This window comes from Verrucosispora sp. ts21 (assembly GCF_002879555.1).
Classification (GTDB): domain Bacteria; phylum Actinomycetota; class Actinomycetes; order Mycobacteriales; family Micromonosporaceae; genus Micromonospora; species Micromonospora gifhornensis.
In genome coordinates this window covers 1-57,671 of record NZ_PNOZ01000026.1, presented here as the reverse complement: position 1 = coordinate 57,671, position 57,671 = coordinate 1, and the positions used below count along the sequence as shown (strand labels likewise).

At 70.5% G+C, this 57,671-nt stretch carries 47 protein-coding genes, 1 tRNA gene and 1 other RNA gene (1 of these 49 running past the window's edge); 31 read left to right on the top strand and 18 right to left on the bottom strand.

All coding sequences use genetic code 11. The features are described 5' to 3' along the window. A protein-coding gene (gene manA, locus C1A38_RS13845; RefSeq protein ID WP_102658233.1) for a mannose-6-phosphate isomerase, class I crosses the window boundary here: on the top strand, window positions 1–625 show its 3' portion. It extends 551 nt beyond the left edge of the window; 625 of the gene's 1,176 nt are visible here — the last part of the coding sequence; its start codon lies beyond the left edge, outside the window; its stop codon occupies window positions 623–625. A 296-nt stretch (window positions 626–921) separates the two neighbouring features. After that, complete coding sequence (ahcY, locus tag C1A38_RS13840; RefSeq protein ID WP_102658232.1) at window positions 922–2,421, top strand: adenosylhomocysteinase; 1,500 nt, start codon at window positions 922–924, stop codon at window positions 2,419–2,421. A 70-nt stretch (window positions 2,422–2,491) separates the two neighbouring features. On the opposite strand, the gene C1A38_RS31365 is transcribed toward ahcY, so the two are convergent. Both C1A38_RS31365 and C1A38_RS13835 read right to left on the bottom strand, forming a co-directional pair. Then, on the bottom strand, window positions 2,492–2,647 hold the full coding sequence (locus C1A38_RS31365) for a hypothetical protein (RefSeq protein WP_199180203.1): 156 nt from the start codon (window positions 2,645–2,647) through the stop codon (window positions 2,492–2,494). A gap of 51 nt (window positions 2,648–2,698) precedes the next feature. Beyond that, window positions 2,699–3,760 (bottom strand): RDD family protein, encoded by a 1,062-nt coding sequence (locus C1A38_RS13835; RefSeq protein ID WP_102658231.1) that lies wholly within the window; start codon window positions 3,758–3,760, stop codon window positions 2,699–2,701. A 45-nt stretch (window positions 3,761–3,805) separates the two neighbouring features. Between C1A38_RS13835 and C1A38_RS13830 the strand changes: the two genes are divergently transcribed. Continuing rightward, the gene (locus tag C1A38_RS13830) at window positions 3,806–4,759 is read left to right on the top strand and encodes a stage II sporulation protein M (RefSeq protein WP_102658230.1); all 954 of its coding nucleotides are present in this window, start codon (window positions 3,806–3,808) and stop codon (window positions 4,757–4,759) included. A gap of 25 nt (window positions 4,760–4,784) precedes the next feature. Here the strand turns inward: C1A38_RS13830 and C1A38_RS13825 are convergent, their stop codons facing one another. From C1A38_RS13825 to C1A38_RS13805, 5 genes are read right to left on the bottom strand one after another with little or no spacing between them, the layout of a single operon-like run. Continuing rightward, window positions 4,785–6,095 carry a DUF58 domain-containing protein gene (locus C1A38_RS13825; RefSeq protein ID WP_102658229.1) on the bottom strand — a complete coding sequence of 437 codons (1,311 nt, stop codon included), beginning with the start codon at window positions 6,093–6,095 and terminating at the stop codon, window positions 4,785–4,787. After that, on the bottom strand, window positions 6,092–7,078 hold the full coding sequence (locus C1A38_RS13820) for an AAA family ATPase (protein WP_199180200.1): 987 nt from the start codon (window positions 7,076–7,078) through the stop codon (window positions 6,092–6,094). Before C1A38_RS13820 ends, C1A38_RS13825 begins: the two co-directional genes overlap by 4 nt. Then, window positions 7,075–8,427, bottom strand: coding sequence for a DUF4350 domain-containing protein (locus C1A38_RS13815; protein ID WP_199180199.1), 1,353 nt, complete (start codon window positions 8,425–8,427; stop codon window positions 7,075–7,077). The genes C1A38_RS13820 and C1A38_RS13815 overlap by 4 nt, the downstream gene beginning before the upstream one ends. Next, window positions 8,424–9,098 (bottom strand): DUF4129 domain-containing protein, encoded by a 675-nt coding sequence (locus C1A38_RS13810; protein ID WP_102658228.1) that lies wholly within the window; start codon window positions 9,096–9,098, stop codon window positions 8,424–8,426. Before C1A38_RS13810 ends, C1A38_RS13815 begins: the two co-directional genes overlap by 4 nt. Further along, complete coding sequence (locus tag C1A38_RS13805; protein WP_102658251.1) at window positions 9,095–9,940, bottom strand: hypothetical protein; 846 nt, start codon at window positions 9,938–9,940, stop codon at window positions 9,095–9,097. Before C1A38_RS13805 ends, C1A38_RS13810 begins: the two co-directional genes overlap by 4 nt. A 214-nt stretch (window positions 9,941–10,154) precedes the next feature. Between C1A38_RS13805 and mtrA the strand changes: the two genes are divergently transcribed. The 5 genes from mtrA to hpf all read left to right on the top strand — a co-directional run bounded on the left by mtrA (window position 10,155) and on the right by hpf (window position 15,990). Then, window positions 10,155–10,844 (top strand): MtrAB system response regulator MtrA, encoded by a 690-nt coding sequence (mtrA, locus tag C1A38_RS13800; protein WP_013731734.1) that lies wholly within the window; start codon window positions 10,155–10,157, stop codon window positions 10,842–10,844. Between the two features lie 13 nt (window positions 10,845–10,857). Continuing rightward, on the top strand, window positions 10,858–12,615 hold the full coding sequence (mtrB, locus tag C1A38_RS13795; protein WP_102658227.1) for an MtrAB system histidine kinase MtrB: 1,758 nt from the start codon (window positions 10,858–10,860) through the stop codon (window positions 12,613–12,615). Beyond that, window positions 12,612–14,405: an LpqB family beta-propeller domain-containing protein gene (locus tag C1A38_RS13790; RefSeq protein WP_102658226.1), complete on the top strand. Its 1,794-nt coding sequence runs from the start codon at window positions 12,612–12,614 to the stop codon at window positions 14,403–14,405. The genes mtrB and C1A38_RS13790 overlap by 4 nt, the downstream gene beginning before the upstream one ends. Window positions 14,406–14,412: 7 nt before the next feature. Then, window positions 14,413–15,111, top strand: a complete 699-nt coding sequence (locus tag C1A38_RS13785) for a ComF family protein (RefSeq protein WP_102658225.1) — start codon at window positions 14,413–14,415, stop codon at window positions 15,109–15,111. Window positions 15,112–15,360: 249 nt separating this feature from the next. After that, a complete protein-coding gene (hpf, locus tag C1A38_RS13780; protein ID WP_102658224.1) occupies window positions 15,361–15,990 on the top strand; it encodes a ribosome hibernation-promoting factor, HPF/YfiA family in 630 nt (209 codons plus the stop codon). Between the two features lie 57 nt (window positions 15,991–16,047). Here the strand turns inward: hpf and C1A38_RS13775 are convergent, their stop codons facing one another. Beyond that, window positions 16,048–17,157, bottom strand: coding sequence for a GNAT family N-acetyltransferase (locus C1A38_RS13775; RefSeq protein ID WP_102658223.1), 1,110 nt, complete (start codon window positions 17,155–17,157; stop codon window positions 16,048–16,050). After that, window positions 17,154–18,368: a GNAT family N-acetyltransferase gene (locus tag C1A38_RS13770; RefSeq protein WP_102658222.1), complete on the bottom strand. Its 1,215-nt coding sequence runs from the start codon at window positions 18,366–18,368 to the stop codon at window positions 17,154–17,156. The genes C1A38_RS13775 and C1A38_RS13770 overlap by 4 nt, the downstream gene beginning before the upstream one ends. A gap of 171 nt (window positions 18,369–18,539) precedes the next feature. Here C1A38_RS13770 and secA point away from each other — a divergent pair, with 171 nt between their 5' ends. After that, window positions 18,540–21,470, top strand: coding sequence for a preprotein translocase subunit SecA (gene secA, locus C1A38_RS13765; RefSeq protein WP_102658221.1), 2,931 nt, complete (start codon window positions 18,540–18,542; stop codon window positions 21,468–21,470). Between the two features lie 254 nt (window positions 21,471–21,724). Here the strand turns inward: secA and C1A38_RS13760 are convergent, their stop codons facing one another. Both C1A38_RS13760 and C1A38_RS13755 read right to left on the bottom strand, forming a co-directional pair. After that, the gene (locus tag C1A38_RS13760) at window positions 21,725–22,336 is read right to left on the bottom strand and encodes an Rv3235 family protein (RefSeq protein ID WP_102658220.1); all 612 of its coding nucleotides are present in this window, start codon (window positions 22,334–22,336) and stop codon (window positions 21,725–21,727) included. 141 nt (window positions 22,337–22,477) lie between these two features. Continuing rightward, a complete protein-coding gene (locus C1A38_RS13755; RefSeq protein WP_102658219.1) occupies window positions 22,478–22,705 on the bottom strand; it encodes a helix-turn-helix transcriptional regulator in 228 nt (75 codons plus the stop codon). A 194-nt stretch (window positions 22,706–22,899) separates the two neighbouring features. Here C1A38_RS13755 and C1A38_RS13750 point away from each other — a divergent pair, with 194 nt between their 5' ends. Continuing rightward, window positions 22,900–23,418, top strand: coding sequence for a DUF6912 family protein (locus C1A38_RS13750; protein ID WP_102658218.1), 519 nt, complete (start codon window positions 22,900–22,902; stop codon window positions 23,416–23,418). Between the two features lie 9 nt (window positions 23,419–23,427). Here C1A38_RS13750 and C1A38_RS13745 read toward each other — a convergent pair whose 3' ends face one another. Beyond that, window positions 23,428–24,501: a hypothetical protein gene (locus C1A38_RS13745; protein WP_102658217.1), complete on the bottom strand. Its 1,074-nt coding sequence runs from the start codon at window positions 24,499–24,501 to the stop codon at window positions 23,428–23,430. 303 nt (window positions 24,502–24,804) lie between these two features. Here C1A38_RS13745 and pruA point away from each other — a divergent pair, with 303 nt between their 5' ends. From pruA to C1A38_RS13705, 8 genes are all read left to right on the top strand, one after another. Then, the gene (pruA, locus tag C1A38_RS13740) at window positions 24,805–26,433 is read left to right on the top strand and encodes an L-glutamate gamma-semialdehyde dehydrogenase (RefSeq protein ID WP_102658216.1); all 1,629 of its coding nucleotides are present in this window, start codon (window positions 24,805–24,807) and stop codon (window positions 26,431–26,433) included. 236 nt (window positions 26,434–26,669) lie between these two features. Further along, the gene (locus C1A38_RS13735; protein ID WP_102658250.1) at window positions 26,670–27,188 is read left to right on the top strand and encodes a PadR family transcriptional regulator; all 519 of its coding nucleotides are present in this window, start codon (window positions 26,670–26,672) and stop codon (window positions 27,186–27,188) included. Between the two features lie 125 nt (window positions 27,189–27,313). After that, window positions 27,314–28,435 carry a peptide chain release factor 2 gene (gene prfB / locus C1A38_RS13730; RefSeq protein WP_102658215.1) on the top strand — a complete coding sequence of 374 codons (1,122 nt, stop codon included), beginning with the start codon at window positions 27,314–27,316 and terminating at the stop codon, window positions 28,433–28,435. 118 nt (window positions 28,436–28,553) lie between these two features. After that, window positions 28,554–29,234 (top strand): cell division ATP-binding protein FtsE, encoded by a 681-nt coding sequence (gene ftsE, locus C1A38_RS13725; RefSeq protein WP_013731749.1) that lies wholly within the window; start codon window positions 28,554–28,556, stop codon window positions 29,232–29,234. A 69-nt stretch (window positions 29,235–29,303) separates the two neighbouring features. After that, complete coding sequence (gene ftsX / locus C1A38_RS13720) at window positions 29,304–30,179, top strand: permease-like cell division protein FtsX (protein ID WP_102658214.1); 876 nt, start codon at window positions 29,304–29,306, stop codon at window positions 30,177–30,179. A gap of 155 nt (window positions 30,180–30,334) precedes the next feature. After that, the gene (gene smpB / locus C1A38_RS13715; protein WP_013731751.1) at window positions 30,335–30,814 is read left to right on the top strand and encodes an SsrA-binding protein SmpB; all 480 of its coding nucleotides are present in this window, start codon (window positions 30,335–30,337) and stop codon (window positions 30,812–30,814) included. A 107-nt stretch (window positions 30,815–30,921) separates the two neighbouring features. Beyond that, window positions 30,922–31,297, top strand: a transfer-messenger RNA (tmRNA) gene (gene ssrA, locus C1A38_RS13710). Between the two features lie 156 nt (window positions 31,298–31,453). Continuing rightward, window positions 31,454–32,410: a hypothetical protein gene (locus C1A38_RS13705; RefSeq protein ID WP_102658213.1), complete on the top strand. Its 957-nt coding sequence runs from the start codon at window positions 31,454–31,456 to the stop codon at window positions 32,408–32,410. Window positions 32,411–32,494: 84 nt separating this feature from the next. On the opposite strand, the gene mdlC is transcribed toward C1A38_RS13705, so the two are convergent. Further along, window positions 32,495–34,090: a benzoylformate decarboxylase gene (gene mdlC / locus C1A38_RS13700; RefSeq protein ID WP_102658212.1), complete on the bottom strand. Its 1,596-nt coding sequence runs from the start codon at window positions 34,088–34,090 to the stop codon at window positions 32,495–32,497. A 283-nt stretch (window positions 34,091–34,373) separates the two neighbouring features. Here mdlC and C1A38_RS13695 point away from each other — a divergent pair, with 283 nt between their 5' ends. Both C1A38_RS13695 and C1A38_RS13690 read left to right on the top strand, forming a co-directional pair. Beyond that, window positions 34,374–34,964: a YqgE/AlgH family protein gene (locus C1A38_RS13695; protein WP_102658249.1), complete on the top strand. Its 591-nt coding sequence runs from the start codon at window positions 34,374–34,376 to the stop codon at window positions 34,962–34,964. A gap of 89 nt (window positions 34,965–35,053) precedes the next feature. Continuing rightward, window positions 35,054–35,126 (top strand) — tRNA-Ala (locus C1A38_RS13690). A gap of 607 nt (window positions 35,127–35,733) precedes the next feature. Here C1A38_RS13690 and C1A38_RS30855 read toward each other — a convergent pair. After that, window positions 35,734–36,147, bottom strand: a complete 414-nt coding sequence (locus C1A38_RS30855; RefSeq protein WP_146017544.1) for a site-specific integrase — start codon at window positions 36,145–36,147, stop codon at window positions 35,734–35,736. Window positions 36,148–36,637: 490 nt separating this feature from the next. On the opposite strand from C1A38_RS30855, the gene C1A38_RS13675 reads away from it, so the two are divergent. From C1A38_RS13675 to C1A38_RS13665, 3 genes are all read left to right on the top strand, one after another. Next, entirely contained in the window at window positions 36,638–42,898 is a 6,261-nt protein-coding gene (locus C1A38_RS13675; protein ID WP_102658210.1) for an RHS repeat domain-containing protein, read from the top strand. Beyond that, window positions 42,888–43,607 (top strand): hypothetical protein, encoded by a 720-nt coding sequence (locus C1A38_RS13670; protein WP_102658209.1) that lies wholly within the window; start codon window positions 42,888–42,890, stop codon window positions 43,605–43,607. Before C1A38_RS13675 ends, C1A38_RS13670 begins: the two co-directional genes overlap by 11 nt. A 112-nt stretch (window positions 43,608–43,719) precedes the next feature. Continuing rightward, entirely contained in the window at window positions 43,720–44,688 is a 969-nt protein-coding gene (locus C1A38_RS13665) for an aldo/keto reductase (RefSeq protein ID WP_102658208.1), read from the top strand. 285 nt (window positions 44,689–44,973) lie between these two features. On the opposite strand, the gene C1A38_RS13660 is transcribed toward C1A38_RS13665, so the two are convergent. Then, window positions 44,974–45,429 (bottom strand): GNAT family N-acetyltransferase, encoded by a 456-nt coding sequence (locus tag C1A38_RS13660; RefSeq protein ID WP_102658207.1) that lies wholly within the window; start codon window positions 45,427–45,429, stop codon window positions 44,974–44,976. 87 nt (window positions 45,430–45,516) lie between these two features. Here C1A38_RS13660 and C1A38_RS13655 point away from each other — a divergent pair, with 87 nt between their 5' ends. The 3 genes from C1A38_RS13655 to C1A38_RS13645 all read left to right on the top strand — a co-directional run bounded on the left by C1A38_RS13655 (window position 45,517) and on the right by C1A38_RS13645 (window position 49,730). Continuing rightward, window positions 45,517–46,107, top strand: a complete 591-nt coding sequence (locus C1A38_RS13655; protein ID WP_102658206.1) for a TetR/AcrR family transcriptional regulator — start codon at window positions 45,517–45,519, stop codon at window positions 46,105–46,107. A 156-nt stretch (window positions 46,108–46,263) separates the two neighbouring features. Further along, complete coding sequence (locus C1A38_RS13650; RefSeq protein WP_102658205.1) at window positions 46,264–47,775, top strand: magnesium chelatase ATPase subunit I; 1,512 nt, start codon at window positions 46,264–46,266, stop codon at window positions 47,773–47,775. 2 nt (window positions 47,776–47,777) lie between these two features. Then, window positions 47,778–49,730 (top strand): vWA domain-containing protein, encoded by a 1,953-nt coding sequence (locus C1A38_RS13645; protein ID WP_102658204.1) that lies wholly within the window; start codon window positions 47,778–47,780, stop codon window positions 49,728–49,730. On the opposite strand, the gene C1A38_RS13640 is transcribed toward C1A38_RS13645, so the two are convergent. Continuing rightward, complete coding sequence (locus tag C1A38_RS13640) at window positions 49,727–50,746, bottom strand: GlxA family transcriptional regulator (RefSeq protein ID WP_102658203.1); 1,020 nt, start codon at window positions 50,744–50,746, stop codon at window positions 49,727–49,729. The two genes, C1A38_RS13645 and C1A38_RS13640, sit on opposite strands and share 4 nt — an antisense overlap. A gap of 19 nt (window positions 50,747–50,765) precedes the next feature. On the opposite strand from C1A38_RS13640, the gene C1A38_RS13635 reads away from it, so the two are divergent. Further along, window positions 50,766–52,118 carry an MFS transporter gene (locus C1A38_RS13635; protein ID WP_233196809.1) on the top strand — a complete coding sequence of 451 codons (1,353 nt, stop codon included), beginning with the start codon at window positions 50,766–50,768 and terminating at the stop codon, window positions 52,116–52,118. 37 nt (window positions 52,119–52,155) lie between these two features. Here the strand turns inward: C1A38_RS13635 and C1A38_RS13630 are convergent, their stop codons facing one another. Both C1A38_RS13630 and C1A38_RS13625 read right to left on the bottom strand, forming a co-directional pair. Beyond that, window positions 52,156–52,854 carry an RICIN domain-containing protein gene (locus tag C1A38_RS13630; RefSeq protein ID WP_102658247.1) on the bottom strand — a complete coding sequence of 233 codons (699 nt, stop codon included), beginning with the start codon at window positions 52,852–52,854 and terminating at the stop codon, window positions 52,156–52,158. Window positions 52,855–52,911: 57 nt separating this feature from the next. Further along, the gene (locus C1A38_RS13625) at window positions 52,912–53,196 is read right to left on the bottom strand and encodes a DUF427 domain-containing protein (RefSeq protein WP_102658202.1); all 285 of its coding nucleotides are present in this window, start codon (window positions 53,194–53,196) and stop codon (window positions 52,912–52,914) included. Between the two features lie 107 nt (window positions 53,197–53,303). Between C1A38_RS13625 and C1A38_RS13620 the strand changes: the two genes are divergently transcribed. From C1A38_RS13620 to C1A38_RS13605, 4 genes are all read left to right on the top strand, one after another. Then, window positions 53,304–54,686, top strand: coding sequence for an FAD-binding oxidoreductase (locus C1A38_RS13620; RefSeq protein WP_102658201.1), 1,383 nt, complete (start codon window positions 53,304–53,306; stop codon window positions 54,684–54,686). Between the two features lie 76 nt (window positions 54,687–54,762). Beyond that, window positions 54,763–56,106: a class I SAM-dependent methyltransferase gene (locus C1A38_RS13615; protein ID WP_102658200.1), complete on the top strand. Its 1,344-nt coding sequence runs from the start codon at window positions 54,763–54,765 to the stop codon at window positions 56,104–56,106. A 114-nt stretch (window positions 56,107–56,220) separates the two neighbouring features. After that, the gene (locus C1A38_RS13610; protein WP_102658199.1) at window positions 56,221–56,778 is read left to right on the top strand and encodes a winged helix-turn-helix domain-containing protein; all 558 of its coding nucleotides are present in this window, start codon (window positions 56,221–56,223) and stop codon (window positions 56,776–56,778) included. Further along, window positions 56,771–57,610 carry an SRPBCC family protein gene (locus C1A38_RS13605; RefSeq protein WP_102658198.1) on the top strand — a complete coding sequence of 280 codons (840 nt, stop codon included), beginning with the start codon at window positions 56,771–56,773 and terminating at the stop codon, window positions 57,608–57,610. Before C1A38_RS13610 ends, C1A38_RS13605 begins: the two co-directional genes overlap by 8 nt. The last annotated feature ends 61 nt before the right edge of the window (window positions 57,611–57,671 follow it).

Below are 57,671 nucleotides of genomic sequence, written 5' to 3'. Positions count from 1 at the left end.
GACCTGGCCGACGGCGGACCGTGCCGGGCTGGTGGCGGCGGTGCGCAAGGCGTCGGTGCGCAGGGCGGCGGTGGCCGGGCCGGACGCGGAACTGGTCGAGTTGCTGGCCGAGGCGTACCCGGCCGATCCGGGGGTGGTGGTGGCGTTGCTGCTCAACCGGGTGCGGTTGGCGCCGGGCGAGGCCATCTGGATGCCCGCCGGAAATCTGCACGCCTACCTGCGCGGTACGGGTGTGGAGGTGATGGCGGCCAGCGACAACGTCCTGCGTGGCGGGCTCACTCGCAAGCGCGTGGACGTGGCCGAACTGCTCCGGGTGCTTCGTTTCGAGGTGCTCGACCAGCCGGTGGTGGCGCCCCGACCGGTTGCGGACGGGGTGGTGACCTGGCCGGTTCCGGTGACGGATTTCGCACTGCACCGGGTGACGGTGGGTCAACAGCCCGAGGTCACCTTGACGGTGCCGGGGCCGTGGCTGGTGTTGTGCACGTCCGGGCAGGTGGACGTCGTCGACATGGTCGCCCCGGTGACGCTCGGGACGGGGCAGGCCGCGGTGGGGTCCGCCGCCGGCGGGTCACTCACGGTCAGCGGTGCGGGTGAGGTGTACGTCGCGTCGCCGGGGCACTGCTGAGTCGTCCGGGTTGTCGGAGCGAGGCCGACCCGGCAACACGCGAGTCCGACTTTTCCGGAATAACTTGACTCGGCACATGCGGAGTGTGACTCTATGAGTGCGCAGCGTTATCGCGACGAAGGTCCGAGAACGCGCGGGGGAACCAAACCGGGGGGATGCGCGGGGCGGCTGGAGATGGGCGGTGAAACGTCCGTCACTGGTCGCCCCGTGCGCTGTTTGCCCTCACGCCAGCCGTGATCGGGTGGGCGCGCGTAAAGTGAGAGGTTGCGCAGCACAATCGTCCGACAGGAGCTTTTATGACCAGCACCCTCCCGGCGTCCGCCAGCGGCACGTCGCCGAATGCCCGGCCGCGCACTCTCGCCGAAGGCGACTTCCGGGTGGCGGATCTGTCACTCGCCGAGTTCGGGCGCAAGGAGATCCGCCTCGCGGAGCACGAGATGCCCGGCCTGATGGCGATCCGCCGCGAGTTCGCCGAGGCGCAGCCTCTCGCGGGGGCGCGGATCACCGGTTCGCTGCACATGACGATTCAGACCGCCGTCCTGATCGAGACCCTGGTCGCGCTCGGCGCCGAGGTCCGCTGGGCCTCCTGCAACATCTTCTCCACCCAGGACCACGCCGCCGCCGCGATCGTCGTCGGCCCGGACGGCACCCCCGACGCCCCCGCCGGGGTTCCGGTGTACGCCTGGAAGGGCGAGACGCTGGAGGAGTACTGGTGGTGCACCGAGCAGGTGCTCGACTGGCCTGACGGGCAGGGCCCGAACATGATCCTCGACGACGGTGGCGACGCGACCCTGCTCGTCCACAAGGGAGTCGAGTTCGAGAAGGCCGGTGTCGTACCGCCGGTCGAGTCCGCCGACTCCGAGGAGTACGCGGTCATCCTCGGCGTACTGCACCGCTCGCTGGCCTCCGACGGCCAGCGGTGGACCCGGATCGCCGCCAACATCAAGGGCGTCACCGAGGAGACCACCACCGGCGTGCACCGGCTCTACGAGATGCACCGCGCCGGCACCCTGCTCTTCCCGGCGATCAACGTCAACGACTCGGTCACCAAGAGCAAGTTCGACAACAAGTACGGTTGCCGTCACTCGCTCATCGACGGCATCAACCGGGCCACCGACGTGCTGATCGGCGGCAAGATGGCGGTCGTGCTCGGCTACGGCGACGTGGGCAAGGGCTGCGCCGAGTCGCTGCGTGGCCAGGGCGCCCGGGTCGTGGTGACCGAGGTCGACCCGATCTGCGCCCTCCAGGCGGCAATGGACGGCTACCAGGTCGCCACCCTCGACGACGTGGTCGAGATCGCGGATATCTTCATCACCGCGACCGGCTGCTTCGACGTGATCACCAATGAGCACATGGCCCGGATGAAGCACCAGGCCATCGTCGGCAACATCGGTCACTTCGACAACGAGATCGACATGGCCGGTCTGGCCAAGCGCTCGGACGTCACCCGGGAGAACATCAAGCCGCAGGTCGACCTCTGGAAGTTCGACGACGGCCACGCGATCATCGTGCTCTCCGAGGGACGTCTGCTGAACCTGGGCAACGCCACCGGTCACCCGAGCTTCGTGATGTCGAACTCGTTCGCGAACCAGACGATCGCCCAGATCGAGCTGTTCACCAAGACCGAGGAGTACCCGATCGGCGTCTACGTGCTGCCCAAGCACCTGGACGAGAAGGTCGCCCGGCTGCACCTGGCCGCCCTCGGTGCCAAGCTCTCCACGCTTACCAAGGAGCAGGCCGCGTACCTCGGCGTCGCCGTCGAGGGCCCGTTCAAGCCGGATCACTACCGCTACTGATCAGGTTCGTCGAACCGGGTCGACCCTTCCTCGGGTCGGCCCGGTTCGGCATGTCAGGCCGGGCTGCGGGTCAACGCGGGTTGCTGCGGCGGCCGGGGCGGATCCAGGTCCAGACGCACCAGATCAGCCAACCCACCGACACCAGCGCGGCCAGGGTGCGTAGCCGCAGCGCGCTGAGCAGCAGCACCACCGCGAGTACCGCCAGCCACGGCCCGAAACCTCTCACCACTGCCTCCCCGGTGTCCGCTCGACACCGGCCACCGGCATCGCTCGCGTCTCAGTGTCCGCCCGTCCCGTCGGCCCCGCTGCGGCGGGCCGGCACCGACGGGCGTACGCCGATCAGGCCGCCCGGCGCGGCCTGCCCCGCCTCGACCGCTCGCGGGCTCGGCACCGGACCTCGGGCCGAGGTCGGCGCAGGGTCGGGCAGCGTCGGCTCGGCGGACCGGAGGAGCGGTGTCGGCTCGGCCGACCGGAGGGTCGGCGTCGAGCCCAGTTGCGGCCACAGCGCGGCGGCCAGCCCGCGTTCACCGGCGAGCCGTTGGCGGGCCCGGCGGTGCCGCTCGCCCAGGACGGCGGCCAGGTAGACCGACTCCGGCAGCCCCGGTGGGGGCGGCGGACCGGTCGTCGCGGCGACCTCCCGCCACAACTGCCGGGCCAGGTCGCTGCGGGCCGGCTCGGCGAACTGGTGGGACCGGGTCAGATACTGCCGGGTGGTCAGCGCCAGGCTCGGGTCCAGCCGGCTCAGATCCAGCGTGTACGCCCACGAGGTCAGCACCGGCAGCGGGGCCGGCACCGGACGCCAGCTGACCGCGGTGCGGGTGTGCACGACAAGCGTGCCCGCCACCAGGTCACCGAGGCGTCGACCCCGAGCGTCGGTGAGCATCACCGTCGCACCGGCGACCCAGGACAGCAGCGGCAGCACCAGACCCGGCCACTCGACGGCGACCCCGACCAGCGCCCGGGTCAGCGACTGGCGCAGCCCCACCGGGCCACCGTCGTGGCTCACCACCCGCAGCCCGACCGCGGCCTTGCCCGGCGTGCGCCCTTCGTTGAGCCGTTCGAAACACACCGGGTAACCGATCAGCAGCAGGACCACCCCGACGGTGAGCAGCGCCCGTTCCAGGGCAGCGTCGAACACGCCGTAGGGCAGGGCGGCCAGCGCCAGCGTGACGATCACGATGAGCAGCAGGCCGAACACCAGCTGAAGCAGTACGTCGATCAGCAGCGCGAGCACCCGGGAACCGATTCGGGCGGCCCGTACGTCCAGCCGTACGGCCTCTCCGCTGACCAGACCGGCGTCACCGGCGGCCGGGACGGTCCACCGCGCTGCTGTGCTCACCTACGACAGTGAACACTATGATCGCGCGGACGGGGGTGGCTGGCGGTGGATCTCGACGCGTACGTCGCGGAGCATGGCGGGGAGTGGCGTCGGCTGAGCCAGCTCTGTGACCGGCGGCGGCTCGACGCCGCCGAGGTCGACGAGCTGGTGGCGCTATACCAGCGGGTCACCACCCACCTGTCGGTGCTGCGCAGCCGCTCTCCCGATCCGGCGCTGCTGGGCGAGTTGTCCCAGGTGGTGCTCCGGGCCCGGGCCCGGCTCACCGGCCGACCCCGGCCGTCCTGGGCGGCGGTACGCGGGTTCCTGCTGGCCGGGTTTCCCGGGGCGGTCTGGCGGGCGGCACCGTGGTGGTGCGCGGTGGCCACCGTCTTCACCCTGCTCACCTTCACGCTCATCGGGTTCGTCGCGGACAACCCGGAGACGGCCGCGGCCTTCATCGGTGACGAGGAGGCGGCGCACCTGGTCGAATCCGGGTTCGCCGGCTACTACACGGAGTTCTCCGCGCCGACGTTCGCCTTCCACCTCTGGACGCACAATGCCTGGTTGGCGGCGAAGTGCCTGGCCGCGGGAGTGCTTATCGTCCCGGTCGGCTACCTGCTCTGGCAGAACGTGCTGAACATCGGCGTGGTCGGTGGGGTGATGATCTCCTACGGCCGGGCGGACGTCTTCTTCGGCCTGATCACCCCGCACGGGTTGCTGGAGCTGACCGGGGTCTTCGTCGCCGCCGGGGTGGGGCTGCGTACCGGCTGGGCCTGGATCTCGCCACCGGAGCAGCTGACCCGGGGGCAGGCGGTGGCTCGGGCGGGCCGCGACGCCATCCTGGTCGCCCTCGGCCTGGTCGGGGTGTTCGCGGTCGCCGCGGTGATCGAGGCGTTCGTGACCCCCGCACCCGTGCCGACGGCCGTACGCGTCGCCGTCGGTGCCGCCGCGTGGCTCGGCTTCCTGGCCTACGTCGTGCTGCTCGGCTCCCGGGCCAGAGCCGACATCGACGATCGGTGACGGCGAGGGCCGCCAGGAGGTCGACTCAGAGCCGGCCGGTGGCCTTGAGGCGCAGGTAGGTGTCGGCCAGGGCCGGAGCCAGCCGGGGGGCGGGCACGTCCACCACAGCGACGTCGTAACGGGCCAGCGCCGCCGTCAGCCGGTCACGTTCGGCGAGCGTACGCCAGGCAGCGGCGGCGTTGTAGGCGTCCCGCGGATGGCGGGGCGGTGTGCTGGTGAGGGCGGTCAGCACCGGATCCTGGGCCGCCGCCACCAGCACCCGGTGCCGGGCGGCGAGCCGGGGCAGCACCGGCAGCAGTCCCGACCCGAGCGCCCCGGGCTCCAGCGAGGTGAGCAGCACCACCAGACTGCGCGGCCGGTGGCGGCGCAGCAGTTCGCCCGCGATCAGCTGGAAGTCGGTCTCGACAAGCGCCGGTTGCAGGGGGGCCAGCGCATGTGCCAGCCGGGGCCACTGGGCCGGTCGTTCGGCACCGCCGATCGAGGCGCGCGACACGGCATCGGCGGCCAGCACGTCCACCCGGTCACCGGCCCGCGCGGCCAGGGCGGTGAGCAGCAGGGCCGCGTCGATCGAGGCGTCCAGCCGGGGCTCGTCGCCGAGCAGCACTGCGGAGGTACGGCCGGTGTCCAGCACGCACACCAGCCGCCGGTCCCGTTCCGGCCGCCAGGTGCGTACCAGCACCTCGGCCCGGCGGGCACTGGCCCGCCAGTCGATGGACCGTACGTCGTCGCCGGGCACGTACTCGTGCAGGGTGTCGAACTCGGTGCCCGCCCCGCGTCCCTGGCCGACCTGCGTGCCGTCGATCACCCGCAGCCGGGACAGCTTCTCGGGCAGATGTCGGCGGGAGTCGAAGCGGGGCAGCACCCGCAGCGTCCACGGTGGGGTGGGCGGACGTCCGGTGCGCTGCCGGAACGCCAACCCGAGCGGCCCGAGCGAGCGGACCGTCAGCGCCACCGCCGGCCGGTCACCGCGGCGGGTCGGGGTGAGCCGGCTGGGCAGGGCCGCCACGTCACCGGCGGGCACGTGCACGACGCGGTCGGGTGGTACGTCCGGCTGTGCCCCGGCCGACGGCACCCAGGCATCGCGGACCTGGGCGTGCAGCGTCCGGCCGGAGGCGTTGTGCAGCTGCACCGTGACGGTGGCGGTCTCACCGAGCCGGACGGAACGATCACCGTCGCGCTCGGCGGTGATCCCGCGCAGCGGTGCGGCCAGCCCGAAGTCCAGGGCGCACAACAGCAGGACCACGCCGGTCATCACCGCCACCCCGACGAAGGGCGCCGGCCAGGCGGGCAGGGTCAGCGCACCGACCGCGAGCAGTGCCGCCGCCCGCCACGTCATCGTGGTGCGGGCACGGTGGCGAGCACCGAGTCCAGTACGGCGTCCATCCCGACCCCCTCCAGTTCGGCCTCCGGGCGCAGCCGCAGCCGGTGCCGCAGGGTGGGCCGGGCCATCGCCTTCACGTCGTCGGGCACCACGTGGTCGCGCCCGGCCAGCCAGGCCCACGCCTTGGCGGTGCCGAGCAGCGCGGTCGCCCCACGTGGCGAGGCGCCCAGTTCGAGCGCGGGCGTGGCGCGGGTGGCCCGGCACAGGTCGACGACGTAGCCGAACAGTGGCTCGGCGACGTGCACCCGGCCGACCGCCGCGCGGGCCACGGCGAGGTCGGTCGCGTCGGCCACCGGGCGTACGCCGGCGGCGGCCAGGTCCCGGGGGTCGAAGCCGGCGTGGTGGGCGCGCAGGACGCCCAACTCCTCCTCACGGCCGGGTAGCGGCACGGTGAGCTTGAGCAGGAACCGGTCCAGCTGCGCCTCGGGCAGCGGGTAGGTGCCCTCGTACTCCACCGGGTTCTGGGTGGCGGCGACGATGAAGGGGTCGGGCAGCGGATGCTGCGTGCCCTCGATGGTGACCTGCCGTTCCTCCATCACCTCCAGCAGGGCGGACTGGGTCTTCGGCGGCGTGCGGTTGATCTCGTCGGCGAGCAGCAGGTTGGTGAAGACGGGTCCTTCCCGGAAGGTGAAGGCCGCCGTACGGGCGTCGAAGATCATCGAGCCGGTCACGTCGCCCGGCATCAGGTCGGGGGTGAACTGCACCCGTCGCGTCGACAGGTCCAGCGCCGCGCCGAGGGTGCGTACCAGGAGCGTCTTGGCCACCCCGGGGACGCCCTCCAGCAACACGTGACCACGGCAGAGCAGGGCGATGATCAGCCCGGTGACCACCCCGTCCTGCCCGACGACCGCCTTGGCCACCTCGGTACGCAGTCGGTGCAGCGCGGCCCGGCTGGGGTCGGCGGCCAGCGGGTCGCTGAGCGTGGCGGGTCGGGTCACCGGGGATCTCCTTCGGATCGGGGCAGCGGCGGCCGAACTGGGGAAGGTCGTGGGTCGCGGGCGGTGCGATCCAGGTCCTTCGCCAGTTCCAGCAGTTCCTGGTCGGTGTCCGGGGCGTCGCCGTGGAGCAGGTCACGAACGGTGTCCGGGTGTTCGCCGGTCTCGGCGGCCACGACGGCGGCCACGTCGGGGGTGTCGGCCGGCAGATGCAGTCGTCGCCCCAGCCGGTCCTTCGCGGCGGCGCGGAGCACCTCGGCGGCGCTCTGGTGAGCCTTCGCCTGATGGTAGAGACGAGCCCGGCCGAAGACCGTCTCCGCGGCCGGGACGGTCACCGGCAGCGGTTCGGGCGTGGGCGGGCCGAAGCGGCGGGCCCGGGCGACGGCGATCAGCAGTGCAGCCAGTACGAGCTGCGCCAGCAGCGCCCAGAACCAGGGGGGAAAGGCCGACCAGAGCGGGTTGCTGGTCTGCTCCCGGCCCGGTCCGCCGGAGCCGGAGGCGTTACCGCCCGGTGGTGCGGCAGGCGTGGTCTCGGTGCTGTCGCCGGCACCCGGATCACCCTGGTCGTCGTCGGGTTCGTCGTAGGGTCCGCCGTCCGGCTCGGACGGTGGTGTGGTCCGGACGGTGCTGGGTGTGGGTGGTGGAGGTGCCGGTCCGTCGAGGTCGAGCCAGAGCACCCGGCCGGTGGTGGCGAGCAGAGCGGTGGCGAAGAGTTCGTTGTCCCACTCGCCGATGCGACCGTTGCGGAATGGGTCACTTGCGCCCACCACCACGTTCTCGGCCGCACCGGGTAGTCGGGCCAGCCCGGCGGAGTAGCAGAGGTCCACCGAGCCGGGCGGGCCGGTGGGGGCGTACCGCTGCCGGGCGACGGCGGCTGTCGCGCCGGTGACCTCGGGCAGTGCGCAGGGCCCGGTGAGGTGTGGGGCGACGGCCCGGGCCGCCCACCGCCGACCTGCCGGTCGCAGTGGCATCCCGGCGGCGTCCAGCACCCGCCGGGGAGGGTCGACGAGCACCAGGCGGGTGTGGCCGGGCAGCAGGTTCAGGTCGTCGACTGTCTGCGGGTGCAGCAGTTGCGGGGCCGGTACGAACAGGGTGGCCGGGCCGGACCTCGCCGCCCGCAGCGCCGCGAGGGTGTCGGTCTCCCGCCGTACCTGCACGCCACGTTCGGCCAGGCCGGCCGCCAACCGGCTGCCGCCGTCGTCCCCGGTCGACAGCGGTGACAGGAATCCCGCGTCGGTCTGGTTCGGCTGGTCGATCGCGTGGGTGACCAGGGTCGTGATGACCACCAGGGCGCTCAGCAACACCGGAATCAGGATGCGGTGCCGCCGGCGGCGTACCCTCGGCGCGCTCATCGGGCGTACTCCCCGGAACCGTCGCCCCCGCCGCTGCCGGCTGGTACCGCGCCGCCGCTGCCGGCTGGTACCGCGCCGTCGCTGCTGTCGGCGGGCCGGTCGGTGAGCAGCCGGTGCAGCGTGGCGGCGTGGTCGCGTACCTGCTTGTCGTGGTCGGCGGTGCCGGGACGCTGGGCGTACCAGACGCGGGCGAAGATGGTCGCCGCGGCGGCCACCGGCGGCCCGGCCGGTGGGTGGCGGGTGGCGGCTGCCTCGACGATCTCGGTGACCGTCGTGCCGGGGCGTACCGACACCAGGCCACGGTCGGACAGTTCCCGGACCATGCCGCGCAGCCGCTCCCGGATCGCCTCGTCGTAGCGTCCTTCGGCGGCCAGCCGGTCGGCAAGCGAGACATGGTGCGCCGGTGGTCCGGTCGGCTGAGGCGACTCAGGGTCGACGGCAGCGTCGGTGTCGACCCGGCGCGGCCGGGGTGCCCGAGGGGGACGTCGGCGCCGACGCAGTCGGGGCAACCGGCGCGGTCGGGGAAAGCGGCGCGGCACCCAGGCGGGGTAGGTGTACCAGCCGGCGGCGGCCAGCACGGTGGCGAGCACCAGCAGCAACGCGACAAGGGGCAGCGGTACGTGATCACCGAGTGCGGCCGTGGTCTCGGTCCACCAGCGGGTGAAGCTCATCCGCCCACCGCCAACAGGGTGCTCTGCGGCGCGTCGACGGGTGCCCGGGAGAGGCGGATGTCCAGCCCCTCGGTGCGGATCCGGGTCTCCACGTGCAGGACCGCGTCCAGGCAGGCCAGCCCGGCATAGCCGACCATGTTGACGGCCGTCCACAGCAGCATGGCCACGGCGACTGCCCAGCCCGTCGCGATCAGGTTCAGGCCGGACAACCCGGTGAACAGGCCCCAGGCGAGACCGACCCGCAGCAGCCACCAGACGAGGTAGCCGAGCAGCCGCAGACCGGCGGCACGGCCGCCGACCCGCAGCGCGAGGGTGACGGAACGGGCCGGCGCACGCAGCGGCCTGAGCCGGTCCAGGGCCAGTGCCGGGGCCACCCCGCCGAGCAGTGCGAATCCGAGGAACCAGGTCGGGCCGGGCAGGGACGCCAGCAGCATCGTGACGCCGACGACCGGGCAGAGCAGCAGGGTGGCGCCCCAGCGGGCATCCCGGGGGCGGAGCAGGTCCCGAACGCTGGCCGGGCGGCCGACCAGGGCGCTGCCGGCGGCCCTGGCGGCCGGGTTGCCGAGCAGCGTGATGATCATGGCTTCGGTAGCTGCGCCGATGGCGAGCAGGACCAGGAAGGGGCCCAGGCTGCCCATCGACAGGGTCCACCACAGTGGTGGCTCGACGCCGACGGCGGACCGCAGGGGCAGCAGGAGGAGTTGTTCGACGAGGGCGAGCGCTCCGGCCAGGGGAAGCAGTGCCCCCAGGTGCCCACGCAGCAGCAGTACTGCGGAGTCGAGCAGTTCACCGACGGTGAGCGGCCGGTTGGGGAGTACGGCGATCGAGCCGGCGTGGGGCACGCGCACTCCTGTCGAAGGCGGGGGCGGTGGCGCGCGGGGACGCAGCCAGGGATCATGTTGACACGCGCGAGTCGGACAGGTGGAGCCCCGGCCGGTGGGGCGGCTCGTGTGAGCGGTGTACCGGCGGGTGCTGGGCACGGCGTGGGTCCCGGCAGTAGCGTGCCGGGATGACGCCCGAACCCCCTGAACTGAACGGGATGGAAACATTAACCCCATGAGAGCCCGGGTACTGGTGGTCGACGACGACCCTGCGCTCGCCGAGATGCTCGGCATCGTCCTGCGTAGTGAGGGGTTCATGCCCTCGTTCGTGGCGGACGGGGAACGCGCGCTGGCTGCGTTCCGCGACAATCGTCCCGATATCGTCCTGCTTGACCTCATGTTGCCCGGAATGAGCGGCATCGACGTCGCGCGGGCGATCCGAGCCGAGTCCGGCGTACCGATCGTGATGCTGACCGCCAAGAGCGACACCGTCGACGTGGTGCTCGGCCTGGAGTCCGGGGCCGACGACTACGTGGTGAAGCCGTTCAAGCCCAAGGAACTGGTGGCCCGGATGCGGGCCCGGTTGCGCCGGGGCGAGGACGCCGCGCCGGAGTTGCTCACCATCGGCCCGCCCGGCAACCAGATCGCCATCGACGTGCCGGCACACACCGTCAGTCGCAACGGCGAGGAGGTGAAGCTGACCCCGCTGGAGTTCGATCTGCTTGTCGCGCTGGCCCGCAAGCCGCGCCAGGTCTTCACCCGGGAGGTCCTGCTGGAGCAGGTCTGGGGCTACCGGCACGCGGCCGACACCCGGCTGGTGAACGTGCACGTGCAGCGCCTGCGGGCCAAGATCGAGCCGGATCCGGAGCGACCTGAAATCATCCTCACCGTGCGGGGCGTGGGCTACAAGGCGGGTACCGGATAGCCTGGGTCGCACTGTGACCGCCTCCCCGATTCCGGACCCTGACACCACGTCCCGCCGTCCCGGCGCGGGGCGGGAGTTGTGGCGTCGGCTCAGCGGTCGGGCCGCCCGCGTGTTCGCCGGCCTGCACCACACCTGGCGACGCTCGTTGCAGGTACGGGTGGTCACTATCACACTCGTGGTGTCGAGCCTGCTGGTGGGCGGTTTCGCCTACCTGATCGCCGGCAAGATCACCAGCATTCTGCTGGACAACGCCAAGACCGACGTACGGCTTCGGTTGACCAGCGGAGCGGAGTACGCGGCCAAGCAGTTCAGCCTCTACAGCCAGCCGCAGGAGGCCCAGCTCCAGGAGACCATCGACGGCACGGTCAACTATCTGGCCGGCGGTGACCCGCAGCAGACCAGCGGCGTGGTGGTGGCGCTGACCGCGGACGGCGTCGGTGGCATGATCCTGCCGCGCAGTTCGCCCGCGGTGGACTTCCGGCCGTTGATCAGCCCCGAGCTGCGGGCGGCGGTGGCCGGCGGCAACGTGGCCAACCAGATCCAGACCGGCCGGCTCACCGGCGAACGGGACACCAAGTACCTGGTCTACGGCTCGCCGGTACCGACCCGCTTCGGTCAGGTGGAGCTCTACTACTTCGTACCGCTGACGTTGCAGGATTCGACGGCCAGCCAGGCGCGGGCCACGGTGCTCGCCACCGGCCTCGCCCTGGTGCTGCTGCTCGGCCTGCTCGCGGCGCTGGTGACCCGGCTGGTGGTGACACCGGTACGGGTGGCGGCCCGCACCGCCCAGCGGCTCTCCGCCGGGCTGCTCGACCAGCGGATGGCGGTCAACGGCGAGGACGACCTGGCCCTGCTCGCCGCCTCCTTCAACCAGATGGCCACCAACCTGCAACGGCAGATCCTGCGTCTGGAGGAGATGTCGCGACTGCAGCGGCGGTTCACCTCGGACGTCTCGCACGAGCTGCGTACCCCGTTGACCACGGTACGGATGGCCGCCGATCTGATCTTCGCCGAGCGTGACGGGTTCGAGCCGTCGGTGGCGCGCAGCGCCGAGCTGCTGCAAGCCGAGCTGGACCGCTTCGAGGAGTTGCTGACGGACCTGCTGGAGATCAGCCGGTTCGACGCGGGTTTCGCAGTCCTCGACGCCGAGCCGACCGACCTGGTACCAGTGGTGCACCGGGTGGTGGACCGCCTCTCCGGCCTGGCCGAACGCGTCGGCGTGGAGATCGAACTGGACGTGCCGGCGGCCCCGGTGATCGCCGAGATCGACCCGCGCCGGGTCGAGCGGGTGCTGCGCAACCTGGTCGGCAACGCCGTGGAGCACGGCGAGGGGCGGCCGGTGCGGATCACCCTGGGGATGGACGACACCGCCGTCGCGGTCACCGTCCGCGATCATGGCGTCGGGCTCAAGCCCGGCGAGGAGAAGTTGGTCTTCAACCGGTTCTGGCGCGCCGATCCGTCCCGGGCCCGGCAGACCGGCGGCACCGGGCTGGGCTTGTCGATCAGCTTGGAGGACGCCCGGCTGCACGGTGGCTGGCTGGAGGCGTGGGGCGCGCCGGGGCAGGGCGCACAGTTCCGGCTCACCCTGCCGGCGCGGGCCGGTGACCGGCTGATCACCTCGCCGCTGCGGCTGGTGCCGGCGGACGCGACCGTGTCGTTCGGCGCGACGTCGACCGAGAGCCTGCTGGCCATCGGCCCGGGACCGGACGGGGCACTTACGGTGGGGCCGGCGAATCCGGTCCCCGAGCAGCGCGCGGAGGTGGCTTCGTGAGGCGACGACTGCTCAGCGGCGCGCTCGGCGTGACGCTGGTGCTGGCCGGCGCGGTCGGTTGCGGCATCCCCGACCGGTCGGAGGTACAGACCGAGCAGCGGGGGCCCGCGGCGGAGGCCAGCTGGTCGCTGGGCCGGGGCAGCGAACCGCCGGCCCGGGAAGCCAGCGGAAGCGACGCCGAGGCCTTCGTCCGCAACTTCCTGGCCGCCGCGGCCGGTGAGCCGGACCGGGCGTACGACCGGGTCAAGCAGTACATCGCGGTGGCGGAGCGCGGCGGCCTGCAGGTGAAGCAGGGCAGCGAGGTGGCGCTGTCGGTGGTACGCCTCACCGACGACCCGGTGATCGAGCCGGACGTCGACAGCATGAAGGTCACCATCAGCGTGCAGCAGGTCGGCCTGCTGCGGGCCAACGGCATGCTGGTGCCGCCGCTGGCCACCGAGACGACGTACGAGTTCCGCCTGATCAACGCCGGTCCGGCGGGCCAGGACGACGCCGGGTTCTACGTCAGCGGCCCACCGAACGTGTTGCTGCTCAGCGACGAGGCGCTGCGCCTGTACTACCAGGCCGAATCCATCTACTTCTGGAACTCCGAACGGACCCGGCTGGTGCCCGACCAGCGGTACCTCTCCTCGGCGGTGCCCGCCGAGCGTCGGGTGAGCGAGGTGGTCCGTTGGCTGACCGCAGGCCCGTCGGACTGGCTGCGGGTAGGGGTCTCCGGGCTGCCCGACCGCACCGAGATGATCAACAATGCCACCGGCTCGGACGGCCGGTGGGAGGTCAACCTCGACATGCCGGGCGCCGACGACGTCCGGTTGGAGCAGTTCGCCACCCAGCTGGCCTGGTCGCTGCTGGAGCTGGACGGCATCCTCGAGATCAAGATCCTGAACCAGTCCCGGAAGCTTGTCGACCTGGGCGAACAGCGGGCGTCGAATCAGCTGTACCAGCTCGACGACAGCAGCACCCGACGGTTCTGCGTCTACGAGGGCGCGATCCACGCGCTCGCCGTGGCCAACGAGCCGATCGGCCGGGTTCCGGTGGCGGCCGAGGCGAACCACGACGTGCTCTCCGCCGGGCTGCGCCGCGCCGGCAGCGACGTGTTGGCCGCCCTGGTGGTGAGCGACGGTGCCGGGCAGCGGCTGCGGGTCGGCCGGGGCCGGGACGTGGTGGAGAGCTTCATGACGGGGCCGGCGCACACCGTGATCGGTCGGCCGGTCTGGCTGCGTACCGACAGCGATCAGCCGGCGGGTCTGGTGGTCGCCGACGGCGAGCTGTACCGCTTCGACGACCGGGGAGCCATGCGCCCGGTGCAGCTCGGCCTGCCCGGCCGGGTCGACGCGGTGGCGGCCTCGCTGGACGGGCACCGGATCGCCCTGATCGTCGGCGGTGCGCTGCACGTGGCCGCGATCAGTTGGGAGGGCGGGGTGCCGACCATCGGCCCGGCCCGACGCCTGGCGACCTCACTGAACCGCCTGACCGCGGTCGACTGGTGGGCCGAGAGCCGCATGCTGGTGGCCGGGGCCGCCGGTCGACCCGCGATCTACGACGTCAGCGTCGACGGGGCGCTGGAGACCCGGCTGCGCGACGACGCCGGTGCCGAGGTCACCCACCTGGCCGCCCACCCCGCCACCCCGACCTCGCCGCTCGCCGCCACGTTCATGTACGAGGCCAACGGGGTGACCTACCGCAACAACCCGTTCGAGCGGATCGTGCGCGAACAGGTCCAGGAGGTCACGGCACCACCGACCGGGGTCCGCCCGGGCAACCCCACCGCCCCCGTCTTCCTCTACTGAGTCGACCGTGCTGCGCGGGCTGTGGGCGGATCTGGCCGACCTGGCCCTGCCCACCGAATGCGCCGGCTGCCGGCAGCGCCGGCCCGGGCTGCGGCACGGCGTCTGCCCGGACTGCGTGACCGCACTGCAGGCGCTGCGCCCCGGCGAGGTCCGACCGGTACCGGCCCCGGTGGGGTTACCGCCCTGTCACGCGCTCGGCAGCTACGGCGGGCCGTTGCGGGAAACCCTGCTGGCGTACAAGGAACATGGCCGACACGGTCTGGCCCGGCCGTTGGGCGTGCTGCTCGCCGAGGTCGTGGCCGATGCGGTCGGCTCGGCCCGACCGCTGGTGCTGGTGCCCGTTCCGGACACCCCGGCGGCGGCCCGGGCCCGCTTCGGCGACCATCTCGGCCGGCTCGCCCGGCACTGCGCCCGTCGGCTCGACGCGGCAGGCTGGCCGGTACGCGTGGACCGGCTGGTACGCGCGCTGCCCCGGCCCGACTCGGTCACCCTGGACAGCGCCGGCCGGGCGGCGACGGCCCTGGCCGCCTTCCGGGTACGGCCGGACGCCGGCCCGGTGCTGCCCGGCGCGACAGTGGTCCTGCTGGACGACATCGTCACCACCGGGTCGACACTTGCCGCGATCAGTCAATTGCTGGCCGTACAAGGAATGTCGCCGTCGGTGGCGGCTGTGCTGGCAGCCACGGAAAAAAGGCACCAACGGTGACGGATTGTGTTTCCGATTCACTCCTTCGTGTGTGATCTTTGCAAAATTCCGGCCGTTGTCGAGGACTGGGGATGACGACCGGGCAAACAAGAGTTAGCGTTTGCTTGTCGAGGGTAGGAGGTCAGCCACCCACCCCCGGCGGTGAGAGGAGGCGTAGCCGTATTGACCGGTCGACGCCGAGCGGGGCCCCTCCCCGGACGCGCGACCGGAGTTTTTCGGAGCAAAGACCGTCCGAAGAAGGAGGTCACGGTGGACATCGTGGTCAAGGGCCGTAACGTCGAAGTGCCGGATCATTACCGGGTGCACGTAGCAGAAAAACTGGCGAAGATCGAACGTTACGACCACAAGCTGATTCGTGCCGAGGTGGAGCTTTTCCACGAGCGCAATCCGCGCCAGGCCGACCACTGCCAGCGAGTGGAAATCACCTGCTTCTCCCGGGGCCCGGTGATCCGGGCAGAGGCCTGCACGAGCGACTTCTACAGCGCCCTGGACGCCGCGATCGCCAAGCTCGACGCCCGACTCCGCCGCGCCGCCGACCGGCGTCGGGTGCACCGCGGCCGGCACGCGCCGCTGTCGGTCGCCGCCGCCACCGCCGGCCTGCCGGTAACCGACCTCCCCTCCGCCGCCCTGGGCGCACCGGCCGGCGCCGCCACCGCGGTCGCCGAGCGTGCCGAGGAGGACGAGTACGACGACCAGCCGTGGCACATCGCCCGGGAGAAGGTGCACCCGGCCGAGCCGATGACCGTCGACGACGCGTTGTTCCAGATGGAGCTCGTCGGCCACGACTTCTACCTGTTCCAGGACAAGGAATCGGGTCGTCCGAGCGTCGTCTACCGACGGCACGCCTACGACTACGGCATCATCTCGCTGGACATCTGACCGGCGTCGGTGCGGGCCGGGGCGGCAGCGCCCCGGCCCGCACCACTGCGTCTGCGGTCAGTCCCGCAGTTCGCCGGGCAGCAGCCCGTACACGGTCGAGTCGCCGCGGCTGCCCTCCGCGCCGGGCAGCCGGGCGCGCAGCAGCCCCTCGTAGCGGAAGCCGGCCCGTTCCAGCACCCGCCGGGAGGCCTGGTTCTCCGGGAGGGTGCCGGCCCACAGCCGGGCCAGACCGACCTGTTCGAAGCCCCACCGGGCGAGCAGCCGCACCGTGCGGGTCGCGTAGCCGCGTCCCCGCCACTGCGGGAACAGGCTGTAGCCGAGCATCGCCTGCCCGCCGGGCTGGTCGGGCAGCAACATGCAGGTTCCGGCCACCGACCCCGAGGCCGCGTCGAGGATGGTCATCGACGCGACCGTGCCGACCAGCCACTGGTGCGCCGCACCGACGCCGCGCCGGACGAGCTCCTCGCGGGCCGGCGGGCCCGGTGGCACCCGGCTGGCCACCACGGCCGGGTCGGTGTTCAGGCGGTACATCTCGTCGGTGTCCTCGGGTTCGAGCCGCCGCAGCACGATCACCCCGTCGGTGAGTCGCCCGCCGGGCAGGTCGGGCAGCAGGCGGGGGTACGGCCCGGGCGGATCGTCGGCCAGTCGTACCCAGACGGCCAGGTCCCGTCGGCCGCCATCGCGCGCCCGGCCGCCACCTCGACGTATCCCCTCGGATCGGAAGCCGGCGGCCAGCGCGACCCGCTGACTTGCCACGTTCTCGACCTGGGCGAGCAGTTCCAGCCGGTCGATGCCGCCGGTGAAGGCGCGCTCGGCCAGTGCCCGGGTGGCCGCCGTGGCCACCCCGCGTCCCCGCGCGTCCGGATGCACCCAGTAGCCGATCTCGGCCTGCCGTCGCTGCGGCATCGGGTGGCTCAGCCCGATCGTGCCGAGCAAGCGGTCGGTGGCCGGATCGGCCACGGCGTACGCGGCCCCACCGGCGGCGAACGCCGCGGGAGCAGCCTCGGTGATCCACCACCGGGCGTCGGCCTCGGTGTACGGGCTGGGCAGGCCGTCGAGGAAGCGCTGGGTCAGCGGGTCGGCGCAGCCGACGACGACATCGGCCTCGTCGTCCGGACGGAACGGCCGCAGGCGTACGCCGTGGGTTTCGATCGTCTCGGGGGTCACACCGTCACCTGGCCCGGTGCCGGCCGGCCGTCGGTGCCTGCGCCGGTCTGTGCCGCGCTGCTCGGCGGGGCCAGGTCCTCGGCCAGCAGCGCGCCGACCCAGGCGTCGACCCGGGTGCCGCGGTGGTTAAGCGCAGCCCGGGCGGTGCCCTCCATGGTGAAGCCGACCTTCTCGGCGACCCGGCGGGAGGCGACGTTGCCGACGTTGGCCCACCACTCGATGCGGGCCAGCCCGAGCGTGGCGAAGCCCCAGGTGGTGAGCGCCGCCAGAGCTGCCGTCTGGTAGCCCCGACCCCGGGCGTGCGGCGCGGTCATGAAGCCGACGGTCGCCAGCAGCGGGTCGCCGGAGGACAGCCGCAGGTCGATCGAGCCGGCGTAGCGGTCCTGCTCGTCGGCGATCACGAAGCTGGCCGCGGTGCCGTCGGCCCAGCAGTCCTCGCAGTGGGCCAGGAAGGACACGGCTGCCGACCGGTCGTAGGCCTCCGGGACGGTGGTCCACCGCAGGGTGTCCGGATCCTGGCAGGTGATCACCACCGCGTCGAGGTCGCGTTCCTCCAGCGGACGCAGGCGCAGCTCGCATCGCGATGTGCTGGCGAAGACTGTGGGCTGGGCCCGGCCGAAGACGGCGGCCCGGCGAGCCTCCAGGGAGCCCGGGCCGGCCGGACCGACCTCGCCGGGCGCCGGCACCTCACCGGGCAGCAGCGAGCCGAACCACTCGTGGCTGCCGTGCGCCGGGTCGGCGGCGCGCAGCCGACCCTCGATCCGGAAGCCGCTGCGCAGGGCGACCAGCCGGGCGGCGTGGTTGCCCGCCCGGGACGTCCAGAGCAGCCGGCGCAGGTCCAGTTCCGCGAAGGACCACCGGGCGAGGGCGCGGACGGCGCGTACCGCCACACCCTGACCGCGCGCCCACGGGGCGGTCCAGTAGCCGATCTCGCTCAACTGCCGGCTCTGGTCGATTCGTTGCAGATCAACGGCGCCGAGGAGTCGACCGGTGGCGGCGTCACAGACCGCGAAGGCGGCTGCCGTGCCCTCCGCCCACTGGCGCGTACGGCAGGCGATGAACCGTTGCGCGTTCTGCTGCCGGTAGGGTCGGGGGAAGTCGATCCAGCGCTGGATCTCCGGATCCTGGCACGCGCGATGCAGGTCGTCGGCGTCGGTCGGCCGCCACGGCCGGAGCGTCAGTCCGGCCTCGGTGATCTCCACGGGCTCCATTCGACCCATCGTGCCGGATCGTTCGCCCACGGCGTAACGGGTAAACCGGGCGCGTAGCCTGGAGCGTCGGACGTTATGTCGGTTTCGCGATGGCCGAGGGTCGCCACCAGTGACCATTGGCCCGATGAAACGCCTACGATGGTTCGAGACTGTCTAGGGGAGCGTTGATCCGTGTCGATTCTGGAAAAGGTCCTTCGCGCGGGCGAGGGGCGAATGGTGCGCCGGCTGAAGGCCATCGCCGCCGCCGTCAACTCGATCGAGGACGACTACGTCAACCTCACCGACGAAGAGCTGAGCGGCATGACCGAGCAGTTCAGGGAACGGCTCGCCGAAGGCGAGACCCTGGACGACCTGTTGCCCGAGGCGTTCGCGGTCTGCCGGGAGGCAGCGGCGCGGGTGCTCGGTCAGCGACCGTACGACGTCCAGGTGATGGGCGGCGCGGCGCTGCACTTCGGCAACATCGCCGAGATGAAGACCGGTGAGGGTAAGACGCTGACCTCGGTCATGCCGGTCTACCTCAACGCGCTGTCCGGCAAGGGCGTGCACGTGGTCACCGTCAACGACTACCTGGCCCAGCGTGACGCGGCCTGGATGGGCCGGGTGCACCAGTTCCTCGGCCTGACCGTCGGTGTGGTGCTGCCCAACCGGCCCGCCTCCGAGCACCGCGCGGCGTACGAGTGCGACATCACCTACGGCACCAACAACGAGTTCGGCTTCGACTACCTGCGCGACAACATGGCCTGGTCGAAGGACGAGCTGGTCCAGCGCGGCCACAACTTCGCCGTGGTCGACGAGGTCGACTCCATCCTGATCGACGAGGCCCGGACCCCGCTGATCATCTCCGGTCCGGCCGAGCACTCCGCCCGCTGGTACGGCGAGTTCGCCGCCGTGGTGGCCCGCCTTCAGCCCGGCAAGGACGGCGAGGGCGACTACGAGGTCGACTACGCCAAGCGCACCATCGCGGTCACCGAGCGCGGCGTGGCCAAGGTCGAGGACCGCCTCGGCATCGACAACCTCTACGAGTCGGTGAACACTCCGCTGGTCGGCTACCTGAACAACGCCATCAAGGCCAAGGAGCTCTACAAGCGCGACAAGGACTACATCGTCAGCGACGGCGAGGTCCTGATCGTCGACGAGTTCACCGGCCGCATCCTGCACGGTCGCCGCTACAACGAGGGCATGCACCAGGCGATCGAGGCCAAGGAGGGGGTGGAGATCAAGCAGGAGAACCAGACCCTGGCCACCATCACCCTCCAGAACTACTTCCGCCTCTACGACAAGCTCTCCGGCATGACCGGTACGGCCCAGACCGAGGCGGGCGAGTTCAACAAGGTCTACAAGGTCGGCGTGGTGACCATCCCGACCCACCGGCCGATGGTCCGGCAGGACAAGGCCGACGTCATCTACAAGACCGAGAAGGCCAAGTTCAACGCGGTCATCGAGGACATCGCCGAGCGCCACCAGGCCGGGCAGCCCGTGCTGGTCGGCACCGTCTCGGTGGAGAACTCCGAGATCCTCTCCCAGCTGCTGCGCCGCCGGGGCATCCCGCACTCCGTGCTGAACGCGAAGTTCCACGCCCGCGAGGCGGAGATCGTCGCCCAGGCCGGTCGCAAGGGCGCGGTCACGGTCGCCACCAACATGGCCGGTCGAGGCACCGACATCCTGCTCGGCGGCAACGCCGAGTTCCTCGCCGCCAGCGAGCTGCGCCAGCGCGGACTCGACCCGGTGGAGAACGCCGAAGAGTACGACAAGGCGATGGAGGAGGTCCTGCCGAAGTGGAAGCAGGCCTGCGAAGCCGAGGCCGATGAGGTGGCCGCCGCCGGTGGGCTCTACGTGCTGGGCACCGAGCGGCACGAGTCCCGGCGCATCGACAACCAGCTGCGTGGTCGGTCCGGCCGGCAGGGTGACCCGGGCGAGTCGCGCTTCTACCTGTCGCTTCAGGACGAGCTGATGAAGCGGTTCCGCTCCGGTGCGGTCGAGGCGGTCATGGAGCGCTTCAACATCCCGGAGGACGTGCCCATCGAGTCGAAGATGGTCACCCGCCAGATCAAGAGCGCGCAGGCCCAGATCGAGGGCCAGAACGCCGAGATCCGCAAGAACGTCCTCAAGTACGACGAGGTCATGAACCAGCAGCGCCAGGTGATCTACGCCGAGCGGCTGCGCGTACTCAACGGCGAGGACCTCTCCGAGCAGGTCCGCAACATGATCGACGACGTGATCGAGGCGTACGTCCAGGGCGCCACGTCGGAGAACTACGCCGAGGAGTGGGATCTCGAGCAGCTCTGGGCCAGCCTCAAGCAGCTCTACCCGGTGGGCATCACCATCGAGGAGATGGAGGAGGAGGCCGGCGGCTCCCGGGCCGGCATCGACGCCGACTTCCTCATCTCCCGACTGCGGGCGGACGCGCACGCCGCGTACGACCGTCGTGAGGAGCAGCTCGGTGCCGAGGGCACCCGGCAGCTGGAGCGGATGGTGCTGCTCCAGGTCATCGACCGCAAGTGGCGTGAACACCTCTACGAGATGGACTACCTCCAGGAGGGCATCACGCTGCGGGCGTACGCCCAGCGTGACCCGGTGGTGGAATACCAGCGCGAGGGCTTCGCCATGTTCGCCACCATGATGGAAGGCATCAAGGAGGAGACGGTCGGCTTCCTCTACAACCTCGAGGTGCAGGTCAACGAGCCGGAGCCCGAGGAAGAGGAAATCCAGCTGCTGGACAAGCCGGTGGAGATCCGGGCCAAGGGCCTCGGCCGTGCACCGCAGCAGCAGGGCCTCCAGTACTCCGCCCCCACCATCGACGGTGAGGCCGGCGCCGGGGCGGTTGCCGTGCAACGCGACGACCAGCGCGCCCCGGCGCTCGGCATCGGTGGCCCGGAGCCCGACGCGCCGGCAGCCCCCGGCCGCACCGCCCCGGCTGCGCCGCAGCGGCAGGCCAATGCCGTGCGCGGTGCCGGAGTGGCATCCAGCACGGCCCGCCAGATGGCGGCCAACGGGCAGGCCGCGGCCAGCAACGGCCCGTCCCGCAACGCACCGTGCCCCTGCGGCTCCGGGCGTAAGTACAAGCGCTGCCACGGTGCCCCCGGTGGCACCTCGGCCAGCTGACCGAACACACTCGAAGCCCCGGGCACCGCTGACGCGGTGTCCGGGGCTTCGACATTCCCCCCTGCCCTACGTCGCCCCTTTCCACGCTTGCTCGATGTGGGATCGAGTGGTCTCGGTGCGGCAGGTGACCACTCGATCCAGGATCGAGCGCGATCTTGAAGATGCTGTGGGTGATGTTGAGGGTGGCCGGGGCGGCCTGGGCGGGATGGGGGCTGCCGGGGGTGGCAGGGCGGGCTGCGGGGGATGTCAGGGTGTCAGAGGACGCGGAGGTCGGTGCAGAGCCAGGTGCCGCGCCGGTGTTCCAGACGTAGTGCCATGGCCCAGTTGGTGTCGACGACGCCGGTGAGTACGGCGGCGGCCTCGATGGCGGCCGGGTGGAGTTCGCAGACGCGCAGGCGGCGGAGCCGGAGTGTGGGGCGGGGGGTCCGGCGGCGCGTCGGGACGACGCGGGCGGTGGCGCGCGCCAGCTCGGGCAGCAGTTGGGCGCTGCGTGCGGGGTCCAGTTGACGGCGAAGTTGCACCGGCGGCCGGAAGCCGTTGAAGACCTCGATGCAGCTCGCCACGAAGCGGTGGGCGACCCGGGTGGCCGACGGGGTGGCGGTGGCCAGGGCACCGGGTGGTAGCTGCCGGACCGGATCATGGCCGGGGCGTACGGGGACCGGGCGGGCGGTGACCCGCTGGTAAGGGAGGCGTTCCGCAGCATGACGAGCGGATCGCTGCTGGGCGGAGAAGAGGTCGAGGGCGAGTTGGCCGTCGCCCGGCTCGGGCCACCCGGCGTTCTCGTCGACGAAGGGCGGGTCGTACGCGGGTGCCGGCCGTAACCGCACGGGCGGGTGGCTCGGCCCAGGTCGCCGGGGATCGATCATCGCCCTGGCCTCTCACTCGATTCGGTTTTCCCTACGTTTGCTTTCGTTTGCCTTCGACAGACTTCATTCTGTGGCACGACAGAGCCGTCGGTCAATGCCTTCGGTGATCGTGCGGCCACCCGTGGCCGTGCCCAGGGGCGACTACTCGGGCTCGCGCTCGGTCAGCGGATTCCCGCGTACCCACTCGGCGGTTTCCGCGTACTTCTGCTGGATGTACTCCTCCAGCCGGGCGCGCTCGACGCGCCACTGGCCCCGACCGCCGATCTTGATCGCAGGCAGCTCGCCGCTGCGCACCATGTGGTAGACCTGCGAATCCGACACGTTCAGCTCGGCGGCCACGTCGGACAGGAGCAGGAACCTGGGCTCCACGTGAACTCCCCGGGTTGGCGTCGTTTGCCTCAGTTTGCCATCGAGGGACGACAGGGTCTGCCGCCGAGGGGTGACTTCGACACACCCGCCGACCCGAGTTCCCACCACGGCGGCGTGGGGTGTATGACGTTCAGGGTGAGCGTGCGCCCGGGGCGGCGCAGTCGCCGACCGGAGCAGAGCAGGGGAGACCGACCGTGACCGACCAGCTTGTCCGGGTGTACCTGTCGGCGACCGTACCGATGCTGACCAGGCTGCCCGAGCACGGCCTTGCCGCGACCCAGGCGCACGCGGTGACGCCGATGCTGCGCGAGTGGTACGCGGAGGGCGACGAGGAGGAGTTGGAGTACGTCGCCTTCACCCGGGCCGCGCAGGACGCCCTGCAACTGCTCCATCACGATCCCGCGGCGCCGCGTCGGCGGGTCGTGGTCTCGGCGGACCTGCCCGCGTCGGCGCTCGGCCGGGGTGACGGTGAACTGGGTTCCAGCGTGGTGGAGCTGCGTGGGGTGGTAGCGGTAAACGCCGTGGCGGCCCTGCACGTCGACGGCGTCGACGCCGTACCGGATGTCACCGCCGCCGCGAAGGTGGTGGTGGAGGCGCTGGCCGGCGACCCGGACGCGCAGTTCACCGTCGATGGTGTCGAGGACCACGAACTGGAGTGGTACGACCCCAGCGAGCTGGACCTGCTGCTGCGCGACGCCGCAGACCAGGGGTGAACCGCGCGCTCAGCGCGTTGCGCCGGCCTCGGCGGGTTCGGGGTCGGTCTCCGGTGCCGGGGACAGCGTACGGCCGAAGATGATCATGGCGGTGAGTGCGCCCACGAACAGCACCCAGATCCCGTTGTCCACCCGGGAGGTGCCCAGCGAGGTCTGCGCCACCGCGTCGGCCTCGCTCAGCGCGGCGGCCAGGTCGATCAGGGAACGCCCGCCGACCCGGATGATCACCTCGGCGAGCAGCAGCAGGAGCCCGGGGCCGGCCCCGGCGACCAGGTACGCCGGCCAGCGCAGGGCGGTGACTGTGGTGTCGCGGCGGGCGGCCCGCCGTCGGGCCCAGGTGAGGTAGCCGAAGGCCAGCAGGCCGGCGATGAGGCCGGCGAGCAGCGATTCGGTACGCGAGACCCAGGTGGCCGCGGTGACCAGCGACTGCTGGCTGTCGCCCGCGCCGAACAGGTTGAACAGGGGATCCCGGGCGACGCTGAAGCCCACCACGAAGAGCAGCGTGCCGAGCGCGGCGGAGGCGACGGCACCGATGACCGCCCCGTTGCGAGCGCCGGCCAACGCGCCACCGATGACGGCCGCGGCGGCGGTCGTGCCGGCGATCGTGCGGGTGGTGGTGTTGCCGTCGTAGCTCAGCGCGATGGCGAGGGCGGCGGCGAGCCCGACCAGCAGGCCGACGCCGACCGCCACCGCGAAGCGCAGGGTGGCCCGATCGCCCCGCCGGGTGACTGGCTCGCTGGCCGCCAGTCCCACCGCAGCACCGGCCACCAGGGCGGCCGAGATCACGCCGGGCAGGGCGAAGGCGGACAGGCTGATCGCGGTGACGCCGGCGGTGGCCGACTGGATCGCTTCCCGGGTGGACCAGAGCATGGCGGCCAGCCAGCCGGTCGCCAGCAGCGCCAACCCGAGGGTGCCCGGCGCGGGTGGCGGTGGGGCGGAGCCGTCCGTAGCGTCGCTGAGCAGCACGACGGACCCGTCGGCGTCGTCGGCCGGGGCGGGGCCTGGCCCGTCGGCAGCCACCTCGTCGGTGGTCTGCGGCCGGTCGGGTTGCGCGGCGGTCGGCCCACCGGGCTGGTTGCTCATCGTCTCCCCTTCGCCGCCCGGACCTGGCGATCCGACCCGGGCACGTCACCGGCAATCCAGCGTACGCGGCCCGGCGGAGGAGGAGCCTGAGCCCCGCGCGCCGCCGAAATGATCTATGTTCCTTCGGTTTGCACGGCCTTTAAGGTACGAATCTCTGCCTGCCCCCGCCCGTTGCCTCTGGATCCACGGTCGTCCAGCGGCCGGGGGGTGATCGGTCGAAGCTGGTCGTGGGAAGATTGGCGCGCGGTCCCGCCACCGTTGGGGCCGGTTTCGCCACCGTCGTCGAGATCGCCAGGAGCCCTGATGGACGCCGTGTTCTCCGTACCCGAGCCGCACAACGAGCCGGTGCGCACCTACGAGCCGGGCAGCGCCGACGCCGAACGGCTCCAGCGGCGACTCACCGAGCTGGCGGCCGAGCGGATCGACCTGCCGATGACCATCGCGGGCGAGCAGCGGATGGCCGGCGGCGTGCCGATCCAGGTGGTGCAGCCGCACCGGCACGCGCACGTGCTCGGGGTCACCGGGCACGCCACTCACGACGACGCCCGGGCCGCGGTCAAGGCGGCCAAGGACGCCGCACCGGGATGGCGGGCACTGCCCTTCGAGGAGCGGGCCGCGATCTTCCTGCGCGCCGCCGAGTTGCTCGCCGGCCCGTGGCGCGACACCCTCAACGCGGCCACCATGCTCGGCCAGTCGAAGACCGCCGTGCAGGCCGAGATCGACTCTGCCTGTGAGTTCATCGACTTCCTGCGGTTCAACGTGTACTTCGCCCGCAAGCTGCTCGCCGAGCAGCCGATGTCCTCGCCGGGCGTGTGGAACCGGTTCGACCACCGACCGCTGGAGGGCTTCGTCTACGCGGTCACCCCGTTCAACTTCACCGCGATCGCCGGCAACCTGCCCTCGGCCCCGGCCCTGCTGGGCAACACCGTGGTCTGGAAGCCGGGCCCGACCCAGCAGTTCGCGGCGCACTTCACCATGCGGCTGTTCGAGGCGGCCGGCCTGCCCCCCGGCGTGATCAACATGGTCACCGGTCGGGGCGAGGAGGTCTCCGACGTGGTGCTCGCCGACCCCGACCTGGCCGGCATCCACTTCACCGGCTCGACCAAGGTCTTCCAGCACCTGTGGCGCACCGTGGGCGAGAACATCGCCGGCTACCGGGGCTACCCCCGGCTGGTCGGCGAGACCGGCGGCAAGGACTTCGTGGTGGCGCACACCAGCGCCGACGTCGACGCCCTGCACACCGCGCTGATCCGGGGCGCCTTCGAATACCAGGGTCAGAAGTGCTCGGCGGCCTCCCGGGCGTACGTTCCCCGGTCGATCTGGGAGGGTGGCCTGCGCGACCGGCTGGCCGCCACCGCGGACGGCCTGACCTACGGCGACGTCACCGACTTCCGTAACTTCGGTGGCGCGGTCATCGACGACAAGGCCTTCTCCCGGCACACCGCCGCGCTTGAGTTGATCTCCGGCGACGACAGCTGCCGGATCATCGCCGGTGGCACCGCCGACGACTCGGTCGGCTGGTTCGTCCGCCCGACCATCTTCGAATGCGGTGACCCGGCGCACGAGACGTTCACCACCGAGTACTTCGGGCCGATCCTCGGCGTGCACGTCTTCGACGACGCCCGCTTCGACGAGGTGGTCACCCAGGCCGAGGCGATCGCGCCGTACGCGCTCACCGGTTCGATCTTCGCCACCGACCGGCGGGTGGTCGACGCGGTGGCCGAGAAGATGCGGTACGCGGCCGGCAACTTCTACATCAACGACAAGCCGACCGGTGCGGTCGTCGGGCAGCAGCCCTTCGGTGGTGCCCGCGCCAGCGGCACCAACGACAAGGCCGGTTCCTGGCACAACCTGGTCCGCTGGATGTCCCCCCGGACGATCAAGGAAACCTTCGTGCCCCCCACCGACCACACCTACCCCCACATGGGCTGAGGTGTAAGGAAGGGCCCCTTTCTAACGCCTCGTGCATAGGAAGGGGCCCCTCTTAACATCGCCGCTCGTGGGGACCGGGCGCTCGGTGGGGGGCGGGTCGGTCGTGGTCGGGTGGGGCGGTCTGTGGGGCTGCGGGGTTGACCGTCGCGCACCGACAGTGCACATAGGAAACCCCAATGGGTGGCGAAACGGTGAAATCCTGGACGCCAGCCCGTCAAAGTGGCAGCGTGAACGGCATGGCGGAATCCGGAGTCAACCCCACGGCGGCGGCCCTGCTCGGGCTGCTCCACGAGGGCCCCATGACAGGTGGCCAGTTGATGGCCGCCGCCGAGCGCCGGCTGGCGCCGTACTGGTCGATGACCCGCAGTCAGGTCTACCGGGAGTTGCCGGTGCTGGCCGAGAAGGGCCTCGTCCGGCTGGGTAAACCCGGGCCGCGGATGAGTCAACCGTATGCGATCACGGCAGCCGGTAAGCGGACCTTTTCCCGCTGGCTGGCCGAGGATCCGGGGCGGGACACCATCCGCAACCCGATCGCCCTGCGGATCGCCTTCGGGCAACTACACTCCGCGACCCAGCTGAAGAGCCTCCAGGCCGCGGCCAACGAATACCACACCGAGGCGCTGGCCCGGGTCCGCGAGCAGGTCAAGAACGCTCGCAAGGAAGGCGACACGTACGACGCGAGCGCGCTGGAGTTCGCCGTGGCGTACCACAAGGCCGCCCTGACCTGGCTCAAGAACGCACCAGTCAGCAGCTGACCAGCCCTCGTTTTGGCTCGGAGTGCGGGGCTCGCAAGCTCACTCCTCCTCCGAGCGGAGCTGTTTTGGCTCGGAGTGCGGGGCTCGCAAGCTCACTCCTCCTCCGAGCAGTACCCTTGTCTGTCGTGACAGCTGCCGATTACGCCGACCAGCTCAAGGACCTCGACGCCACCCTGCGCAACATCGAGGCGGTGCTCGACCTGGACCGCCTGCGGGCGGACAAGGCCCGCCTGGAAGAGCAGGCGTCCGCCCCGGATCTGTGGGACGACCAGGCCCGGGCCCAACAGGTGACCTCGCAGCTGTCGTACGTCAACGGCGAGATCGAGAAGCTGGGTAGCCTGCGCTCCCGGCTCGACGACGCCAATGTGCTGCTGGAGCTGGCCGAGGCGGAGGCCGACTCGGGAGTCCTCTCCGAGGTCGAGTCGGAGGTCGCCGGGCTGACCAAGGCCATCCAGGAGATGGAGGTCCGCACCCTGCTCTCCGGCGAGTACGACTCCCGGGAGGCCCTGGTGGCCATCCGGGCGGGCGCCGGTGGCGTGGACGCGGCGGACTTCGCCGAGATGCTGCTGCGGATGTACCTGCGCTGGGCGGAGCGGCACGGCTACCCGACCGAGGTCTACGAGACCTCGTACGCCGAGGAGGCGGGCCTGAAGTCGGCCACCTTCACGGTGAAGGTTCCCTACGCCTACGGCACGCTGAGCGTGGAGTCCGGCACCCACCGGCTGGTGCGGATCAGCCCGTTCGACAACCAGGGCCGTCGGCAGACCAGCTTCGCCGGTGTCGAGGTGCTGCCGGTGGTCGAGCAGACCGACAGCATCGACATCCCCGAGAACGAGATGCGGATCGACGTCTACCGCTCGTCCGGGCCGGGTGGGCAGAGCGTCAACACCACCGACTCGGCGGTGCGGATCACCCACATCCCGACCGGCATCGTGGTGACCTGCCAGAACGAGAAGTCGCAGCTGCAGAACAAGGCGTCCGCGCTGCGCGTGCTCCAGGCGCGGCTGCTGGAACGCAAGCGGCAGGAGGAGCAGGCCAAGATGGCGGGCCTGAAGACCGACGCCGCGGGCTCGTGGGGCGACCAGATGCGGTCGTACGTGCTGCACCCGTATCAGATGGTGAAGGATCTGCGTACCGAGCAGGAGACCGGTAACCCGAGCGCGGTCTTCGACGGTGAGCTCGACTCCTTCATCGAAGCCGGGATCCGTTGGCGCAAGCAGCAGCAACTCGCCGGCGACGCTGCGTGACCGGTCGTGGGCGGAGTGCGTCATCGATCTCCACATGACGTGCTGGATCAATGACTTCCCCCGCAACGGCGGGGCGTAGGACTTGGCACGACAGTTACACGGCGTAGACTCACCACCCGTGATTCAGCTTGAGCAAGTGACGAAGACGTACCCGAAGGCGTCGCGGCCTTCGCTCGACAACGTGTCCGTGTCGATCGACAAGGGCGAGTTCGTCTTCTTCATCGGCCCATCCGGCTCCGGCAAGTCCACGATCATCAAGATGCTGCTGCACGAGGTGACCCCCAACAAGGGTCGCGTCGTCGTCAACGGCAAGGACGTCACCTCGATGCGGTCCTGGAAGCGCCCGCACTTCCGCCGCTCGATCGGCTGCGTCTTCCAGGACTTCCGGCTGCTGCCCAACCGCACCGCGTACGAGAACGTGGCCTTCGCGCTCGAGGTGATCGGCAAGACCAAGGCGGTGGCCCGCCGGGTCGTGCCGGAGGTGTTGGAGCTGGTGGGTCTCGGTGGCAAGGAGCATCGCTACCCGCACGAGCTCTCCGGTGGTGAGCAGCAGCGTGTCGCAGTCGCCCGGGCGTTCGTGAACCGTCCCCTGATCCTGCTGGCCGACGAGCCGACCGGAAACCTGGACCCGGACACGTCAATCGAAATCATGCGCCTGCTGGACCGGATCAACCGCACCGGCACGACAGTCGTGATGGTCACGCACGACTCCAACATCGTGAACCAGATGCGCCGCCGGGTCATCGAGATCGAGAGCGGCCGCATCGTCCGCGACCAGGCCCGCGGCGTCTACGGGTGACGAGCGCAGCCCACCGCACCCCGATCTGACGACGAACACCTCACGCCGGAGAGCCGGAGGAATATCCCGATGCGGATGAAATACGTCCTGTCCGAGGTACTTGTCGGACTGTGGCGCAACGTGACCATGACCATCGCGATGATCATCACGTTGGGCGTCTCGCTGACCATGCTCGGTGCCAGCGGCCTGATCTACACCAAGGTCGCCGACATGAAGGACCTGTACTTCGAGAACATCCAGGTGTCGATCTTCCTGCAGACCGACATCTCGGAAGAAGACCGTGCGGCACTGGGCTCCCGGCTGGAGGCCGACCCGCTGATCTCACAGGTCACATACGTCAACAAGGACGAGGCCTTCCAGCGTTTCCAGGAGATGTTCCGGGACTCGCCGGACCTGCTCAGCGCGGTCAAGGCGGACCAGTTGCCCGAGTCGTACCGGCTGAACCTGGTCGACCCGGAGCAGTACAAGTCCATCTCGGAGCAGTACTCCTCGGCCGCCGGGGTCGACCAGGTGGTCGACCAGAGTCAGGTGCTCGACAAGATCTTCAACCTCTTCACGGCCGGGCAGAACGTCGCGCTGGCCGCCGCCATAGCCATGGCCGTCGCCGCGCTGCTCCTGGTGGCGAACACGATCCAGGTGGCCGCGTACAGCAAGCGGCGTGAGGTCGCGGTCATGAAGCTGGTCGGCGCCTCGAACTGGTTCATCCAGGCACCCTTCGTCCTGGAAGCGGTGGTCGCCGGCCTGATCGGCTCGGTGCTCGGGTTGGGTGCCCTGGTCGCGTTGAAGAAGTTCCTCTTCGACGACGCACTCAGTGCCCTGCAGGGCCTGTTCGCCCCGGTCAGCTGGAGTGAGGTGCTGCTGACCTTCCCGGTGATGGCGGGCGTCGGTGGCCTGATCAGCGCGATCACCGCCTGGGTCACGCTCCGCTTCTACCTGCGGGTCTAGCTTTCGGTACGACAGTCGCAAGGGCTCTTCGGCGCTGGAATAAACCGCGCGGAAGGGCCCTTGTCGTTCGGGTAGCATGATCTCCGCTCTCCGGCCGGCATGTCGCACGTCGCACGTCGCCGGGGAAGCAGGCAACGAAAGGAGGTGGCGCGGCGATGCCACGGGAAAAGGGGCGCAAGGTCGTCGCCTCCAACAAGAAGGCCCGCCACGACTACGCCATCCTCGACACGTACGAGGCGGGCATGGCGCTGACCGGCACCGAGGTGAAGTCGCTGCGGGCCGGGCGGGCGTCGCTTGTCGACGCGTTCGCCCAGGAGCGCGACGGTGAGCTGTATCTGCACGGCATGCACATCCCGGAGTACACCCAGGGCACCTGGACCAACCACGAGCCTCGGCGTACCCGCAAGCTGCTGCTCAAGCGGTTGGAGATCGATCGCCTGATCGGCAAGACCCGGGAGAGCGGGCTGACCCTGGTGCCGTTGCAGGTCTACTTCTCCGACGGCTGGGCCAAGGTGGAGATCGGCCTGGCCAAGGGCAAGAAGGCGTACGACAAGCGCCAGGACCTCGCCAAGCGGGACGCCGACCGGGAGATCCAACGTGCGGTCGGTCGGCGAGGAAAGGGCATGGCTGAGTGAGTTGTCCGGTTCGTCCTTCGGTCGCGTCGGCGACGTGACCTCGGGATGAATCGGGTTGCGGCAGGCGTTACGCTTGTCGGAGCCGCCGGAAGTTGGCGGCCTGTCGAGGGGGTGACTGGTTTCGACTTCGTACGTTGCGGCAGGGGAAGCGAGCCGAGGAAGCCGACGTCGTCTCGAGAATCGTTCGTCGGAAACCAATAAGCGCCAAGAACGAACGCGCTGACTTCGCTCTCGCCGCCTGAGGCGAGTAGCAAGTCTGTCGGCCTGGGAGCGCCTTCGACCCAGATAGCCGGCATCAGCTAGAAGGCTGGCCAATCGGACCCGGTCGCGGGGTCCGTGCGGCGAGATCAATCAGCGACTGGGCCCGTCACACCGACTCGCTCGCGTGATCGGAGGGGCCGAGTAGAGGCACAGCGAGCTGCGCTCGGAGAAGCCCTGACAAGGCGGCGAAGGACCCGGGTTCGATTCCCGGCACCTCCACCACCTGACTGCGCGCCCCGGCCACCCGGCCGGGGCGCGCAGTCGCGTCTACGCCAAAAGGTTGATCACACGTTCGTGCCCGAGAGGCACGTCTGCGCCAGAAGGGCCCGACCGGTGTGCCGTGGGAACCAAGTGCAGGCCAGACCCGTCAGACGGGGTATGCGTCTCTTCGCCGCCCGGTTGGGTCTGCCCCTGATGATCGTCGTAGCCGGCTGCGCGCCGGCAGGAACCGGAACCGCACCGACCGGTCCCATCAGCTCCGCTGACGAGCCGGGGCCGTTCGACCGCCGGGCCACCGCAGTGGCCGAGGCGTGGCAACCCGGGCCGGGTTGGCGCGAGGGCTACGTACCGCTGCAGGACCCCGCGGTGCTGATCGGCGAGGCGAACTTCACGCCGGCGACCCAGACGGCGTTTCAGGCCGGCTGGTACCGCAAGCCGGCCGACCTGCCCGTACGGCAGCCCGACGACGGCACCATCCGCTTTCCCGACGGGCAGCTGCGCGTACCACTTGTCAGCGCCACCGACGCGTTCCTGACGCTCACCCGCGGCAGCGACCCGCCGTCCTGCCCGCAGCCGAAGGAGCCCGCCATCCCGCCGCCGCCCGCACCCGGCGACGAACCGGACGACACGGTCGTCGGCCGGCCGCAGGGGGAGTGCGTCGCGCTCACCATCAGCAAGGTCGAACTGGGTACCGCGCCGCTGCGTACCAGCCGTGGCGAGGCACAGGTGCCGGCCTGGCTGTTCACCGTCGAGGAGATCGGCGCCGTGGTGGCCGCCGCCGCCGTCGCACCGCACGCGGTCGATGCGGTGCCCGAGCCGGTCGCACCCTCCGACACCGCTCCGGAAGGGCTGGTCGCCGCGCAGGACATCGTGGAGATCGACGGGACCCGGCTGGCCTTCCGGCTCGGGGTCGGCAGCTGCGACACCGACATCACCCCGCTGGTGCAGGAGCGCGACGACGTCGTGGTGGTGGGCGGCACTGTGGTGCGCTCCACCGACGTCTGCGACGCGATGCTCAGGATGGAGCCGGTCGAGGTGACGCTCAAGGAGCCGCTGGGCGCCCGGCCGGTCCTGGACGCGCTCACCGGCGCACCGCTGCGCATCGGCGGCAACTGAGCGCCGTGAGCGCCCTGTGGCGTTAACAGGGGGCCCTTCCTATACCCCAGGCGTTAAGAAGGGCCCCTTCCTTACACCTCACCCCTAGAGCAGTGGGGGGATGTCGGTGCGGATGGGTACGGGCAGCACCGTCGGGCCGTCCGCGCGCAGCGCCACGTCGAGGGCCTCGCCGAGCTGATCGGGGCTCTCGACGACCGCGGTGGCGCAGCCGTAGCCACGGGCCACCGCGCTGACGTCGATGCCGGGAAGATCCAGCCCGGGTACGCCGGGAGTGTGTTTGAGTTCGGCGAACGCCTTGAGGATGGCGTACTGCTGGTTCACCGGTACGACGACGACAAGTGGCAGCCGCAGTTGGGCGGCGGTCCACAGGGCCTGCACCGAGTAGTGGAACGAGCCGTCGCCGATCACCGCGATCACCGGCCGGTGCTGGCCGGTGTCTCGTTGGGCCAGCGCGATGCCGACCGCCGCCGGAAGGCCGTAACCGAGCCCACCGCTGGCCATCGTGAAGTACGACCCGGGTCGGCCGAACCGTAGCCGGCGACGCAGGGCGGAGAGGTTCGACGGCGACTCCTGCACGAGCACCCCGTCGGAGGGCCAGTACCGCGCCAACGCGGCGAAGAGCGCGTCCGCACTCAGCGGGAGGGAATCCTCGACCGGTGGCGGATCAGGTGGGGTGGCCGGCGGCGGCCGATCCGCCGACGGCAGCAGTTCGGCAAGCGCGGCGAGGGTGAGTCCGGCGTCGCCGAGCAGACTGTCCCCGACCGGAGCGCGAGCCGCCTCCTCCGGATCGTCGGTGACGTGCAGCAGTTGGGCACCCTCGGGCACGGTGTCGCCGGGCACGTGCGGGTAGTACCGGAACACCGGAGCACCGACCACCAGCACGGTGTCGTGCCCGTGCAGCCGTTCGGCCAGCGGCCCGGCGGCGTAGGGCAGCACGCCCTGAAAATGCGGGTGGCTCTCGGGGAAGGCGGTCCGCTCGGGCGCGGGCGCCGACCAGACCGGCGCGGCCAGCCGCTCGGCCACGGCCACCGCCGAGTCCCAGGCGTCGGCGCGGTCCACCGCCGCACCGAGCACCATGACCGGTGACCGGGCGCTGGTCAGGGCGGCGACGAACTGCCGCAGCCGCTGCGGGTCGGGCGCGAACCGGGTCGCCACGGACCGGACCGCGGGTGGCGGATCGGCGGGCTGCGCCCAGTCGTCCAACGGCAGGGAGAGAAAGACCGGCCCGGCGGGCGGTTGGATCGCGGTGGCGTACGCCCGCATCAGCGACGCCGGCACGTCCTGCGCGCGGACCGGCTCGTACGCCCACTTCACGTACGGCTGGGGCAGCTCGGTGGGACGGCGGGCGGTGAGGCGCGGTTCGAGCAGCAGCATCTGCCGGGTCTGCTGCCCGGCGGTGACGATCAGCGGTGTCCGGTTGTGCCAGGCGGTGACGATGTTGCCCATGGCGTTGCCGGTGCCGGGTGCCGTGTGCAGGTTGACGTGCGCCGGTCGTCCGGTGACCTGGGCGTACCCGTCGGCCATGCCGACCGCCGACGCCTCGTGCAGCGCGTGCACGTACTGGAAGTCGTCGGGGAAGGCATGCAGGAACGGCTCCTCGGTCGACCCGGGGTTGCCGAACACGGTGGTCATGCCCAACGCACGGAGCAGCTCGTAGGTGGTGTCGCGGACCGTTGCCATCGCCCCTGAATCTAACCGGGCGGCTCCGGCCGACAGGGCCATTCGGCGTTGCCGGAGCCCACCGTCAGCCGGTTCGTCCCAGGTGCTGGCTGCGATTATCGACAGCCGTGACGGATCTCCGCGCACCACTGTCGATCACCCGACGATCAGACCTTCGCCACGGCCGGGGACGCAAGCTATCGTGCCAGACATGGCTACGACAGCGCGGATGGCATCGACAGGGCTCGTTGGTGGTCTTCATGACCGGCCCTCTCGGCTGCTACACGGCTGACGGGTACACGTGATGCAGGGAGAGGGGCAGGCGATCGGCGGGCGAGCCATGGAGTCGATGACCGGGAAACTACTGGTGGCGACGCCCGCACTGAAAGATCCGAACTTCGACCGTACGGTGGTCCTGTTGGTCGCCCACGAGCCCGGCGGCGCCCTCGGCGTGGTCCTCAACCGGGCGACCGAGGTTCCGGTGGCCGACGTGCTGCGCGACTGGGGTGATCTGGCCCGGCACCCGGCGGTGCTGTTCGAGGGCGGCCCGGTGCAGCCCGAGTCGGCGATCTGCCTGGCCCGGATGCATTCGCCGGTCCGCCGTCTCAAAGGCTTCCACCAGGTCTCCGGAGCCGTCGGCACCCTCGACCTGTCCGTCGACCCGGACCGGCTGCGGGAGAGCGTGCAGACCATCCGGGTCTTCGCCGGGTACGCCGGCTGGGGCAGCGGGCAACTGGAGCAGGAGATCGAGGAGGGTTCCTGGTTCGTGCTGGACGCGCTGCCCGGCGACGCCTTCGTCGAGCGCCCCGACGACCTGTGGCCCATGGTGCTGCGCCGGCAGGGCGGCATGATGGCCGCGGTGGCACATTTCCCGCCGGACGTGACGCTCAACTGACCCGCCCGGTGGGTACCCCCGCCAGATGACCATGCCGGGCGCCGTGTGTATAGTTCTTCCAGTGCCCGGGTGACCGGGGACAACCGCAAGGGGCCGTGGCGCAGCTGGTAGCGCACCACACTGGCAGTGTGGGGGTCAGGGGTTCGAGTCCCCTCGGCTCCACCCTAGCGAAAACCCTGGTGGGGGACATAAACCCCCACCAGGGTTTTGTCGTTTCTACTGCGCCCGGTTCGCTTTGTGCCAGATCCGTGCCAGATCGAGCGCCGGTCCTGCCCCACGCCTCCTGAAGCCAGGCGTTCAACGGCGGCGGCGACGGCTGCCCGGGCGGCGGTGCGGATCACATGTCAGATCCGGTGTGAGGTGCTCGGGTGGCAGCACCAGCTATGCCTCCGGGGCAGTGTCGACGATCGATATTTGGTAGCCTTATCGGCAAGGGCATCTATGATGTCGTATATGACACTTTGACGTGTAAAAGGTACGACAACCCGTCATTCGCCTGAAGGTTGAGCGCCCTGGTGGGCGAGAGAAGTCGCCCACCAGGGCGCTTTTCGTTTCCCTTTCTCCGGCTCCTAAAGCGAAAGATGGTTGTCATGGCCGCTTCCCTCTTTCTGTGATGCCGCCTCGCGCCTCGTCGATCAGGGTGTCGAGCGCGCCGGCGATGGCGTGATCTCGGTCACGGGGTGGCGTGCTGGTAGATCAGCGCTGCGCGGGTGCTGGAATGGCCGATGCGCGCCATCAGTTCTTTGAGCGTCGCGCCACTCTGTGCCGACTATGTGCTGCCGGTGTGCCGCAGGTCGTGAAGGTGTAGGCCAAGACCGGCCGGGATGCCGGTGACGGTCAGGGCCTTCCGCCAGATCCGGTTGAAGTTTCGGCGGCGCGGGAAGCCGCGGTGCGAGCCGCGGAACAGCCGTCCATTGGGGCCACCTTCAGCGAACTCTGCTAGGTGCCATTCCACATCGGCGCGCAGTCCGGCCGGCAGGTTCATTGGCCGTTTGCCCGTCTCGGATTTCGGGTCGTCGTCCAGGCATTCGTGCTTGACGAATACGCGCTCTTGCCAGTTGAGATCGCCGGCGAAGTGGCGAGGAGGGCCGGTTGACCACGTCGGAGACCGGCCGATTAACCGCCACAGTGCGGCGACCACGCGCCGCTGGCCTGCCTCGGCCCTGGACCGGTCGGTGCTCATCCGGGTCGGGTGCGCTCGGCGTGCGATGGCGGGTGTCAGGGAGTCGCGAGGTCACGTTCGGTGATCTCGGAGCTGAATTCCACCCTGCTTGCACGTTTTGTGGTGGCAACTTGTGACAGGCCTTTACATAGATCATTCGACATCTCTACAGTCCGGATCACTGGTCTGCACGGGGGTGTCTGATGGCTGGTGCTCGTACGAGTTTGTCGTGGCCTTGCTGGGCGGCGGCCGCTGTCGTGGCGGCGGCAGCTACCGGCTGGCATCGCCGACAAGGGTCGAGGCGGCGCCATCGGTGCCGGTATCCCCGGCCCGGCCTGGGGCTGCGGTTCAGCCCCCCGACCCCCTGACGCCGTCGTCCCGAACGTAACCGGGCGGGGCGTCTCGTGCGAGGTCGCCCCGCCACCCTCTCGGCCCGTCGCCTTCCGCTGCGCCATGAGAAATCTCGGAGACCATGAAGACTTCCGCGTTCTTCCAGCGATCACTATCAGTAATGCTTGCGTCGCACAGCGGTACGGGTGGGTATCGGGCCTTGCTCGCAGCAGCCGTTGTCGCCACCCTTGCGGTCGGACTGCTTCAGGCCGGACCGGCGCAGGCCACGCCCGCCGACTACAAGCGATCGGCGCCCGAGCCGACGCCCACGGTGCCAGTCAAGGCGGTCCAGTCGATCCAGGTGCCGGCGGCGACGCACCTGCCGCCGGCAACTGCGAAGCCGGCTCCGACCTGGCCGGCGGCCAGCGCCGCGGAGGTCGACCTGGCCGCCGACAAGGTCGGTCCCGCTCGCGCCGGGACCCTGCCGATCCGAGTCGGCCAGTCGTCCGCGAGCGCACGCAAGGTCGGAGCACCGACGGGCCGGGTACGCGTCGAGGTGTTCGACCGCACCGCCACCACGCGCGCCGGCGTGCGGGGCCTGCTGATGCGAGTCAGCCCCACGGGCGGTGCCGTGCCCGGGCAGGTGGACGTGTCCGTCGACTACGGGTCCTTCGCCACCGCGTACGGCGGTGACTGGGCCAGTCGGCTCCGCCTCGTCTCGCTGCCCGAATGTGCCCTGCGCACACCGGAGCGCCGAGAGTGCCGTCGCACGCCCCTGAAATCCCACAACGACCCACGCTCCCGCACAGTGACCGCGAGCGTCGGCGTCGGCGGGGCGCAGACGCTCATGGCGCTGGAGGCGAGTGCCGCCGGTCCGGCCGGCGACTACAAGGCCACCTCGTTGCAGCCTTCCGCGACCTGGAACGCCGGCGGCAACGCTGGAGCCTTCACCTGGTCGTACCCGATGCGGGTGCCACCCGGCACCGGCGGTCCCGAGCCGCAGGTGGAGCTCAGTTACTCGTCCCAGTCGGTCGACGGCCGGCACGCCGCGTCGAACAACCAACCCTCCTGGATCGGTGAGGGCTTCGAGGGGTGGCCCGGCGGCTACATCGAGCGCACCTACCGCAACTGTGCGGACGACATGGACGGCTCGGCGAACAACACCGAGGAGGCCGCCGACCTCTGCTGGGAGACGGACAACGCGACGCTGTCCCTCTCCGGGCACGCCGGTGAGCTGATTTACAACTCCACCGAGGGCCGGTGGCACCTGCGCAACGACGACGGCTCGCGGATCGAACGCCGAACCGGTGCGAGCAACGGGGACAACAACGGCGAATACTGGGTCCTCACCACCACCGCCGGCATGCAGTACTGGTTCGGGCTGAACCGCCTTCCCGGTTGGGCACCGGGGAACCCGCAGACGAATTCGACCTGGACGGTGCCGGTCTTCGGCAACGAGCCCGGGGAGCCCTGCCATGCCTCCACCTTCGCCGCGTCCTACTGCACGCAGGCCTGGCGGTGGAACCTCGACTATGTCCTGGACCTCAAGGGCAACTCCGTCTCCTACTGGTACGGCAAGGAGACGAACAAGTACGCCCGCAACCTCACTGCGGCGAACGCCACCAGCTACGACCGCGGAGGCTGGCTGGACCGTATCGACTACGGCACGCGGCAGACGAACGGGGTCGACTCGGTGTTCGCCACCCCGGCTCCCTTCCGGGTCGAGCTGACCGAGGCCGACCGCTGCCTGAGCAGCTGCGCCACGCACGACGAGGCGCACTGGCCCGACACCCCGTGGGACTCCGAGTGCACCGGATCGTCCTGCACCGACAACTTCGCGCCGACCTTCTGGACCACGAAGCGGCTGGCCTCCGTGACGACCCAGGTCCGCAGCGGCTCGGCGTACAGTGATGTGGAGCGGTGGACCTTCACCCACAGCTTTCCCGACCCCGGCGACGGCACCCGGGCCGGCCTGTGGCTCTCGAAGATCTCCCACGTCGGCCTGGTGGGTGGTAGTGCCAGCCTCCCGGACGTCGAGTTCACCCCCGTCCAGCTCTCCAACCGGGTCGACACCATCGACTTCGCGGCGGCGATGAACTGGATGCGGATCGCGCAGATCCGCAACGAGACCGGTGGTACGACGAGCGTCAACTACTCCGCCCAGGACTGCAAGGCGGGGCAGCCCATGCCCACCCCGCACACGAACACCCGGCGTTGCTATCCGGTGATCTGGACCCCGGAGGGTTACCAGGACCCGGTGACGGACTGGTTCCACAAGTACGTGGTCACGACCATCTACGAGAACGACAACACCGGTGGGGCACCGCCGCAGGGCAGCCCTCGGGTGGTCTACTCGTACGACTACTTCGACGGCGCGGCGTGGCACTACAACGACGACGACGGGATCATCGACAAGAAGCGCAAGACGTGGTCGGTCTATCGGGGCTACGGGCGCGTCGGCGTCACGGTCGGTGATCCGGGGGAGCAGACGTACACCGAGACCCGGTACTTCCGCGGGATGAACGGGGACCGGGCCACCCCGTCGGGCGGCACCAGGTCGGTGACGATCGACGGGATCGCCGACCAGGACTGGTACGCCGGGATGACCAGGGAGAGCACGGTCTACAACGGCCCGGGCGGCCCGGTGGTCTCACGGGAGCGCAATGTCCCCTGGGCATCGGCCGCCACGGCGACCCGGACGATCAACGGGGACACCGTCACCGCGAGGTTCATCGGGATCGGTACGACCACTAGGCACACCGCGCTGGACGCCGGCCGTGGCGAGCGGGTCACCAAGACGGTCACCACCTTCGACAGCTACGGCATGGCGATCGCCGTCGACGATCTCGGCCAGGATGGCGTCGAGGGTGACGAGCGGTGCACCAAGACCGACTACACCCCCCGGAACACGACCGCCTGGATCATGGACCGCGCACACCGGGTCCAGACGTACGCGGTGAAGTGCGCGGACGCCGCTGCGCCCACCTCCTTGACGGAGCACGACGTGATCCAGGAGGTACGGACGTCCTACGACGGCAACGTCTTCGAGGTTGCGCCGACGCGTGGGATGGCCACCCGCACCGAGGAGATGTCGGCGTGGAACGCCGGTGCTCCGACCTTCACCACCGTCTCCCGTGCGGCCTACGACAGCCACGGCCGCGTCACCTCGACCTGGGACGCGAACAACTACGAGACCAAGACCGCGTACACGCCCGCCACCGGCGGCCCGGTGACCGCCACCACGGTCACCAACGCCGCCCAGCACGTGACCACGACGACTCTCCAGCCGGCGTACGGCATCGAGACCTCGGTGGTGGACCCGAACGGCAAGCGGACCGACCTGGCCTATGACGGTCTCGGCCGGCTGACGTCGGTCTGGCTGCCCGGTCGCGACAAGGCCAGCCAGAGCGCCAACTCGACCTTCACCTACACCGTCCGCAACAACGCGGCCACAGTGGTTGCGGCGTCGAAGCTCACCCCGTCCGGGACGTACTCCACCTCGTACGTCCTCTACGACGGCTTGATGCGGGAGCGGCAGACACAGGCACCGTCGATCTCCGGCGGGCGCCTGCTCACCGAGACGTTCTACGACTCCGCGGGCCGCAAGTCGACGAGCTTCGGCTCCTACCACGCTTCTGGTACGGCCGGCAGCACGCTGGTCACCAGCACCGAACGGGCATTGGTGCCGAACCAGACGCGCACGGTGTACGACGGTGCCGGTCGGGCCACGGCGGAGGTCTTCCAGCCCTACGACGCCGAGCGCTGGCGTACCTCCACCTACTACGCGGGTGACCGCACCGATTTCACTCCGGCTGCCGGCGGCACCGCCACCTCCAGCATCACCGACGCCCGTGGCCAGTTGGTGGAGTTGCGGTACTACCACGGCGCCACACCAACCCCGGGCACGGCGGGCAGTTGGGACGCCACGACGTACACCTTCGACCGGAAGGGGCAGAAGACCGCCGTCACCGACGCCCGCGGCAACGAGTGGACCTACACCTTTGACATCCGGGGTCGGCAGGTCGAGGTGGTGGACCCGGACAAGGGCAAGGCGACCTCGACGTACGACAACGGCGGCCGGGTCACCACCCTGACCGATGATCGAGGCAAGAAGCTTGCTTACCTGTACGACTCCCTCAACCGGAAGCGGGCGGTCTACGAGAACCAGGTCGGTGGCACCATGCGCGCCCAGTGGGTGTACGACACCGTGGCGAAGGGGCAGCTGACCCAGTCCACCCGGTTCGTCGGCGCGGCGTCGTACCAGGTGAAGATCACTGGATACAGCGACGCCTACCAGCCGACGGGCCAGCAGATCGTCATTCCTACCTCGGAGACCGGCCTTGCCGGCACGTACAACTTCGGCACCACCTACAACGTCGACAACTCGGTGGCCTCGCAGAGCATGCCGGCCACGAACGGTGATCTGCCGGCGGAGACCCTGCTCTTCGACTACAACAGTTTCGGTCTGCCGAGCGGGCTCCGGACGCTGTACGGGAGCCTCAACTCCTCGTACGTGGCGGACACCGACTACAACGCCCTGGGCCAGATCGACCAGGTGGAGCTGCACACCGGTAGTGGCGGACGGGTCTACCAGAGTTTCACCCGGGAGTTGGAGACGGGGCGGCTCACCGGCATCCGGACCGACCGGGACTCTCTGTCCCCGAACATCCTCGCCGACCTGCGGTACAGCTATGACAACACCGGCAACATCACCAGGATCAGCGACGTCGTGCCCGACCCGGTCGACGACACCCAGTGCTTCGGCTACGACCAGATGCGCCGGCTCGTCGAGGCGTGGACGCCGTCCTCGGGCGACTGCTCGGCGGCCCGGTCGGTCGGCGGGCTGGGCGGCCCCGCGCCGTACTGGCGGTCGTGGACTTTCGACAGCGTGGGCAATCGCCGCACGGAGGTCGTGCACGCCTCTGCCGGGGACACCACGACCACCTACCACTACCCGCCCGACGGCTCGCCGAAGGCGCACAGCCTGACCTCCACCACTGGCGGTCAGGTGGGCAACTACACCTACGACGAGACCGGAAACACCCTGACCCGCCCCAGCGGTTCGGGCGGAGTGCAGACGCTCACCTGGGACTTCGAGGGACGTCTGGACACCGCGAGCGATTCGACCGGGCAGACCAGCTTCGTGTACGACGCCGACGGCAACCGGCTGATCCGCCGGGACCCGACCGGCAAGACGCTCTACCTGCCGGGGCAGGAGATCCGTTACAACTCCAGCACGCAGACCACCACCTGTACGCGGTACTACTCCCATGTCGGCTCCACCATCGCATCGCGAACCGCAGCGGGCCTGAGTTGGCTGACGGGTGACCACAACGGCACCGCCAGCGTGACGGTCGACGCGGTGACCCAGCAGGCCTCGATCCGGCGGGAGACGCCCTACGGCACGCCGCGCGGCGCCCAGCCGGCCTGGCCCAACGACAAGGGCTTCGTCGGCGGCACCAAGGACAACACCGGTCTGACCCACCTCGGGGCCCGGGAGTACGACCCGGTCATCGGGCGTTTCATAAGCGTCGACCCGGTCATGGACCTGGCCGATCCACAGCAGATGAACGGCTACAACTACAGCAACAACAGCCCGGTCACCGCCAGCGATCCCACCGGGTTGAAGGTGTGCGGCAACGACAGCTGCACCATGTACACCACGCCCACGCCGGACGGTGAGATCGTGCACGAACCGGGCGGCAAGAAAACCAAGATCAAGAAGACGCAGGTCTGCTCTGGTCGCTTCTGTATTGGTGCGCCCCGGAATCCGACAAATCACGGCCCGTGGGACGATGACTTCGTGCACGACCCGAAGGCCAAGTGGACCCCGAAGGACCGGGCCAGTTGGGCCAAGTGGCAGGCGTACCGCTACGGCTGTATCGCCTCGGAGAAGTCCGGCATCGGCCGCTGCGCAGGTTGGGCTGACATGCCGTACATGTACGATCACTATATGAACGGCAGTGGCACGCCGTATGTCTTCGCCTTCGCCCCTGCCTACAACGAGGACATGTCACTCAGGGCGGACATCAACAACGAGATCGCGGCCGCGCAGTTGGCAGCGGAAGCCCTGCTGGGCAAGTCGGGCAGCAACTCGTTCCAGATGACCGGTGCCAGCCGCAACATCAGGCATCAGCCCGCCACCGAGAAGTGGCAGAAAATCGTGGGCTCCTTCGACATGTGGGCGAGCGCCGAGGTGACCGTCACCGGTGACACGGTGGCCATGCGGATCACCATCCACGCGGAGGACCGGTGGAACTTCAACAAGGGAGCGAAGGACGTGGCGACCAACATCGACGATGCCGAGAATGGCCGCTTCGCTGAGCTGGGCGCTGCGAAGGGATTCAACTCGTCCGGCTCCCTCGTGAAGGAAGTGACGTGGACCATCGGCTCACCGAAGAGCGCGACCGTGAGCGATCCGAAGGCGACAAATGGGCGCTGACAAGCCACTGACCGCCCTGCTGGCCGTGGTGGGGCTCGTCCTCACCGCGGCCTGCGGGCCGAGCGGCGAAACCTCCCCGACCGGCGGCCGGGAGCGGCCGGCCACCACGTCGGCCGACCCGTTCAGCACCGACCCGGCGGTGACCGGGGTGCAGCCCCTCCTCGATCTGGATCCTGAGCTCGAAGAGCAGGTCGGCACGGTGCTGATCGGGCCGGCCCTGGATATCGACGGCGTCGCGGAGGTGTCACTCCAATCGCCGTACATGGACGACGTCCTGTCCGGCGTCTGCGGGACCCAGCGGGGAAATGGCGTCTACGGAAGCGCCTTCGGGCAGCGCCGGGAGTGGAAGGCGTCCGGCCTGCGCGTTCAACAGTTCGCCGCCGTCTGGGGCATCACGTCGGCGGCCGAGGCGGTTGCCCAGGTTCGTGGCCGGCTCGGGTGCGGCACCTACCAGGATCGAGAAGGGCTGCATCGGGTTCTCGGCGAGCGGGAGCTTTCCCCCCTGAGCGGGCTCGACGACCAGCTGATGTTCTGCGAGGTGATCAACGAGGAGGGGCCAGAGGGCCCGACCCACCTCTGCACCGTGCTGCTGGCTCGGGGTGAGATCGCCTCCAGGATCCAGACCCGGGCCGCCACCGCCGAGCGGGCCGAGCAGGTCGCCCGGGAACTGGCCGTTCCCGCAGCCAGGCGCCTCGCAGCGGTGTCGTGAGGTAGACAACCGTGATGGGTTCCGTGGCGTCCGCTGGTTGAGTCGACCAGCGGACGCCGCGGAACGGGGGACCAGCGGGTCGACCGAGCGAGTGACGGGTACGGTTCCAGCCATGCGCTACGTGCGGCTCGACACGTCGAAACCCCTGTCCAAGATCGGCCTTGGTACCTGGCAGTTCGGGTCGCGGGAGTGGGGTTACGGCCCGGATTACGAGCGGTTGGCGGCGGACATCGTCCGGCGGGCCGTCGAGTTGGGTGTCACCGTCTTCGACACCGCCGAGGTGTACGGCTTCGGCCGTAGCGAGCGGATCCTCGGCGCGGCGCTGGCCGCCGATCGGGACAAGGTCACCATCGCGACCAAGATATTTCCGGTGTTGCCGGTGGCGTCCGTGGTGCAGCAGCGGGCGGTGGCCTCGGCGGCCCGGCTCGGGGTCACCAGCATCGACCTCTATCAGGTGCACCAGCCCAATCCGGTGGTCAGCGACCAGAGCACCATGCGGGGCATGCGGGCTCTTCAGGACGTCGGCCTGGTGGGCGAGGTGGGGGTGAGCAACTACAGCCTGCGCCGCTGGCAGGTCGCCGAGGCGGCACTGGGCCGTCGGGTGCTGAGCAACCAGGTCCGCTACAGCCTGCTCGACCGCAAGCCCGAGGAGGACCTCCTGCCGTACGCGGAGCAGGCCGGCCGTCTGGTCGTCGCGTACAGCCCGCTGGCGCAGGGGTTCCTGTCCGGGCGGTACGACGCGCATCATCCCCCGGTCGGCGCGGTACGCCGGGCGAATCCGTACTTCCTGCCGGAGAACCTGGTCCGTGGCACGGCCCTGATCGAGACGCTGCGCCAGGTGGCCGCCGCGCACGACGCCACACCGAGCCAGATCGCCCTGGCGTACGTGTTGCGGCACCCGAACGTGGTGGCGATTCCGGGGGCATCCACGGTGGAGCAGTTGGAACGCAACGCCGCTGCTGCCCAGATCGACCTGACCGAGGACGAGTACGCCGCTCTGGTCAACGCGGCGCGGGCGTTCCGCCCGGTCACCGGGCTGGCCGCCGTACCGGGAATGGTGCGGGCCCGCGCCGGACGCTGATCCGGAGCGAACACCCCTACCTGCCCTTTGCTCTGCTTCAACCCACGCAACGGTTACTGTCCGCAAGCGCCGCCGTCCGCCTTCCGCAACTGCTGCCGGATATCGACCCAGCTCGGGCGCTATTGCGTGGGTTGAAGCAGAGCAAAGGGGGAGCAGGTTGGTAGGGGCGGCGCCGACGCGGATCGCGGAGAGTGACAATCCGCTGGTCGACGCGCCGCACACCGCCGCGGTCGTCTGCGAGCGGTGCGCAGGCGCCGTCTCCCGGGGGTGCGGTGGGCGGGTCGGTCAGGGCAGGTCGCGGGCGTAGCAGACGGAGAGGGGTGCGCCCCGGTACGGGCCGAAGTTCTCGATGCGGTGGTAGCCCTCGCGTTCGTAGAAGCGCATAGCCTCGGGTTGGGCGGTGCCGGTCTCCAGCAGCAGGGTGCGTACGCCCGCCTCGCGGGCCTGGTGTTCCAGGGCGCGCAGGATGGCGACGGCGACGCCGGTGCCCCGGGCCGACGGGGTGACGTACATCCGTTTGATCTCGGCGGAGCCGGGGTCGAGCAGACGCAGCCCGCCGCAGCCGATGGCGGTGCCGGCGGAGTCGCGGGCGACGAGGAAGACGCTGACGCTCGCGGCGCTTGGTGGTTCCCCCGGCTCGTGGTTGTCGTTGCCGTAGCGGGCGTCGAGTTCGACGCGTTGCGCCTCGCGCAGCCGGGCCGCGTCGGCCGAGTCCCACGCTTCGTGGTCGATGGAGACCATGCGACGTTCCTTCCCGCCGTGATTCCGTAACGAGCGTTACCGTAACGTACGCTACGGACCGGATCCAGCGCCGGGGAAGAGGTACGGATGGCCAGACGACGTGACCTCGCCGACCAGCAGCAGCGCCTGTCGGCGGCGACCTGGTCGGTGCTGGCCGAGCGGGGACTGCCCGGCCTGACCCTGCGTGCGGTCGCCGAGCGGGCCGGCTGCACCACAGGCATGGTGCTGCACACCTTCGCCGACAAGCAGGCCCTCCTGGTGCACGCCCGCGAACTGTTGCATCGGCGTACCGGTCAGCGGGCCGATGCGGCTCAGGCCGCCGCAGAGACTCCCCGGGCCGCGCTGCGGGCCGTACTGTGGCAGGCCGCGTCACCGACCGAGGAGAAGCGGGAGGAGGCGCGGGTGTGGGTGGGGTTCCTCGCCGCCGCACTGGCCGACCCGGTCCTGGCCGACCTGCACCGGTCGTACAACCGTCGGTTCGTCGACCGGGTCGCCGCCCTGGTCGCCGCGGTCCGTCCCGACCGACCGCCGGCGGACTGTCGCGCCACCGCGACCAGCCTGGTGGCGCTGGTCGAGGGGCTCAACGCGCTCGCGGCCGTCGACCCGGCCACCTACTCCGACCAGGCCCAGCGCAATGCCATCGACACCGCCCTCGCCCGCCTCGACACCCGCCCGTGACGGTCGACGTGCCTCAATGGACAGCGCTGATCAGGCCGGCTCCAGGTCACAGTCGAGTCGGTTCGCCTCGGCCAGGGCGATGGTGTGCGGATGAGCCTCACCGAGCACCCGCCGGAACAACGGCGAGTCGACGGCAGGCGCGCTAGCGTTGGGTGGGTGACCGCTCCGAATCCGGCAACTCCGGTCCCACCGCCCGATCTGCCCGGCACGCTCGGCGCGCTACGCGCCGCGGGATGCCGGTACCGCACAGTCAAGCAGGAGCTGCGCGACAACCTGCTGGCCCGGCTGCGAGACGGCGGGCCTCGGTTCGCCGGCATCGTCGGGTACGACGACACAGTGTTGCCCGAGGTGGAACGGGCGCTGCTCGCCGGGCACGACATGGTGCTGCTCGGTGAGCGTGGCCAGGGCAAGACCCGGCTGATCCGATCCCTGGTGGCCCTGCTGGACGAGTGGACCCCGGTGATCGCCGGGTCGGTGCTCAACGAGCATCCCCTGCACCCGATCACCCCGGCGTCCCGGGCGCTTGTCGCCGAGGTCGGCGACGACCTGCCGGTCGGCTGGCTGCACCGCTCGATGCGCTACGGCGAGAAGCTGGCCACCCCGGACACCAGTGTCGGTGACCTGATCGGCGACGTCGACCCGATCCGGCTTGCGCAGGGGAGGACCCTCGGCGACCCGGAGACGATCCACTTCGGCCTGGTGCCGCGTACCAACCGGGGCATCTTCGCCGTGAACGAGCTGCCCGACCTGGCCGAGCGGATCCAGGTGGCGCTGCTCAACGTGCTGGAGGAACGCGACATCCAGGTACGCGGCTACCAGCTGCGACTGCCGCTGGATCTGTTCCTGGTGGCCAGCGCCAACCCGGAGGACTACACCAACCGGGGGCGGATCATCACCCCGCTCAAGGACCGGTTCGGTGCCGAGATCCGTACCCACTATCCGGCCGACCTGGAGTTGGAGCTGGCGCTGATCCGGCAGGAGGCCGACCTGGTCGCCGAGGTGCCGGAGCACGTGCTGGAGGTGCTAGCCCGCTTCGCCCGCGCGGTGCGCGAGTCGCCGTCGGTGGATCCCCGCTCGGGGGTCTCCGCCCGGTTCGCGATCGCCGCCGCGGAGACGGTCGCCGCCGCCGCGCTGCGTCGCGCCGGCCTGCTCGCCGCCGCCGCCGCGCCGCCCGGCGACGACGAGGTGTTAACAGGGGGCCCTTCCTCTACCGGAGACGTTAATAAGGTGCCCTTCCTTGCACCGGAGGCGGTGGCGCGGGTGGGGGACGCGGTGTCGGTGACCTCCACGCTGCGCGGCAAGGTGGAATTCGAGAGCGGTGAAGAGGGCCGGGAGATCGAGATCCTCGGTCATCTGCTGCGTACCGCCACGGCCGAGACCTTCCGGGCCCGGTTGGCCGGGCTGGACCTGTCCGGATTCACCACGCTGGTCGAGGACGGCAAGGCGATCGAGACCGGCGAGCTGGTCCCGGCGACCGATCTGCTGCGTCAGGTGGGCACCGTACCCGGCCTGGCGAAGGTGCTCGACCGGCTCGGCGTCGGTGACGCGCCGAGCGCCGGGCAGGCCGCCGCCGCGATCGAGTTCGTGCTGGAAGGGCTGCACCTGAGCCGTCGGCTGGGCAAGGACGTGACGGATGCGGGGCGCACCCGCTACGCCGGCCGGGACTGAGCATGGCCGGCAACCGGTTCCGGTACGGGCAGTGGCACGGCGGCCCCGACCCGCTGGCCCCGCCGTACGACGTGCAGGCCGCGGTGGACCAGGTCGGCCAGGAGGTGCTGGCCGGCGGCAGTCTGCGCCAGGCCCTACGCGACCTGCTGCGCCGGGGCCTGCAGGGGCGCGGCGGGCTGGACGATCTGACCGCCCGAGCCCGCCGACTGCGTCGGGAGGTGCTGCGCCGCGGCGAGCTGGACGGCGCGGTGACCCGGGCCCGCGCCCAGCTCGACCAGGCCCTCGCCGCCGAGCGCGACGAGTTGGCCGGTCGGCAGGACGAGGCGGCCCGGTTCGCCGAGACGGTGCTCAACAACCTGCCCCGCTCCACCGCCCAGGCGGTGCGGGAACTCTCCGGCTACCAGTGGGCCAGCGACGAGGCCCGGCAGCTCTACCAGCGGATCCTCGACGGGCTGCGCGACGACGTGCTCGGCCAGCGGTTCGCCGGACTGCGCGAGTCGGCACAGTTGGCCGCCGACCCGGCCGTGCAGGAACGGCTCGCCGAGATGATGCAGGACCTGAACGCCCTGCTGGCCCGGCATGCTCGCGCCGAGGACACCACCGATGCGTTCGCCGAGTTCATGCGCCGGCACGGCGAGTTCTTCCCGGAACGACCGGGCAACGTCGACGAACTGATCGAGTTGTTGGCCCGCCGTTCGGCGGCCGGGCAGCGGCTGATGAATTCGCTGTCGGAGCGTCAGCGCGCGGAACTCGGCGAGCTGATGCGGCAGTCGCTGGGTGACCGGCTCGCCGGAGAACTGTCGGCGCTGGAGCAGAACCTGCGGTCGCTGCGACCCGACCTGCGGTGGGCGCGCGGCGAGCGGACGCAGGGCGGCGAGCCGCTGAGCTACGGCGAGGCGACAGGTGTGCTCGACGAAATGGCCGAGCTGGACGACCTGCTCGACCAGTTCGGCCAGGCTCATCCCGGGGCCACGCTTGACGACATCGACGTGGATGCGGTCGCCCGGACCCTGGGCCGTGACGCTGCCGCCGCCGTACGCCAGTTGCGTGAACTGGAGCGCGAGCTGCGCCGCCAGGGCTGGGTGACCCGCGACGCCGAGGGGTTGACGTTGAGCCCGAAAGCGCTGCGCCGGCTCGGCGGCACCGCGCTGCGTCAGGTCTTCGCCGAGCTGACCGCCGGCCCGCGCGGGCATCACGACCTGCGCACGGCGGGGGCGGCCGGTGAGGTCAGTGGGGCTTCCCGCCCCTGGGAGTACGGCGACGAGCAGCCGCTGGACGTGGTGCGTACGCTCACCCGGGCGGTCGCCCGGGCCGGACCGGGCGTGCCGGTGCCGCTCGCGGTGACGGACTTCGAGGTGGTCGAGACCGAGCGGCGGGCCTCGGCGGCGGTGGCGCTCTGCGTGGACCTGTCGTACTCGATGATCTCGCAGGGCCGGTGGGGCCCGATGAAGCAGACGGCGCTCGCGTTGGCCCACCTGATGGCGACCCGGTTCCCGCAGGACGCGTTGCAGATCATCGGATTCGGTCGGGAGGCCGCGCCGCTGCGTCAGCAGGAGTTGGCGGCCGTGGAACCGGACATGGCCCAGGGCACCAATCTGCAACACGCGTTGCGGCTGGCCGGCCGGCACCTGCGTCGTCATCCGGACGCCGAGCCGGTGGTGCTGGTGGTCACCGACGGGGAACCCACCGCCCACCTGGATGCCGAGGACGGGGAGGCGGTGTTCTGCTGGCCGCCACTGCGGGAGACGATCGAGGCGACCATCCGTGAGGTGGACCGGCTCGGCCGGTACGGGGCCACGCTGAACCTGTTCATGCTCGGTGACGACCCCGGGCTGCGCCGTTTCGTCGACGCGGTGGCCCGCCGCAGCGGCGGCCGGGTGTTCACCCCCGACACCGAGGACCTCGGCGAGTACGTGGTCAGCGACTACCTGCGGGCCCGTCGCGGTCGGCGCTAGCGTCGTTTGTTAACAAGGGGCCCTTCCTCTACCGGAGGCGTTAACAAGGTGCCCTTCCTTTTGAAGGTGCGGCGGTAGGCCGAGGGCGCGACGCCGACGCGTTGGTGCAGTTGCTGGCGCAGCGCGGCGGCGGTGCCGAAGCCGCTGCGGCGGGCGACCTGGTCGATACTCAGATCGGTGCTCTCCAGCAGCAGCCGGGCATGGTCGGTGCGCTCCCGCAGCAGCCACTGCGCCGGGCTGAGCCCGGTCTCGGCCCGGAACCGTCGGGTGAACGTGCGGACGCTCATCCGCGCCTGCCCGGCGAGGTCCCGCAGGCTGACCGACTCGTGCAGCCGCTGGCGGGCCCACTGGCGGGCCCCGGCGGTGCTGGTGTCCGGTGCCTGCGGTACCGGGCGTTCGATGTACTGGGCCTGTCCACCGTCGCGCCACGGCGGCATCACGCACCGGCGGGCGGACTGGTTGGCGACCTGACTGCCGTGGTCGGTGCGAACCACGTGCAGGCACAGGTCGATTCCGGCGGCCACCCCGGCGGAGGTGAGCACCGGGCCGTCGGCGACGAACAGCACGTCGGGGTCCAGGTCGACCTTCGGGTACAGCTCGCGGAACCGGTCGGTGTACGCCCAGTGGGTGGTGGCGCGGCGCTCGTCGAGCAGGCCGGCCGCGGCCAGCACGAACGCGCCGGTGCAGATGGACATGACCCGAACACCCCGGTCGTACGCGGCGCGCAACGCCTCGATCACCTCGGGCTCGATCGCGTCGCGTCGTCGGGTCGCGTCACCGTTCACCCCGGGCACGATCACCGTGTCGGCACCCTCCAGCAGTTCCAGGCCGTGGTCGGGCAGCACCTGGAAACCGGCAGTACTGCGCACCGGCCGACCGCCCGGGGTGCACGTGTCGACGGTGTAGAAGTGCTGGTCGTCGGCGTTTCGCGCGGTCCGGAAGACCTGGGAGGGGGTGCCCAGGTCCAGCCCGACCACATGGTCGACGGCGAGGACGGCGATACGGTGCGGCGTCATGGCCCGATTATTGCGGAGGATGGCCTTTCGGCCACTCGTCCGTCCGGCCCGGTGGCCGCAGACTCTCCTGGTGAGTCGACCTGCCCGCCTGCACCCCGCCTGGATCGTCGCCGCCGTCGCCTTCGTCGCGCTTGTCGGTGCCGCCGGCTTCCGGGCCACCCCGTCGGTGCTGCTGCACCCGCTGCACGCCGAGTTCCGCTGGCCGCTGGCCACCATCTCCGCGGCCGTCTCGGTGAACCTGCTGCTCTACGGGCTGACCGCGCCCTTCGCCGCAGCGCTGATGGACCGCTTCGGCATCCGCCGGGTGGTGGCCGCCGCGCTGACGATGGTCGCGGCAGGCAGCGGACTGACCGTGTTCATGACCGCGAGCTGGCAGCTCATCGCCTGTTGGGGCGTACTGGTCGGGCTGGGCACCGGCTCGATGGCGCTGGCCTTCGTGGCCACCGTGACCGGGCGCTGGTTCGTGCACCGCCGGGGCCTGGTCACCGGCGTACTCACCGCCGGCGGGGCGGCCGGTCAACTGGTCTTCCTGCCGCTGCTGGCGATGCTGGTCGGGGCGTACGGCTGGCGCTCGGCGGCACTTGTCGTCGCCGGGGCGGCCCTGCTGGTCGTACCGCTGGTGTGGCGTCTGTTGCGGGAGTACCCGGCGGATCTCGGGCTGCCCCCGTACGGCGCGAGCGAGGTCGTCGAGCCGGTCAGGCCGGCCGGTGGTGCCGCCGCGCGGGCCCTCGGCGCGCTGACCCAGGCGGCCCGGACCCGACCGTTCTGGCTGTTGGCCGCGGGTTTCGCGATCTGCGGTGCGACCACAAACGGTCTGGTCGGGACGCACTTCATCCCGGCCGCCCACGACCACGGCATGCCGCAGACCACGGCGGCCGGGCTGTTGGCGCTCGTCGGTCTCTTCGACATCGTCGGCACGATCGCCTCGGGCTGGCTGACCGACCGGTACGACCCTCGGCTGCTGCTGGGCGCCTACTACGCGCTGCGCGGCGGCTCGCTGCTGGTGCTGCCCGGCCTCTTCGCGGCCACCACCGAGCCGAGCATGCTGGTCTTCGTCATCTTCTACGGCCTGGACTGGGTGGCCACCGTCCCGCCGACCGTGGCGCTGTGCCGGGAATACTTCGGCGCCTCCGGCGCGGTGGTCTTCGGCTGGGTCTTCGCCGCACACCAACTCGGTGCGGCCGTGGCGGCGACCGGGGCCGGCCTCGTCCGGGACCAACTCGGCACGTACCACCTGGCCTGGTACGTGGCGGGGGCCCTGTCGGTGGGCGCGGCGCTGTTGTCGCTGATGCTGCTGCGCCGACGCGGTGCCGTCCTGGTGGAAACGGCCCCGGTCGCTGCCGCGCCGAAGGCGTGGAGCTACCGGGACTGATCCCCGCGACGAACCGGCCGGGCGCGCTGCCCCGCAACTACCGCAGGGTCCAGCGCTGGGCCGGGTTGCCGTTGCACGGGGCCTGGGTGACGTCGTCACCGGCTGCGGTGCCGCCGCCGTGGACCTGGGCGCACTTGCCACTGTGTACGGCCACCAGCAGGGTCGTGCCGCCGTCGACCGGCTGCAGACGCCACTGCTGGTTGACCTCGCCGTGGCAGCCGTACTGCAACAGCCGGGCGCCGTCGTCGCCGCTGCCGCCCTCGACGTCGAGGCACTTGTTGTACGCGGCGTTGGTCAGCGTCACCGTGTCCGGGCCGAACCGGTTGACGATCCACTGCTGCTCCGGACCGCCGGTGCACACGGCCAACTCGGCGACCGCCCGCTCACCGGCACCGTCGAGGCCGAGGCACATGCCAGAGCCGACGCCGGCGAACACCTTCGGGCCGCTGACCGGGTCAGGGGCGGTGCTGGGGGTGGCCGACGGCGTCGGCTCGGGTGCCTGCGTGGTGGGCGGCGGCTGCTCGTCGGTCGGGCTCGGCTCGGGCGAGGGTGCGCTGCTCACGGCCATGTTCGCCGTCGGTGGCGGGTCACCGTCGTCGAGGGCGCCGGCGGCGAACACCACCCCGGCCAGGATGCCGATCAGCCCGATCGCCAGCGCCGTGCCCAGCAGTGGGTCGCGAAGCAGCCCGCCACGGCGGGTGCCGTAGACGGTGCCCGGTCCATCGGTTTCCGACATGCCGGCATCCTTGTGCACGCGGGCCCGTTCGGGCCAGTCGCCCCCGGCCCGGGTGACTCAGTCGACGACCTGGACGTCCTTCCAGAAGGCGACCCGGTCGCGGACCGTCTCCGCCTCCGGGAACGGCTCCGGGTAGTACCAGACCGCGTCGGCGCTGGTCCGGCCCTCGTGTTCGAGGGTGTAGTAGGAGGCGGTGCCCTTCCACGGGCAGACGGTGTGGGTGTCGGAGGCGCGGATCAGGTCCTCGCGGAGGGCAGCCCGAGGGAAGTAGTGGTTGCCCTCCACCACCACGGTGTCGTCGCTCTCGGCGATCACCAGATCGTTCCAAACGGCTTTCGGCATGACCCCACGCTATGCCCGCGCGGAGGCCGGGCGGTACCGCGAAGACGCAGTATCCGAAATGCCCCTCATGGACATCCCAGGACGGCGTCGGAGCGTACAGTGATCCCATGCACGCCGTCCGTGATCATGACCTGGCGGTGGCCCAGCTGCGGCGGTCGTACGAGGCGGTGCCTCCGGGCCAGCCGGTGCGGCTGGCCAAGCGCACGTCCAACCTGTTCCGCCCGCGCAACGCTCCCCGCACTCCGGGGCTGGACGTCAGCGGGCTCGACGGGGTGCTGGGTGTCGACCCGGTCGCCCGCACCGCCGAGGTGCAGGGCATGTGCACATACGAACGGTTGGTCGACGCGACCCTCGCGCACGGGCTGATGCCGTTGGTGGTGCCGCAACTGCGCACCATCACCCTCGGTGGGGCGGTCACCGGCCTGGGCATCGAGTCGACCTCGTTCCGCAACGGCCTGCCGCACGAGTCCGTCATCGAGTTGGACGTGCTGACCGGTGCCGGCGAGGTGATCAGCGCCCGGCGCGAGGGTGAGCACGCCGACCTGTTCGCGGCGTTCCCCAACTCGCTGGGCAGCCTCGGTTACGCCACCCGACTGCGCATCGAGCTGCAACCGGTGCGCCGTCACGTCGCGCTGCGCAACGTGCGGTTCACCGACCTGTCCGAGCTGACCGCCGCGATCGGCCGGATCACCGCCAGCCGCAGTTGGGACGGCGAGCCGGTCGACGCGTTGGACGGGGTGATGTTCAGCCCCGACGAGGCGTACCTGGTGCTGGGGACCTTCACCGACGACGTGCCGGCGGTCTCCGACTACACCGGTCAGGACATCTACTACCGCTCGTTGCGTCGACGCGGACGCGACGCCCTGACCACCTACGACTATCTGTGGCGGTGGGACACCGACTGGTTCTGGTGCTCGGCGGCGTTCGGGGTGCAGCACCCGGTGGTGCGGCGGCTGTGGCCGACGCGCTGGCGGCGCAGCGACGTCTACCACCGCATCGTGCGCCTGGAGCACCGGCACCAGGTGGCTGCCCGGATCGACCGATGGCGCGGCCAGCCGCCCCGGGAGCGGGTCGTGCAGGACGTGGAGATTCCGCTGGAGCGTACGGCGGAATTTCTGCACTGGTTCGCCGACCGGGTGCAGATGACGCCGGTGTGGTTGTGTCCGCTGCGGCTGCGTGAGCCGACGGGGGCCGGATCGGCCCGGTCCTGGCCGCTGTACCCGCTACGGCCGGCACAGGACTACGTCAACATCGGATTCTGGGGAACTGTGCCGATCGCCGCGGGCGCCGCCGACGGCGACGTCAACCGTGCGATCGAGCGCGCGGTGTCGGAGGTGGGCGGGCACAAGTCGCTCTACTCCGACGCGTACTACGACCGGGATTCGTTCGACCGGCTCTACGGCGGCGACACGTGGCGTGCCGTGCGGGACCGGTACGACCCGGAGCATCGCCTCACCGGACTGTACGAAAAGGCGGTAGCACGAGCATGAGCGAGCGGAGTGAGCGAATCATCGGGCTCAGCGCGGATGTGCCTCATGGTGGCGCGGAGCGAAGCGGAGTGCCGGCATGAGCTTGACTGATCGAGAGCAGGGAGCGGCCGGGGCTTCCTCCACGCCGCCCCCGGGGTCAGGGCGGCGTGGGCCGACGGTGGCGGACGTCATCCGGGCGGTGACCGCAGGCCCCCTGCCGGTACGGGTCACCGGCTACGACGGCAGCGCCATCGGGCCGGCCGACTCCGGCATCACCCTGGCGATCCGCACCGAGCGAGGGCTGTCGTACCTGCTCACCGCCCCGGGCGATCTGGGCATGGCGCGGGCGTACGTCAGCGGGGATCTGGCCCTGGAGGGTGTGCACCCGGGTGACCCGTACGAGGCGTTGCGGGTGTTCAAGGACGAGCTGCGGGTGCGCCCACCGGCGCTGGCCGAGGGGCTGGCGCTGGCGCGCGGGCTGGGCTGGGAGCGGCTGCTGCCGCCGCCGGCCCCGCCGCAGGAGGCGCTGCCACGCTGGAAGCGGGTGATGGGCGGGTTGCGGCACTCGCGGACCCGCGACAGCAGCGCCATCTCCCACCACTACGACGTGTCGAACGCCTTCTACGAGAAGGTGCTCGGGCCGTCGATGACCTACACCTGCGCGGTGTACCGCAGTCCCGACGACACCCTGGAAGAGGCCCAGGCCAGCAAGTACGACCTGGTGGCGGGCAAGCTGGCGCTGCGTCCGGGGATGCGGCTGCTGGACGTGGGTTGCGGCTGGGGCGGCATGGTCCGGCACGCGGCCCGCGAGTACGGCGTGAAGGCGCTCGGGGTGACGCTGTCCCGGGCGCAGGCGCAGTGGGCGCAGGCGGCGATCGAGCGTGAAGGGCTGACCGGGCTGGCCGAGGTGCGCCACATGGACTACCGGGACGCCCCGCACGAACAGTTCGACGCGGTCTCCTCGATCGGTCTGACCGAGCACATCGGGGTGCGCAACTATCCGGCGTACTTCGGGTTCCTCGCCGACCGGCTGCGGCCCGACGGTCGCCTGCTCAACCACTGCATCACCCGGGCGGACAACCGGGCGCCGCACCGCTCCGGGGCGTTCATCGACAGGTACGTCTTCCCTGACGGTGAGCTGGCCGGGCCGGGTCGGGTGATCAGCGAGATCCACGACGTCGGCCTGGAGGTGCACCACGAGGAGAACCTGCGCCAGCACTACGCGCTGACGTTGGCTGCCTGGTGCCGCAACCTGGTGGAGCACTGGGACTTCTGCGTCGGCGAGGTGGGTTCCGGCACGGCCCGGGTCTGGGGGCTCTACATGGCCGGTTCGCGGTTGGCGTTCGAACGCAACGGCATCCAACTGCACCAGGTGGTGGCGACCCGCAACGGCCCCGACGGGGTGAACGGTTATCCGCTGCGCCCGGACTGGCTGGCCTGACCTCCTCTGACCTGCTGACCTTCTGATCGACGAAGGCCGCGCCGGAATTGCCCGGCGCGGCCTTCGTCGGATTGATTGACAAACAGATTTTGTACGTACAAGCTGGTTTTTGCGATGAGAGACGTCCTGTACCTGGAACAGATCGAGCAGGCCGAGGTCCTGCTCAAGCCGCAGCGCGTCGAGGTGCTGCGGCAGTTGGCCGAGCCGCGCACCTGCACCGAGGTGGCCGCCCGACTGGAGCAGACGCCGCAGCGCGTCTACTACCACGTCAAGCAACTGGTCGCGGCCGGGCTGGTCGAGCAGGTCGACCAGCGCAAGGTCCGAGGCATCACCGAGGGCATCTACCAGGCCGCCGCCCGGTCGTACTGGCTCTCGCCCCGGGTGGTGGGACGGATCGGCCTGCGTCGCACCCGCGACGAGCTGAGCCTGGGCTACCTGCTGGACCTGATGGAGGAGGTCCAGGCCGACGTCGCCGCCCTCGACCGCAGCGCACCCGAGCTGCCCTCGATCGGCGTCTCCGGCGAGATCCGGGTGCCGGCCGAGCGCCGGCAGGAGTTCCTGCACGACCTCCAGTCCGCGTTACAGGAGTTGTTCACCCGCTACGGCGGCGCCGAAGGTGACGCCTTCAAGCTCGCCGTTGCCTGCTATCCGAAGGAGACCGACCGTGACTGAACCGATGACCATCGCCGTACGCCTCGCCGCACCGATCGCGCGGGTGCGCCAGGCCCTGACCGATCCGGCCGAGCTGCGGATCTGGCTGGCCGAGCACGTTGAGGTCGACCTGCCGAAGCGGTACGAGTTCTGGGGTCGCTACACGCCCGAGGGCGACGCCCCACACCAGCGACTGCTTGACGTCAACGACGACCGGCTGCGCTTCGCCTGGTTACTCGACGGTGAGGAGACCACCACCGAGATCACATTGCGCCCGGACGGGCCGGACGCCACGGTGCTGCACCTGTCGCAGACCCACTTCGACTTCAACGACGTCATCAACGGCACCAGCATCCGGGGTGTGCTCCAGACCTACTGGGCACTGGCCACCGCCAACCTGAACGCCTACCTGGAAGGCAGCCCACTGCTGCCGAAGACGGACTTCACAAGCACCGATTTCCGCGTGGAAATGTTCATCAACGCCCCCGCCGACAAGGTCTGGGAGTCGCTCACCGACTCGGAGCAGGTCACCGCCTGGTTCGGCTACCCGATCGGCATCGAGCCCTGGGTCGGCGGCCGGTACGCCATGGGTGGCCTCGAAGCGGATCACGCCGCCAAGATCGTTGACTTGGAACCGGGTCGGCGGATGTCCGTCGACTGGGAAGGGCCCGGCGTGACGACCTGGGAACTGGCCGAGTCCGACGGGAAGACCAGGCTCACCTTCGTGCAGAGCGGCTTCGACGAGCAGAACCCGCCGTACGCCGCCTGGGCCGGCCTGGTCTCCGGCCTCGCCGAACTACGCCGCTTCCACGAGATCCCCAACTGGCAACCCATCTGGATCCCCACGAACTAACCCCACCCGTTGGCGACCGAGGCGTCGATGACCTTCTCCATCTTGGCCCGGGTCTCCGGAA

What these genes read in the sequence shown, in the direction of transcription:
- ahcY (WP_102658232.1), top strand. Translation starts at nt 922, where the DNA reads ATGACCAGCACCCTCCCGGCGTCCGCCAGCGGCACGTCGCCGAATGCC.
- C1A38_RS13825 (WP_102658229.1), bottom strand. Translation starts at nt 6,095, where the DNA reads ATGACGTGGCGGGCGGCGGCACTGCTCGCGGTCGGTGCGCTGACCCTG.
- C1A38_RS13815 (WP_199180199.1), bottom strand. Translation starts at nt 8,427, where the DNA reads ATGAGCGCGCCGAGGGTACGCCGCCGGCGGCACCGCATCCTGATTCCG.
- C1A38_RS13810 (WP_102658228.1), bottom strand. Translation starts at nt 9,098, where the DNA reads ATGAGCTTCACCCGCTGGTGGACCGAGACCACGGCCGCACTCGGTGAT.
- mtrA (WP_013731734.1), top strand. Translation starts at nt 10,155, where the DNA reads ATGAGAGCCCGGGTACTGGTGGTCGACGACGACCCTGCGCTCGCCGAG.
- C1A38_RS13770 (WP_102658222.1), bottom strand. Translation starts at nt 18,368, where the DNA reads ATGGAGCCCGTGGAGATCACCGAGGCCGGACTGACGCTCCGGCCGTGG.
- C1A38_RS13760 (WP_102658220.1), bottom strand. Translation starts at nt 22,336, where the DNA reads ATGATCGATCCCCGGCGACCTGGGCCGAGCCACCCGCCCGTGCGGTTA.
- C1A38_RS13745 (WP_102658217.1), bottom strand. Translation starts at nt 24,501, where the DNA reads ATGAGCAACCAGCCCGGTGGGCCGACCGCCGCGCAACCCGACCGGCCG.
- pruA (WP_102658216.1), top strand. Translation starts at nt 24,805, where the DNA reads ATGGACGCCGTGTTCTCCGTACCCGAGCCGCACAACGAGCCGGTGCGC.
- C1A38_RS13735 (WP_102658250.1), top strand. Translation starts at nt 26,670, where the DNA reads ATGGCGGAATCCGGAGTCAACCCCACGGCGGCGGCCCTGCTCGGGCTG.
- ftsX (WP_102658214.1), top strand. Translation starts at nt 29,304, where the DNA reads ATGCGGATGAAATACGTCCTGTCCGAGGTACTTGTCGGACTGTGGCGC.
- smpB (WP_013731751.1), top strand. Translation starts at nt 30,335, where the DNA reads ATGCCACGGGAAAAGGGGCGCAAGGTCGTCGCCTCCAACAAGAAGGCC.
- C1A38_RS13705 (WP_102658213.1), top strand. Translation starts at nt 31,454, where the DNA reads ATGCGTCTCTTCGCCGCCCGGTTGGGTCTGCCCCTGATGATCGTCGTA.
- mdlC (WP_102658212.1), bottom strand. Translation starts at nt 34,090, where the DNA reads ATGGCAACGGTCCGCGACACCACCTACGAGCTGCTCCGTGCGTTGGGC.
- C1A38_RS13695 (WP_102658249.1), top strand. Translation starts at nt 34,374, where the DNA reads ATGCAGGGAGAGGGGCAGGCGATCGGCGGGCGAGCCATGGAGTCGATG.
- C1A38_RS30855 (WP_146017544.1), bottom strand. Translation starts at nt 36,147, where the DNA reads ATGAGCACCGACCGGTCCAGGGCCGAGGCAGGCCAGCGGCGCGTGGTC.
- C1A38_RS13675 (WP_102658210.1), top strand. Translation starts at nt 36,638, where the DNA reads ATGCTTGCGTCGCACAGCGGTACGGGTGGGTATCGGGCCTTGCTCGCA.
- C1A38_RS13670 (WP_102658209.1), top strand. Translation starts at nt 42,888, where the DNA reads ATGGGCGCTGACAAGCCACTGACCGCCCTGCTGGCCGTGGTGGGGCTC.
- C1A38_RS13665 (WP_102658208.1), top strand. Translation starts at nt 43,720, where the DNA reads ATGCGCTACGTGCGGCTCGACACGTCGAAACCCCTGTCCAAGATCGGC.
- C1A38_RS13660 (WP_102658207.1), bottom strand. Translation starts at nt 45,429, where the DNA reads ATGGTCTCCATCGACCACGAAGCGTGGGACTCGGCCGACGCGGCCCGG.
- C1A38_RS13655 (WP_102658206.1), top strand. Translation starts at nt 45,517, where the DNA reads ATGGCCAGACGACGTGACCTCGCCGACCAGCAGCAGCGCCTGTCGGCG.
- C1A38_RS13645 (WP_102658204.1), top strand. Translation starts at nt 47,778, where the DNA reads ATGGCCGGCAACCGGTTCCGGTACGGGCAGTGGCACGGCGGCCCCGAC.
- C1A38_RS13640 (WP_102658203.1), bottom strand. Translation starts at nt 50,746, where the DNA reads ATGACGCCGCACCGTATCGCCGTCCTCGCCGTCGACCATGTGGTCGGG.
- C1A38_RS13635 (WP_233196809.1), top strand. Translation starts at nt 50,766, where the DNA reads ATGGCCTTTCGGCCACTCGTCCGTCCGGCCCGGTGGCCGCAGACTCTC.
- C1A38_RS13630 (WP_102658247.1), bottom strand. Translation starts at nt 52,854, where the DNA reads ATGTCGGAAACCGATGGACCGGGCACCGTCTACGGCACCCGCCGTGGC.
- C1A38_RS13625 (WP_102658202.1), bottom strand. Translation starts at nt 53,196, where the DNA reads ATGCCGAAAGCCGTTTGGAACGATCTGGTGATCGCCGAGAGCGACGAC.
- C1A38_RS13620 (WP_102658201.1), top strand. Translation starts at nt 53,304, where the DNA reads ATGCACGCCGTCCGTGATCATGACCTGGCGGTGGCCCAGCTGCGGCGG.
- C1A38_RS13615 (WP_102658200.1), top strand. Translation starts at nt 54,763, where the DNA reads ATGAGCTTGACTGATCGAGAGCAGGGAGCGGCCGGGGCTTCCTCCACG.
- C1A38_RS13610 (WP_102658199.1), top strand. Translation starts at nt 56,221, where the DNA reads ATGAGAGACGTCCTGTACCTGGAACAGATCGAGCAGGCCGAGGTCCTG.